The 57,671-nt window shown below is 59.1% G+C and carries 52 protein-coding genes (2 of these 52 only partly in view); 37 read left to right on the plus strand and 15 right to left on the minus strand.

The annotated features are described in order from the left end of the window. Positions 1–50, plus strand: the 3' end of a protein-coding gene (locus IB250_RS10260; protein WP_008012044.1) for an IclR family transcriptional regulator. The gene continues 754 nt to the left of window position 1, outside the view; only the last 50 of its 804 coding nucleotides appear in the window; its start codon lies off the left edge, out of view; the stop codon is at positions 48–50. Here the strand turns inward: IB250_RS10260 and IB250_RS10265 are convergent. Then, a complete protein-coding gene (locus tag IB250_RS10265; RefSeq protein ID WP_192344017.1) occupies positions 47–1,099 on the minus strand; it encodes an NAD(P)-dependent alcohol dehydrogenase in 1,053 nt (350 codons plus the stop codon). The genes IB250_RS10260 and IB250_RS10265 overlap by 4 nt on opposite strands. 204 nt (positions 1,100–1,303) lie before the next feature. On the opposite strand from IB250_RS10265, the gene IB250_RS10270 reads away from it, so the two are divergent. Continuing rightward, the gene (locus IB250_RS10270) at positions 1,304–2,194 is read left to right on the plus strand and encodes an AraC family transcriptional regulator (RefSeq protein WP_123494555.1); all 891 of its coding nucleotides are present in this window, start codon (positions 1,304–1,306) and stop codon (positions 2,192–2,194) included. A 183-nt stretch (positions 2,195–2,377) separates the two neighbouring features. Here the strand turns inward: IB250_RS10270 and IB250_RS10275 are convergent, their stop codons facing one another. Further along, positions 2,378–4,042, minus strand: coding sequence for an electron transfer flavoprotein-ubiquinone oxidoreductase (locus tag IB250_RS10275; protein WP_192344018.1), 1,665 nt, complete (start codon positions 4,040–4,042; stop codon positions 2,378–2,380). 547 nt (positions 4,043–4,589) lie between these two features. Between IB250_RS10275 and IB250_RS10280 the strand changes: the two genes are divergently transcribed. The 10 genes from IB250_RS10280 (at position 4,590) to IB250_RS10325 (ending at position 14,244) form a co-directional block, all read left to right on the plus strand. Further along, positions 4,590–5,339 (plus strand): electron transfer flavoprotein subunit beta/FixA family protein, encoded by a 750-nt coding sequence (locus tag IB250_RS10280; protein WP_003226982.1) that lies wholly within the window; start codon positions 4,590–4,592, stop codon positions 5,337–5,339. Next, a complete protein-coding gene (locus tag IB250_RS10285) occupies positions 5,340–6,269 on the plus strand; it encodes an electron transfer flavoprotein subunit alpha/FixB family protein (protein WP_192344019.1) in 930 nt (309 codons plus the stop codon). It begins immediately after the preceding gene. A gap of 73 nt (positions 6,270–6,342) precedes the next feature. Further along, positions 6,343–7,179 (plus strand): substrate-binding periplasmic protein, encoded by an 837-nt coding sequence (locus tag IB250_RS10290; RefSeq protein WP_192344020.1) that lies wholly within the window; start codon positions 6,343–6,345, stop codon positions 7,177–7,179. Positions 7,180–7,188: 9 nt separating this feature from the next. Next, positions 7,189–7,545: a DUF4398 domain-containing protein gene (locus IB250_RS10295; RefSeq protein ID WP_008073146.1), complete on the plus strand. Its 357-nt coding sequence runs from the start codon at positions 7,189–7,191 to the stop codon at positions 7,543–7,545. Beyond that, positions 7,542–8,354 (plus strand): OmpA family protein, encoded by an 813-nt coding sequence (locus IB250_RS10300; protein ID WP_007903897.1) that lies wholly within the window; start codon positions 7,542–7,544, stop codon positions 8,352–8,354. The genes IB250_RS10295 and IB250_RS10300 overlap by 4 nt, the downstream gene beginning before the upstream one ends. 357 nt (positions 8,355–8,711) lie before the next feature. After that, complete coding sequence (locus tag IB250_RS10305) at positions 8,712–10,151, plus strand: PLP-dependent aminotransferase family protein (protein ID WP_008012028.1); 1,440 nt, start codon at positions 8,712–8,714, stop codon at positions 10,149–10,151. Positions 10,152–10,238: 87 nt separating this feature from the next. Then, entirely contained in the window at positions 10,239–10,706 is a 468-nt protein-coding gene (locus IB250_RS10310; protein ID WP_192344021.1) for a translation initiation factor 2, read from the plus strand. 158 nt (positions 10,707–10,864) lie between these two features. Continuing rightward, the gene (locus IB250_RS10315) at positions 10,865–11,119 is read left to right on the plus strand and encodes a YkgJ family cysteine cluster protein (protein WP_008012026.1); all 255 of its coding nucleotides are present in this window, start codon (positions 10,865–10,867) and stop codon (positions 11,117–11,119) included. Positions 11,120–11,161: 42 nt separating this feature from the next. Further along, entirely contained in the window at positions 11,162–11,764 is a 603-nt protein-coding gene (locus IB250_RS10320; RefSeq protein ID WP_008075148.1) for an START domain-containing protein, read from the plus strand. A 371-nt stretch (positions 11,765–12,135) separates the two neighbouring features. Next, complete coding sequence (locus tag IB250_RS10325) at positions 12,136–14,244, plus strand: LTA synthase family protein (protein ID WP_192344022.1); 2,109 nt, start codon at positions 12,136–12,138, stop codon at positions 14,242–14,244. A 45-nt stretch (positions 14,245–14,289) separates the two neighbouring features. On the opposite strand, the gene IB250_RS10330 is transcribed toward IB250_RS10325, so the two are convergent. Next, positions 14,290–14,442, minus strand: a complete 153-nt coding sequence (locus tag IB250_RS10330) for a DUF3309 family protein (RefSeq protein ID WP_008012020.1) — start codon at positions 14,440–14,442, stop codon at positions 14,290–14,292. Positions 14,443–14,741: 299 nt separating this feature from the next. Here IB250_RS10330 and IB250_RS10335 point away from each other — a divergent pair, with 299 nt between their 5' ends. The 3 genes from IB250_RS10335 (at position 14,742) to csrA (ending at position 16,293) form a co-directional block, all read left to right on the plus strand. Continuing rightward, complete coding sequence (locus IB250_RS10335) at positions 14,742–15,557, plus strand: SDR family oxidoreductase (RefSeq protein WP_192344023.1); 816 nt, start codon at positions 14,742–14,744, stop codon at positions 15,555–15,557. Positions 15,558–15,621: 64 nt separating this feature from the next. After that, positions 15,622–15,954, plus strand: a complete 333-nt coding sequence (locus IB250_RS10340; protein WP_063341152.1) for a YnfA family protein — start codon at positions 15,622–15,624, stop codon at positions 15,952–15,954. Positions 15,955–16,107: 153 nt separating this feature from the next. Beyond that, positions 16,108–16,293: a carbon storage regulator CsrA gene (gene csrA / locus IB250_RS10345; protein ID WP_123494546.1), complete on the plus strand. Its 186-nt coding sequence runs from the start codon at positions 16,108–16,110 to the stop codon at positions 16,291–16,293. A gap of 5 nt (positions 16,294–16,298) precedes the next feature. On the opposite strand, the gene IB250_RS10350 is transcribed toward csrA, so the two are convergent. The 5 genes from IB250_RS10350 to mnmC form a co-directional block, all read right to left on the minus strand. Then, entirely contained in the window at positions 16,299–16,526 is a 228-nt protein-coding gene (locus IB250_RS10350; RefSeq protein WP_003199186.1) for a YheU family protein, read from the minus strand. 206 nt (positions 16,527–16,732) lie between these two features. Beyond that, positions 16,733–17,923 (minus strand): osmoprotectant NAGGN system M42 family peptidase, encoded by a 1,191-nt coding sequence (locus IB250_RS10355; RefSeq protein WP_008075153.1) that lies wholly within the window; start codon positions 17,921–17,923, stop codon positions 16,733–16,735. 170 nt (positions 17,924–18,093) lie between these two features. After that, positions 18,094–19,842, minus strand: coding sequence for an N-acetylglutaminylglutamine synthetase (gene ngg, locus IB250_RS10360; RefSeq protein WP_192344024.1), 1,749 nt, complete (start codon positions 19,840–19,842; stop codon positions 18,094–18,096). A 3-nt stretch (positions 19,843–19,845) separates the two neighbouring features. After that, on the minus strand, positions 19,846–21,618 hold the full coding sequence (locus IB250_RS10365) for an N-acetylglutaminylglutamine amidotransferase (RefSeq protein ID WP_192344025.1): 1,773 nt from the start codon (positions 21,616–21,618) through the stop codon (positions 19,846–19,848). A 122-nt stretch (positions 21,619–21,740) separates the two neighbouring features. Then, positions 21,741–23,723 carry a bifunctional tRNA (5-methylaminomethyl-2-thiouridine)(34)-methyltransferase MnmD/FAD-dependent 5-carboxymethylaminomethyl-2-thiouridine(34) oxidoreductase MnmC gene (gene mnmC, locus IB250_RS10370; protein WP_192344026.1) on the minus strand — a complete coding sequence of 661 codons (1,983 nt, stop codon included), beginning with the start codon at positions 23,721–23,723 and terminating at the stop codon, positions 21,741–21,743. Positions 23,724–23,932: 209 nt separating this feature from the next. On the opposite strand from mnmC, the gene pap reads away from it, so the two are divergent. Beyond that, on the plus strand, positions 23,933–25,456 hold the full coding sequence (gene pap, locus IB250_RS10375; protein ID WP_192344027.1) for a polyphosphate:AMP phosphotransferase: 1,524 nt from the start codon (positions 23,933–23,935) through the stop codon (positions 25,454–25,456). A 105-nt stretch (positions 25,457–25,561) separates the two neighbouring features. After that, positions 25,562–26,746, plus strand: a complete 1,185-nt coding sequence (locus tag IB250_RS10380; protein WP_192344028.1) for a thiolase family protein — start codon at positions 25,562–25,564, stop codon at positions 26,744–26,746. A gap of 127 nt (positions 26,747–26,873) precedes the next feature. On the opposite strand, the gene IB250_RS10385 is transcribed toward IB250_RS10380, so the two are convergent. After that, a complete protein-coding gene (locus IB250_RS10385) occupies positions 26,874–27,068 on the minus strand; it encodes a DUF6316 family protein (RefSeq protein WP_123494538.1) in 195 nt (64 codons plus the stop codon). Positions 27,069–27,269: 201 nt separating this feature from the next. Between IB250_RS10385 and IB250_RS10390 the strand changes: the two genes are divergently transcribed. Beyond that, on the plus strand, positions 27,270–28,232 hold the full coding sequence (locus IB250_RS10390) for a DMT family transporter (protein ID WP_192344029.1): 963 nt from the start codon (positions 27,270–27,272) through the stop codon (positions 28,230–28,232). 129 nt (positions 28,233–28,361) lie between these two features. Here the strand turns inward: IB250_RS10390 and IB250_RS10395 are convergent, their stop codons facing one another. Next, positions 28,362–29,756, minus strand: coding sequence for a class II fumarate hydratase (locus tag IB250_RS10395; protein ID WP_192344030.1), 1,395 nt, complete (start codon positions 29,754–29,756; stop codon positions 28,362–28,364). Positions 29,757–29,948: 192 nt separating this feature from the next. Between IB250_RS10395 and IB250_RS10400 the strand changes: the two genes are divergently transcribed. The 7 genes from IB250_RS10400 to IB250_RS10430 all read left to right on the plus strand — a co-directional run bounded on the left by IB250_RS10400 (position 29,949) and on the right by IB250_RS10430 (position 37,842). Then, positions 29,949–30,470: a DUF2059 domain-containing protein gene (locus IB250_RS10400; protein WP_008071591.1), complete on the plus strand. Its 522-nt coding sequence runs from the start codon at positions 29,949–29,951 to the stop codon at positions 30,468–30,470. Positions 30,471–30,482: 12 nt separating this feature from the next. Then, the gene (locus IB250_RS10405; RefSeq protein ID WP_192344031.1) at positions 30,483–30,782 is read left to right on the plus strand and encodes a BolA family protein; all 300 of its coding nucleotides are present in this window, start codon (positions 30,483–30,485) and stop codon (positions 30,780–30,782) included. 171 nt (positions 30,783–30,953) lie between these two features. Continuing rightward, on the plus strand, positions 30,954–31,895 hold the full coding sequence (locus IB250_RS10410) for a rhodanese-related sulfurtransferase (protein ID WP_095634957.1): 942 nt from the start codon (positions 30,954–30,956) through the stop codon (positions 31,893–31,895). Positions 31,896–31,934: 39 nt separating this feature from the next. Continuing rightward, positions 31,935–32,537, plus strand: coding sequence for a DsbA family protein (locus IB250_RS10415; RefSeq protein ID WP_192344147.1), 603 nt, complete (start codon positions 31,935–31,937; stop codon positions 32,535–32,537). Then, complete coding sequence (locus IB250_RS10420) at positions 32,530–34,347, plus strand: ABC transporter ATP-binding protein (protein WP_192344032.1); 1,818 nt, start codon at positions 32,530–32,532, stop codon at positions 34,345–34,347. The genes IB250_RS10415 and IB250_RS10420 overlap by 8 nt, the downstream gene beginning before the upstream one ends. A gap of 196 nt (positions 34,348–34,543) precedes the next feature. Then, positions 34,544–37,003, plus strand: coding sequence for an EAL domain-containing protein (locus IB250_RS10425; RefSeq protein WP_192344033.1), 2,460 nt, complete (start codon positions 34,544–34,546; stop codon positions 37,001–37,003). Between the two features lie 44 nt (positions 37,004–37,047). Beyond that, positions 37,048–37,842, plus strand: a complete 795-nt coding sequence (locus IB250_RS10430) for a TenA family transcriptional regulator (RefSeq protein WP_192344034.1) — start codon at positions 37,048–37,050, stop codon at positions 37,840–37,842. A 140-nt stretch (positions 37,843–37,982) separates the two neighbouring features. Here IB250_RS10430 and IB250_RS10435 read toward each other — a convergent pair whose 3' ends face one another. The 5 genes from IB250_RS10435 to IB250_RS10455 form a co-directional block, all read right to left on the minus strand. Next, positions 37,983–38,909, minus strand: a complete 927-nt coding sequence (locus tag IB250_RS10435; RefSeq protein ID WP_192344035.1) for a GGDEF domain-containing protein — start codon at positions 38,907–38,909, stop codon at positions 37,983–37,985. Positions 38,910–39,283: 374 nt separating this feature from the next. Continuing rightward, complete coding sequence (locus tag IB250_RS10440; protein ID WP_063341138.1) at positions 39,284–40,024, minus strand: YciK family oxidoreductase; 741 nt, start codon at positions 40,022–40,024, stop codon at positions 39,284–39,286. A 116-nt stretch (positions 40,025–40,140) separates the two neighbouring features. Beyond that, a complete protein-coding gene (gene mupP, locus IB250_RS10445) occupies positions 40,141–40,812 on the minus strand; it encodes an N-acetylmuramic acid 6-phosphate phosphatase MupP (protein WP_063341137.1) in 672 nt (223 codons plus the stop codon). A gap of 4 nt (positions 40,813–40,816) precedes the next feature. Next, complete coding sequence (gene ubiG, locus IB250_RS10450) at positions 40,817–41,515, minus strand: bifunctional 2-polyprenyl-6-hydroxyphenol methylase/3-demethylubiquinol 3-O-methyltransferase UbiG (protein WP_192344036.1); 699 nt, start codon at positions 41,513–41,515, stop codon at positions 40,817–40,819. Between the two features lie 71 nt (positions 41,516–41,586). Beyond that, a complete protein-coding gene (locus IB250_RS10455; protein WP_192344037.1) occupies positions 41,587–42,921 on the minus strand; it encodes a TRZ/ATZ family hydrolase in 1,335 nt (444 codons plus the stop codon). Between the two features lie 109 nt (positions 42,922–43,030). On the opposite strand from IB250_RS10455, the gene mtnA reads away from it, so the two are divergent. From mtnA to rfbB, 12 genes are all read left to right on the plus strand, one after another. Further along, positions 43,031–44,107 (plus strand): S-methyl-5-thioribose-1-phosphate isomerase, encoded by a 1,077-nt coding sequence (gene mtnA, locus IB250_RS10460; RefSeq protein WP_192344038.1) that lies wholly within the window; start codon positions 43,031–43,033, stop codon positions 44,105–44,107. 445 nt (positions 44,108–44,552) lie between these two features. After that, positions 44,553–47,222, plus strand: coding sequence for a DNA gyrase subunit A (gene gyrA / locus IB250_RS10465; protein ID WP_008071610.1), 2,670 nt, complete (start codon positions 44,553–44,555; stop codon positions 47,220–47,222). 228 nt (positions 47,223–47,450) lie between these two features. Further along, complete coding sequence (gene serC / locus IB250_RS10470) at positions 47,451–48,536, plus strand: 3-phosphoserine/phosphohydroxythreonine transaminase (protein ID WP_038982158.1); 1,086 nt, start codon at positions 47,451–47,453, stop codon at positions 48,534–48,536. Further along, positions 48,536–49,630 (plus strand): prephenate dehydratase, encoded by a 1,095-nt coding sequence (gene pheA / locus IB250_RS10475; protein ID WP_007899727.1) that lies wholly within the window; start codon positions 48,536–48,538, stop codon positions 49,628–49,630. Before serC ends, pheA begins: the two co-directional genes overlap by 1 nt. Positions 49,631–49,642: 12 nt before the next feature. Further along, positions 49,643–50,755 (plus strand): histidinol-phosphate transaminase, encoded by a 1,113-nt coding sequence (hisC, locus tag IB250_RS10480; RefSeq protein WP_192344039.1) that lies wholly within the window; start codon positions 49,643–49,645, stop codon positions 50,753–50,755. A 28-nt stretch (positions 50,756–50,783) separates the two neighbouring features. After that, positions 50,784–52,991, plus strand: coding sequence for a bifunctional prephenate dehydrogenase/3-phosphoshikimate 1-carboxyvinyltransferase (locus tag IB250_RS10485; RefSeq protein ID WP_259698659.1), 2,208 nt, complete (start codon positions 50,784–50,786; stop codon positions 52,989–52,991). Next, a complete protein-coding gene (cmk, locus tag IB250_RS10490) occupies positions 52,988–53,677 on the plus strand; it encodes a (d)CMP kinase (protein WP_123494519.1) in 690 nt (229 codons plus the stop codon). Before IB250_RS10485 ends, cmk begins: the two co-directional genes overlap by 4 nt. A gap of 119 nt (positions 53,678–53,796) precedes the next feature. Further along, complete coding sequence (gene rpsA / locus IB250_RS10495) at positions 53,797–55,488, plus strand: 30S ribosomal protein S1 (RefSeq protein ID WP_007899744.1); 1,692 nt, start codon at positions 53,797–53,799, stop codon at positions 55,486–55,488. 217 nt (positions 55,489–55,705) lie between these two features. Continuing rightward, positions 55,706–55,984, plus strand: a complete 279-nt coding sequence (locus tag IB250_RS10500) for a hypothetical protein (RefSeq protein ID WP_192344040.1) — start codon at positions 55,706–55,708, stop codon at positions 55,982–55,984. 150 nt (positions 55,985–56,134) lie between these two features. Then, positions 56,135–56,431: an integration host factor subunit beta gene (gene ihfB, locus IB250_RS10505; RefSeq protein ID WP_007899751.1), complete on the plus strand. Its 297-nt coding sequence runs from the start codon at positions 56,135–56,137 to the stop codon at positions 56,429–56,431. A 27-nt stretch (positions 56,432–56,458) separates the two neighbouring features. After that, complete coding sequence (locus tag IB250_RS10510) at positions 56,459–56,698, plus strand: LapA family protein (RefSeq protein WP_192344041.1); 240 nt, start codon at positions 56,459–56,461, stop codon at positions 56,696–56,698. A gap of 226 nt (positions 56,699–56,924) precedes the next feature. Then, positions 56,925–57,671, plus strand: partial view of a dTDP-glucose 4,6-dehydratase gene (gene rfbB / locus IB250_RS10515; RefSeq protein WP_192344042.1) — the 5' portion only. 330 nt of this gene lie beyond the right edge of the window; only the first 747 of its 1,077 coding nucleotides appear in the window; it begins with the start codon at positions 56,925–56,927; its stop codon lies off the right edge, out of view.

Consider the following 57,671-nt stretch of genomic DNA (forward strand, 5'->3'; position numbering starts at 1 on the left):
TCAAAGGGGTCACAGCCCGGCTGTCGGCGGAGCTTGGCTTGAAGGTTTAAACCTTCAGTGTCGCCATGTCGATCACGAAGCGGTACTTCACGTCACCGGCAATCATGCGGGTGTAAGCCTCGTTGATCTGGCGGATGTCGAGCATTTCGATGTCGCAGGTGATGCCGTGCTCGGCGCAGAAATCCAGCACTTCCTGGGTTTCGGCGATGCCGCCGATCAGGGAGCCGGCCAATACGCGACGGCTCATTACCAGTTTGCCCCCATGCACCGGCGGATCGATCGGTTCGATCAAGCCCACCAGAATGTGTACGCCGTCGAAACGCAGGGTATCGAGGTAGGGATTGAGGTCGTGCTGCACCGGAATGGTGTCCAGCAGGAAGTCGAAATGTCCTGCGGCGGCTTTCATCTGTTCTGCGTCGGTGGACACGATCACGTGGTCCGCGCCTTGGCGACGACCTTCTTCGGCCTTGCTCGCCGAGCGGGTGAACAACGTCACTTCAGCGCCCATAGCCTTGGCGAACTTGATGCCCATGTGGCCGAGGCCACCCATGCCGAGAATCCCGACCTTGTCACCGGCCTTGACGCCGTAGTGCTTGAGCGGCGAGTAGGTGGTGATGCCGGCGCACAGAATCGGCGCGGCGCTGGCCGGGTCGAGTTTCTCCGGAATACGCACGACAAAGTGCTCGCTGACCACGATGCTGTCGGAGTAACCGCCCATGGTGTTGTTGCCATCGACCCGGTCCGGGGTGGCATACGTCATGGTCGGACCTTCGAGGCAGTATTGCTCCAGATCGGCCTGGCAGGCTTCGCAGTGACGGCACGAGTCGACCATGCAACCGACGCCGACCAGATCGCCGACCTTGTGTTTAGTAACGTTCGCACCGATGGCGGTAACTTTGCCTACGATTTCGTGGCCGGGCATCAGTGGGTAAACAGCAATGCCCCACTCGTTGCGTGCCTGATGAATGTCGGAATGGCAGACGCCGCAGTAGAGAATGTCGATCGCAACGTCGTCGGCCCGTGGGCTGCGGCGTTCGAATTTCATCGGGGCGAGGGGAGTGGTGGCTGACTGAGCGGCGTATCCGATGGCGGTGTACATGGTGAACCTCGCAAAAGCGGTGACAGGTGAGGCGAGCAATTCTGGGCGCAGCACGGGTGACCGGCCATGGCGATTCCTCCGGGTGTCATGCCTAATCCTCCGGCATGCACCTTCGATTGGCCGCATTGGCGTTCAGACCTGCGATGATGTTTTCATCCCTTTTTTCGCTACTTTTTTGTGACTTCTTTTGTGAAGAGCTCCCTCATGTTGTTGACCCGTCATCTCGATGCCAATGCCACCCTGGTTTCGCTGATCCAGCCGCTGACCATTCGCGATGGTTTCGCGCCCACCGCATTGCCGGGTGTGCAGGTTTTGCGCGCCAGTTGTGATGTGGCTCGTGGCCCGCAAATCTACGAGCCAAGCCTGGTCATCATCGCCCAAGGCAGCAAGTTGGCGTATCTGGGCCCGCGTACGCTGGAATATGGTGCCGGGCATTACCTGATTCAGGCGTTGCCGGTGCCCTTCGAGTGCGAAACGTTTTCGGCGCCGGATGGCCCGATGCTGGGCGTTTCCATCGCCATTGACCGGGTAATGCTCGGTGAGTTGGTATTGGCCATGGGGCTGTCGCCGGGGCGCACGGTTCCCGCACAGACACCCGAGTCCATGACCTCGGCGGTGCTCGACGATGCCATGCGCGGTTGTGTGGAGCGGTTGTTGCGCTGCCTGCACGATCCGCTGGAATGCCAGATCATGGGCCCGGCGCGTTTGCGTGAGTTGTTGTTCGTGGCGTTGCGGGGGCCGCAAGCCGATGTGTTGCGCGCGCTGGTGGAACAACAGGGGCAGTTCGCCCGGATCGCGGCGTCCCTGAGTCATTTGCATGCGCATTACACCGAGCCGCTGAATGTCGAGACCCTGGCCAGTTGCGCGAACATGAGCGCGTCAACGTTCCATGAGCATTTCAAGCGCTGCACCTTGTTGTCGCCGGTGCAGTATTTGAAGCGTTTGCGCTTGCTCAGGGCCCAGCAGTTATTGCTGGGCGAAGGCTTGGGCGTGGCCCAGGTGGCGCATCGGGTGGGGTATCAGAGCACGTCGCAGTTCAGCCGCGAGTACAAGCGTTACTTCGAACGTAATCCCGGGGATGAGCGGGCTGCTTGATACACCACAAATCCCTGTGGGAGCGGGCTTGCTCGCGAAAGCCATGTATCAGTCGACATCAATGTTGGATGATAAACCGCTTTCGCGAGCAAGCCCGCTCCCACATTGGTTTGGTGTTGATGCCTGGATTTCGGGCAACAAAAAGGCCCCCATGTCGGGAGCCTTGATGTTCAGCGATTCGACTTACATGTTCGGGTAAGTCGGGCCGCCAGAGCCTTCCGGCGCCACCCAGGTGATGTTCTGTGCAGGGTCCTTGATGTCGCAGGTCTTGCAATGAACGCAGTTCTGGGCGTTGATCTGGAAGCGCTTCTCGCCGTCTTCCTGGGTCACCACTTCATATACGCCGGCCGGGCAGTAACGCTGGGCAGGTTCATCGTACATCGGCAGGTTTTTGGCGATCGGAATGCTCGGATCGGTCAGCTTCAAGTGGCAAGGCTGCTCTTCTTCGTGGTTGGTACCCGAGATGAACACCGAGCTGAGTTTGTCGAAGCTGATCTTGCCGTCCGGTTTCGGGTAGTCGATCTTCTTGCAGTCGGCCGCCAGTTTCAGGCAAGCGTAATCCGGCTTGGTGTCGTGCAGGGTGAACGGCAGTTTGCCGCCGAAGATGTTTTGGTCGATCCAGTTGAAACCGCCGCCGACGATGGCGCCGAACTTGTGAATCGCCGGGCCGAAGTTGCGGCTGGCGAACAGTTCGTCGTAGAGCCAGCTCTTCTTGAAGGCGTCGACGTAAGTGGTCAGCTCTTCGGTGCCGTCTTTGTCCGCGAACAGTGCGTCAGCTACCGATTCAGCGGCGAGCATGCCGGACTTCATCGCGGTGTGGCTGCCTTTGATTTTGGCGAAGTTCAGGGTGCCGAGGTCGCAACCGATCAGCGCGCCGCCCTTGAAGACCATTTTCGGCAGCGAGTTCAAGCCGCCTTTGGAGATAGCACGCGCGCCGTAGCTGATGCGCTTGCCGCCTTCCAGGTATTGCTTGAGCACCGGGTGATGCTTGAGGCGCTGGAACTCGTCGAACGGCGACAGGAAGGTGTTGCTGTAGGAAAGATCGACGATCAGACCGACCACGACCTGGTTGTTTTCCAGGTGATAGAGGAACGAGCCGCCGGTGTTCTCGGTGCCCATGATGTCCAGCGGCCAACCGGCGGTATGGACCACCAGGCCTGGCTGGTGCTTGGCCGGGTCGATTTCCCAGATTTCTTTCAGGCCGATGCCGTAGTGCTGGGCGTCGGCTTCGCTGTCGAGGTTGAAGCGCTTGATCAGTTGCTTGCCGATGTGGCCGCGGCAACCTTCGGCGAACAGCGTGTACTTGGCACGCAGTTCCATGCCCGGGGTGTACAGGCCTTCTTTCGGATTGCCTTCGCGGTCAACGCCCAGATCGCCGGTGATGATCCCGCGAACCACGCCGTTCTCGTCGAACAGCGCTTCCTGGGCGGCGAAGCCCGGGTAGATTTCCACACCCAGGTTCTCGGCCTGCTGAGCCAGCCAGCGGCACAGATTGCCCAGGGAGATGATGTAGTTGCCTTCGTTGTGCATGGTCTTGGGCACAAAGAGGTCAGGAATCTTCTGCGCGCTGTCGGCGTTTTTCAGAACGAAGATGTCATCGCGTGTGACTGGCGTATTCAGCGGCGCGCCGAGTTCTTTCCAGTCCGGGAACAGTTCGTTCAGGGCGCGTGGTTCGAACACGGCACCGGACAGGATGTGAGCACCGACTTCGGAGCCTTTTTCGACCACGCAGACGCTGATTTCCTTACCGGCTTCGGCGGCCTTCTGCTTCAAACGGCAGGCGGCGGACAGGCCAGCGGGGCCGGCACCGACGATGACCACGTCGAATTCCATGTATTCGCGTTCCACAGGCTATCTCCTACTCAAGGCTCAACAGTTTTTTCTAATTGGAGGTTTGGCGTTGCATCCATTATTTCCTCCGGCAACGGCCGAAAGGGACAATGGATGACCCACCTTTCTCTCTAGGTGGCGCATTATATCTACACCACTCCTAGCGTCCAATACAAACGTTTGTTTGAATTGGCTCAAAGCCAGATAAATCAAAGTCACCGCGGCTTATGAGTGGCCATTTTGCCGTATTGACCGGAATAGGCGTTCCGGTCAAGATACGGTCGGTTTTGCGCTCGCCGTAGGCTGACTGTTGGTTTCAAGAGCACCTCTAAAGACAGGGCGATGGCAGTACAAGGTGATGCGCGGCGCAGGTTTTTCGCGCAGTTTACACGCCACGATAATGAATGACCCGTCAGTCACCACTGACGAACGGTTATCACGCCTCGTGAGCAACGTTCACCCGATACACCTGCCAGCGTTTTTAGAGGTGCCCTTGCGCCGATGAGCATCAACCGCCAGGTTCGCCTAGGCGACTTTCTTTTCACCGGAGAGTAACGAGGAATCCATGAAGGTTCTTGTAGCTGTCAAACGCGTTGTGGATTACAACGTCAAGGTTCGTGTCAAGGCGGACAATTCCGGCGTCGACCTCGCTAACGTCAAGATGTCGATGAACCCATTCTGCGAAATCGCAGTGGAAGAAGCCGTACGTCTGAAAGAGAAAGGCGTTGCGACTGAAATCGTCGTCGTCTCCATCGGCCCGTCCACCGCTCAAGAGCAACTGCGCACCGCGCTGGCTCTGGGTGCCGACCGCGCCATCCTCGTCGAATCCGCTGAAGATCTGACTTCCCTGGCGGTTGCCAAGTTGTTGAAAGCTGTTGTCGACAAGGAACAGCCTCAGCTGGTGATCCTTGGCAAACAAGCCATCGACAGCGACAACAACCAGACTGGCCAGATGCTCGCTGCATTGAGCGGCTACGGTCAGGGCACGTTCGCTTCGAAAGTCGAAGTGTCCGGCGACAGCGTTGCCGTGACCCGCGAAATCGACGGCGGCGCGCAGACGGTTTCCCTGAAACTGCCGGCCATCGTCACCACCGACCTGCGTTTGAACGAGCCGCGCTACGCGTCTCTGCCAAACATCATGAAAGCCAAGAAGAAGCCTCTCGAAGTGCTGACTCCGGACGCTTTGGGCGTTTCCACCGCCTCCACCAACAAGACCCTGAAAGTCGAAGCGCCGGCTGCACGCAGCGCGGGTATCAAGGTCAAGTCGGTGGCTGAACTGGTTGAAAAACTCAAGAACGAAGCGAAGGTAATCTAAATGACTATCTTGGTTATTGCTGAACACGACAACAAAGTACTGGCCCCGGCCACGCTGAACACTGTGGCTGCTGCCGCCAAGATCGGTGGCGATATCCACGTTCTGGTTGCAGGTCAGGGCGCTGGCCCCGTGGCTGAGGCCGCTGCGAAAATCGCTGGCGTGGCCAAAGTGCTGGTGGCCGACAACGCCGCTTACGCTCACCAGTTGCCGGAAAACGTTGCGCCGCTGGTAGCCGAGTTGGGCAAGGGCTACAGCCACATCCTGGCTGCTGCGACTTCCAACGGCAAAAACATTCTGCCGCGCGTTGCCGCTCAGCTGGACGTTGACCAGATCTCCGAGATCATCTCGGTCGAAAGCGCTGACACTTTCAAGCGCCCGATCTATGCCGGTAACGCGATCGCAACCGTTCAATCGAACGCTGCGGTCAAAGTGATCACCGTGCGTGCCACCGGTTTCGACCCGGTTGCCGCTGAAGGTGGTTCGGCGGCTGTTGAAGCCGTTGCCGCTGCTCACGACGCGGGCACTTCGAGCTTCGTTGGCGAAGAACTGGCCAAGTCCGATCGTCCGGAACTGACCGCTGCCAAAATCGTCGTTTCCGGCGGTCGCGGCATGCAGAACGGCGACAACTTCAAGCACCTGTATGCCCTGGCCGACAAGCTGGGCGCGGCAGTCGGCGCTTCCCGAGCCGCGGTCGACGCAGGTTTTGTACCCAACGATATGCAGGTCGGTCAGACCGGCAAGATCGTTGCGCCACAGCTGTACATTGCGGTCGGTATTTCCGGCGCGATCCAGCACCTGGCCGGCATGAAAGACTCCAAAGTGATCGTTGCGATCAACAAGGACGAAGAAGCGCCGATCTTTCAGGTGGCCGATTACGGCCTGGTGGCAGACTTGTTCGAAGCCATCCCCGAGTTCGAGAAGCTGGTCTAATCCGGCGGCTTGACTTATAAAGAGCCCGGCCTTTTGGTCGGGCTTTTTTTTGTTCTTTGAGGGGTGTTTCGCCATGGATTTACGCCGCGTGTGTGGCTGGTCATTACTGCTGGGGCTGACGCTGTTGCCGGGGCTATCCATAGCCGCGGGCAAATGTGAGCGCCTGGTGGTGACCGGCAGCCCGGACGCGCCGCCGTACCTGTGGCAAGACCCGCAAAACCCCAAGTACCTGATAGGCGCCAGCGCCGACCTGTTGCAGCAAGTGGCGGGGGAGTTGGGCATCAAGGTCGAACTGCTTTACGCCGGCAAACGCTCCCAGGCCCTGGACGAAGTGCGCAGCGGGCGCATGGACATGCTGGCCGATGCGCCGTTGACGGTCAGTGAGCTGGAAAATCTGGATTACATCCATCCACCGCTGCTGGAGAACGATTACCTGGTCTGGACTCGCAACGATTCGTTACTGGTCTACAACGAAGCCCAAGATCTTCACGGTCATCCTGGCGCCTTGTCGGAAAAGGCTCGAGTAACAACGTCATTTAGCACTTTCGCCGAGCAGCAATTGACTCTGGTGCGCACGCCCAATCTCACCCAGGCCTTTCAGAAGTTGCTGCTGAACGAGGTGGAATTTGTCCTCGCCGGACGCTACTCGGGCATGGCCCTGGTGCAAACGCTGGGGATGGCCGATGACTTGATGGCCCACCCACACCCCATCGACAAACCGGGCCTGTATCTTGCGGTTTCCCATAACTCTGCCTGCAACGATCCCTGGTTGCGCGGACAGCTGGCTAAAAAGATGACAGAATTGCCCGCGTCCGGACTGACGGAAGCTGCGCTGCTGCGCAATATCGAGCGTTGGAAAGCGCAACGCTCACAACCGCAGCCACAACCTGTCAGTACCCCAAAACAGTAGGGATTTTTAGTGAGTATTCGACCTCTTTTCGCTGCCCTGGCCGTTCTGGCTCTGGCGGGTTGTGCAGCCGATCCGGCGCCGAATGAACAAATACGCCTGACCGAACAGGCCCTCGAACAAGCCAAGGCCGTGGGTGCTACCGCCGACGAAGTGCCGGAGCTGAAACTGGCTGAAGACAAGTTCAAGCGCGCCAAGGGCAACATGGCCGACCAGTCCTTCAAGAATGCGCGCATGCGGGCCGAGCAGGCCGAGCTGGACGCGCGTCTGGCCGAAGCCCGGGTTCTGACCCTCAAGAGTGAGGAGCAGTTGAACGTGCTCAATACCCGCATCACTCGTCTGCGCAAGCAACTGGGAGATGCCCAATGAGCCTGAAAACCAAAGCACTCGGCGGCTTGATCCTGGCCGGTTGCGCAAGCCTTTATGGTTGCGCTGGTCAACACAGCGAAGCCGCAATCCAGCAGGCCGGCACTGACTTTCAGAAGGTCAAGGAAGACTCCAATGTGCTGCGCATTGCGCCCAAAGACGTGATCCGTGCCGGTGAGTCGCTGGCTCGAGCCGATCGTCTGTCCAGCTACTGGGGCAGCGGTTCGGACGTTGTGCATTACGCCTACCTGAGCCGGCGCTACAGCGAAATCGCCCGGGAACACACCAATCAAGTGCTCAACGAGGAACGCGCGGCGAAGCTCGAACTCGAGCGTCAGCGCCTGCAACTGGCCCTGCGTGAGTCCAAGTTGCTCAGCGTGCAGCAACAGGGCAAGTGGCTCGAAGAGCAGATTGTGGCGTTGGCGACTACCCAAACCGACCGTGGTCTGGTGATGACTCTGGGCGATGTGCTGTTCGATACCGGTGAAGCAGAGCTGAAAAGCTCGGCGAACCGCGTGGTGCTGAAGATCGTCCAGTTCCTGCAGCTCAACCCCAAACGGGTGGTGCGGATCGAAGGCTATACCGACAGCACCGGCGGTAAACAGGAAAACCTCAAGCTGTCCCGCGACCGTGCGCAATCGGTGGCGGATGTGCTGATGGACCTGGGCATCGACGACAAACGTATCAAAGTCGAAGGCTACGGCGATGAATACCCGGTGGACGTGAACGCCTCAGAACGTGGTCGTGCACAGAACCGTCGGGTGGAAATTGTGTTCTCCGACGAAAAAGGCCAGCTCGGCGCCGCTCGATAAGCGTTATTGGAAAAGGCAGGTTTGCGAAAGCGAATGACGCCCGAAATCCTGTAGGAGCTGTCGAGCGAAGCGAGGCTGCGATCTTTTGATCTTTCGCTTGGGACTCAAGTGGGCCTGGAAAGATCGCAGCCTCGTTTCACTCGACAGCTCCTACCAGGTCCTACAACCCGGCCTGTCAGCAGTGCCGGGTTTTTTTGTGCCTGCCAATCAGCGCAATACTCTCCATAAAACAGTACAGTTTTTGCTGACAATGCACTGTACGGTCGACTATTGTGACAACTGTCCCAGTACACTTCCAAACTGTTCCGGTATTGTTTCACACAAGAATAAAATGCCCGTGAAATCGAGTGCTGCGTCATGACCAATCTCTTGCTTTACCAACGTATTGCTCAGCAACTGGCCGAAGACATCCGCCGCGGTGTTTATCAACCGGGGGAGCGCGTGCCTTCGGTGCGCAAGATGAGCTCGCAGCTCAACGTCAGCCATGCAACGGTGTTGCAGGCCTACGCCAACCTCGAAGATCAGGGGCTGATTCGTGCCCGGCCGCAATCCGGTTACTACGTGCACCAGACGCCGGCGCTCACGGCGCCAACCCCGGACATTGCACGGGTCGAGCGACCTGGCCTTGTCACGCGCAGCAGCATCATTCAGCAAGTCCTGGTCGAATCCCGCCGCGAAGGCGTCTTCCCGTTGGGCGCCGCGGTACCGAGCGTTGACTATCTGCCGGTGCGGGCGCTGCATCAGCAACTGGCAAAAGTCACCCGTTTCCATAGCCCGCGGGCGTTCAGCTACATGTTCAGCCCCGGTTTCGAGCCGTTGCGTCGGCAAGTGGCGATCCGCATGCGCGACGCCGGCGTGGTGGTCGACCCGTCGGAAGTGGTGATCACCCACGGCTGCGTCGATGCGTTGCAGATGTCTCTGCGCGTATTGACCCAGCCGGGCGATCTGATCGCGGCCGAGTCGCCGACCTATTACGGTTTGCTGCAACTGGCCGACCTGCTGGGGCTGAAAGTCATCGAGATCCCCAGCGATCCAGCCACCGGCATGAGCCTCGAAGCCCTGCAATTGGCGGCCAACCAGTGGTCGATCAAGGCGCTGGTGCTGACCACGCGCCTGAGCAATCCCTTGGGGGGCACCATGCCCGAAGAGCGGCAGAAACAATTGCTGCGCCTGGCCTCGGATTTCGATATCCAGGTCGTCGAAGACGATATTTACGGCGAACTGATGTTCGAGCAGGGTCGCACCAAATCGCTCAAGGCCTACGACCGACTGGATCGGGTGATCTATTGCTCCAGCTTCTCCAAAACCCTGTCGCCTGGTGTGCGCATCGGCTGGATGATTGCCGGCAAGTACCAGCAGGAAATCCAGCGCTTGCAAACCTTCAGCACCCATTCAGCCTGTAGCGTCACGCAAATGGGCATAGCGGCCTATCTGGAGAACGGCGGTTACGACCGGCATTTGCGCTACATCCGTCAGGAGTACCGCAAGAACCTCAGCGCTTTTCAGCTGGCGGTGCAGCAGTACTTCCCTGAAGGGACGCAAATGACCCGGCCCACCGGCGGATTCATTCTGTGGGTCAGCCTGCCGGGGCGGGTGAATACGCAGGAACTGCATGTGCGTGCGTTGCAGCAGGGCATCAGCATTGCGCCGGGGTTGATTTTCAGTAATACCGAGCAGTTCAATCACTGCATTCGCCTGAACTGTGGCATCCCCTGGAACCGCGAGGCCGAGCGTGCATTGATGACGTTGGGTTTGCTGGCGACGCAACTTTGTCAGGAGACGGCGAGCGGTTTTTGAGCAGCCGGGCAGTTCTGAACTGGCCGCTTGTCTTGTCGTCTCCAACAGGCGAGCATGTAGCCTTCTGCCGTTGACGCCGTTGGGTCTATGAAGCCGATTTTTCCTGTCGCCTGGTTGTTGATCTGCCTGTTAATGACCTGTCATCCGGAAGGCGTCATGGCGGCTTCCGTTCAGGAAAAACCGACAGCCAGCACCACTGTGAAAAAAGTGGCTCCGGTCAAAAAGGCCACACCGGCCAAAAAGAAAGCGGCAGCGGTCAAAAAACGTTCCCCCATTGCTTCCAAGTCGAAACCGGCCAGTGAAGTCGTGAAAACCAAACTCCCTTCCGCAAATCTCGACTTGAGCCTGCCCAAGGACATGGTCGAAGAACTGAAGCCGGTCGGCACGGTACAGTTGCCCCGACACGATGCGCTGTTGCCTCAAATGTTCGGTGACAAAAGCAGCCCGTTCCAGCTCAACGGTCGTCTGCTCAGCAACGAAATGCAGTTGCAACTGCGCAATGAAGAGCGTCGGGAAGTTGAAGGCGCGGCGCTGGAATTCGAGTTCAAGCAGTAAATCCCTCCCATTCGTGACCCGCGGAGCAGACGCTTTGTCGGAGACTGGCCAGTCACGTTCGTTTGAGCGAAAAAACCCGGGCTCAGGTAATTTTAAACAGTCGTTTTAGCCGTTACTCTGTGCCACGTCCCTTTACCCGTCGCGAGGAGCTTGTCGTCATGAGATGCCGTGAAGGCTGTGGCGCCTGTTGCATTGCCCCTTCCATCAGTTCGCCGATTCCCGGCATGCCCAATGGCAAAGCCGCCGGAGAACGTTGCGTACAGCTGTCTACCGATAACCTGTGCAGCATTTTCGGCAAGCCGGAACGTCCTGCGGTGTGTTCGGCGTTTGAAGCCGATGTCGAGGTCTGCGGAAGCAGCAGCGACGAAGCGATCAAGTTGCTGGGCTGGTGGGAGCAAATGACGGCCGCGTGATGTGTTCAACGAACGGAACTTTCAACAATAAGGAATAAGACTATGGGTTCGCTGCATCGTATGGCTGTGCTGTGTGGTTTGACGGTTTTACTGGCCTCCACGGCCCAGGCCGAGGAATGGAAAACCGCCAAGGAAGAAGAGGGCATCAAGGTGTCCTTGAGTGAAGTGGCCGGTTCCCAATACAAGGCTTACCGTGGCGTGACCGTCATGAAGACCACCATGGCCAAACTGCGTGCATTGCAGGAAGACGTGCCGGGTGCCTGTGCATGGATTCACGAGTGCAAGACTCAGAAGTTGCTCAAACATGAAGGTAACCAGAGCTGGACCTACACCCAGTTCAATACCCCTTGGCCGGTCACTCCTCGCGACTCCGTATTGCATGTCACCACTGTTGAAGGCGCCGATGGCAGCCTGACCCGCGAGTTGGAAGGGCAGCCCAAGTACGTTCCGGAAGAAAAAGGTTTTGTACGGGTCGCCCAGGTCAAAGGATTCTGGAAGCTCGTGCCTAAAGGCGATCAAGTCGAAGTGACTTATCAGGCCCATACCGAACCCGGGGGCAGCGTGCCGTCGTGGTTGGCCAACAAGTTTGTGGTCGATGCGCCGTTCAACACCCTCAAAGCCCTGAAAGAACGCGCAGAGAAGTAACCGCGTATACTTTTGATAATGCCCGTTCAACAGCGCCCCGATTTTTGATCGGGGCGTTTGCGTTTTTTGCCAAGGGGCGGGGCTTTATTTTGTTTCTGGATATGCGTTGAACGAAATTTTCACAAAGCGTCCAAGACAATTCACTCGCGGCCCAACCAGTCCGCCTCCGCAACTTTGCGTCACGTCTCTTGTCCCAGAACGCTGCAAGCGACAGTCGGGGCCTGTGGGTCAGTAATCAATGGTAATGCCTCGGTTGATCGTGCAACATTTGCGCACCGCGCAAGCCCGCTCCCACAGGTTAACCGACCGGCCTTAGGCAAGGCGCTGCTGTATTTTTTGAAACTTCAACTTCCAATGGGTCCTAAAACGACATGGCAAACCCGGACGCCCTGAGTCAGCAGCGAGCTTCTAGTCGCCTGCTGCAACCGACCGTCAAATCGCATCTGGCCTACACGCTATTGTGTGCCTTGGTCATGATGGTCATGTTCAGCCTGCTGCGCGTGGCGCTGCTGGTCTACAACAGCTCGATGATCCTCGATACACCAGCTTCGACCTTTCTGGAAGCGTTCGCCAACGGCCTGCGTTTCGACTTGCGTCTGGTGGTTTACCTCAGCATTCCGCTGCTGCTGGCATTGTTCAGCGCCAGGGCGATGGCCGCCCGCGGGTTTTTCCGGCTGTGGCTGACCGTTGTCTCGAGCATTGCGCTGTTCCTCGGCCTGATGGAGATGGACTTTTACCGCGAGTTCCACCAGCGCCTTAACGGTCTGGTCTTCCAGTACGTGAAAGAAGACCCGAAAACCGTGGTGAGCATGCTCTGGTACGGTTTTCCGGTGGTTCGCTACCTGCTGGCCTGGGCCGTGGGCACGTTGATTCTGACGCTTGCGTTCAAGGGCGCCGACCGCGCCACGCGTCCGCGCGGGCCGTTCAGCGGTGGCAGTATCAGTACGCGGCAGGTCGCTCCGTGGTATGCGCGTGGCGTGGTGTTCGTGGTTTGCCTGTTGGTCTGCGTGGTCGCTGCTCGTGGCACTCTGCGTCAAGGCCCGCCGCTGCGTTGGGGTGACGTTTACACCACCGACTCCAACTTCGCCAATCAGTTGGGCCTCAACGGCACGCTGTCGTTGATCGCAGCGGCCAAGAGCCGGCTGTCCGAACATCGCGACAATGTCTGGAAAGCCACACTGCCACAGCCCCTGGCCCAGCAGACCGTGCGCGATTTGTTGTTGACCCCGAGTGACAAGCTGGTCGATCCCGAGACCGCCGCGGTGCGTCGCAATTTCAGCCCCGACACCAACAAGACACTGCCGATCAAGAACGTCGTGGTGATCCTGATGGAAAGCTTCGCCGGTCACTCGGTGGGCGCTCTGGGGCGTCCGGGTGAAATCACGCCGTACTTCGACAAACTGTCGAAAGAAGGCCTGTTGTTCGATCGTTTCTTCTCCAACGGCACCCATACCCACCAGGGCATGTTCGCCACCATGGCCTGCTTCCCGAACTTGCCGGGTTTCGAATACCTGATGCAGACGCCTGAAGGCAGCCACAAACTGTCCGGCCTGCCGCAGTTGCTCAGCGCCCGTGACTACGACGATGTGTACGTCTATAACGGCGACTTCGCCTGGGACAACCAGTCGGGCTTCTTCAGCAACCAGGGCATGACCAACTTCATCGGGCGTAATGACTTCGTCAACCCGGTGTTCTCCGATCCGACCTGGGGCGTGTCCGACCAGGACATGTTCAACCGTGGCCTGGAAGAATTGAAGGCCCGCGATGGCAAGGACAAGAAGCCGTTCTATGCCTTGCTGCAAACGCTGTCCAACCACACGCCGTACGCTTTGCCGACGCCATTGCCGGTGAAGCCTGTGACCGATCGCGGCAGCCTCAACGAACACTTGACCGCCATGCGCTATTCCGACTGGGCGTTGGGTCAATTCTTCGAACAGGCCCGCAAAGAGCCGTATTTCAAGGAAACCCTGTTTGTGGTGGTCGGCGACCACGGTTTTGGCAACGAACAGCAGATCACTGAAATGGACCTGGGTCGTTTCAACGTGCCGATGCTGCTGATCGGGCCGGGCGTCCAGGAAAAATTCGGCCAGGTCGACCATACCGTCGGCACCCAGATCGACATCGTGCCGACCATCATGGGCCGTATTGGTGGAGAGGTGATTCAACAATGCTGGGGGCGCGACTTGCTGAACCTGCCGGAAGGCGACAAGGGTTTTGGCGTGATCAAGCCGTCGGGCAGCGATCAGACGGTTGCATTGCTCACCGGGGATCGCGTGCTGGTACTGCCCAAAGAGATGCCACCGAAGTTGTATCACTATGAACTGGGCGCCAATCCCAAAGGTGAGGTGATCCCGGCATCGGCTGACGAAGCGGCACTCAAGCAAAAGCTCGAATCGTTCATCCAGACGGCCACCAAAAGCCTCATCGATAACACCGCGGGTGTAGTTGACGGCAAACCAGACCAATTTTTGGCGCAATAGAAAAGAGGCCCTTCGCAGGGCCTCTTTTTTTTGCCGGCAAAACCTTTATATCTTGCCAAGCAGCAGCAGGATCAATAGCACCACCAACACCACGCCGATGATACCTGACGGGCCGTAACCCCAACTTCTGGAGTGCGGGAAGACCGGCAAGCCACCTATCAACAACAGGATAAGAATAACGATAAGAATTGTGCCCATGTCTGTTTCCTTGTTGGAAGTGTTGTGGTTGACCTAGCGTTTTAGCTTTTAGCCATCAGCTGGACTTGTATTAATCCTAGCTGCTTACAAAATCCGACTCATGGATATGAAGAAAAATTCCAGGTTTTTTTAATGTATTTGGCAAGTACGTTTATTTCTTTTACTGCGTTTCAACGTTGAAACAACCGGACCGCGCCGTGGTTCATTGCTGGCCATTCAGCAATCTGATGGAGCGTGGGTCGCGCATTATCCTTCGCTACACTCGGTGCATCTTCCCCGGAACAACAAGGCTGTTTGCTATGCAAAATCGCATGATGATCACTGGCGCGGGCTCAGGCCTGGGTCGCGAAATCGCGCTGCGCTGGGCGCGTGAAGGCTGGCAGCTGGCCTTGTCGGATGTCAGTGAACCCGGCCTGCAAGAAACCCTGAAGCTGGTTCGCGAAGCCGGCGGTGATGGTTTCATTCAGCGTTGTGATGTGCGCGACTACAGCCAACTGACAGCGTTCGCCCAAGCCTGTGAAGAGAAGTTCGGCGGCATTGACGTCATCGTTAACAACGCCGGCGTGGCCTCGGGCGGGTTCTTCAGTGAATTGTCGCTGGAAGACTGGGACTGGCAGATCGCGATCAACCTGATGGGTGTGGTCAAGGGCTGCAAGGCCTTCCTGCCGCTGCTGGAGAAAAGCAAAGGCAAGATCATCAACATCGCCTCGATGGCCGCACTGATGCAAGGTCCGGCCATGAGCAACTACAACGTGGCCAAGGCGGGTGTGGTGGCTTTGTCCGAAAGTCTGTTGATCGAACTGGCCCACGAGGAAGTCAGCGTGCATGTGGTCTGCCCCTCGTTCTTCCAGACCAACTTGCTGGACTCTTTCCGCGGCCCGACTCCGGCCATGAAAGCCCAGGTCGGCAAGTTGCTGGAAAGCTCGCCGATCACCGCTGCCGACATTGCCGATTACATCTATCAGCAGGTCGCCGCCGGCGAATTCCTGATTCTGCCTCACGAACAGGGCCGTGTGGCCTGGGCGATCAAGCAAAAAGATCCGCAGTTGCTCTACAACGAAATGACCGTGATGGCCGACAAAATGCGCGCCAAGGCCAAACAATCCGCAGGCTGAACTTGCCCGTGCGCAAGACCGTCGTTAGGGTGGCCGCAACTGGTCATCCTCACGAGACATCTGCATGCTCAATTACCTGTGGTTTTTCCTCGCCGCGCTGTTTGAAATCGCTGGCTGCTTCGCCTTCTGGATGTGGTTGCGCCAGGGTAAAAGCGCTTGGTGGATCATCCCGGCGTTGCTCAGCCTGATCCTGTTCGCGGTACTGCTGACCCGGGTCGAAGCGAGCTACGCCGGCCGCGCCTATGCCGCCTACGGTGGCATCTACATCATTGCGTCGATCGGCTGGCTGGCGGTGGTCGAGCGGATTCGTCCGCTGGGCTCGGACTGGATTGGCGTGGCGCTGTGTGTGATCGGGGCCAGCGTCATCCTGTTTGGCCCGCGCTTTTCCGCTTCCTGAAGGATCGGTCCTTCATTCAACCGGTTTGTCGGACACGTCCGTCAGGGCGAAGCCTCCTGGGCTGTAGGGCAAGACTGTTTTGCTGCCGTTGCATTGAAGACCCGCTACGCGCCGGGCATCTTCAAGGGCCGGTAACCCTGAAGGATGAATGCCATGCTTGTACTCAGTCGCGTTGTGGGCGAGTTGATTTCCATTGGTGACAACATTTCCGTGCGGGTTCTCGCCGTCAACGGAAGCAGCGTGCGCTTCGGTGTTGAAGCGCCGCAGCAGGTCAACGTACATCGCGCCGAAGTCTATGAGCGCATCCAGATCCAGCAGGCCAAAGCCAAAGCCCGTTAAGGGCCTCAGTCGAACAGGTGCTTGGGCACGTCGTGCTTGAGCATCAACTGGCATTGCTCGCTTTCCGGATCGAAGACGATCAGCGCCTGGCCCTTGGTCAATGCCTGACGAACACGCAACACGCGGGTTTCCAGCGGTGTGTCATCGCCATTGTCCGTGCCGTCGCGAGTCACGAAATCCTCGATCAGGCGGGTCAGCGTGTCGACTTCAAGTTGGTCGTGGGGGATCAGCATAAGGCACCTCGGCTAAACAATGGCGCGATGCTACGGCGAATGAAGGGTTGCGGCTAGCCTGGGCTCATCTGTTGCCTGACCACCGCCTTCGCGAGCAAGCCCGCTCCCACATTCGATCGCATTCCTGTGAAAGAACTCGGTCACCTGTGGGAGCGGGCTTGCTCGCGAAGACGATCGTTCAGACACCGAATATCTACAGGTACAACTCAACCGTCCGAACGCTGCCCAATCAAGCTATCCACCGACGGCACCCGCGTGTCACTTTCCATCTGCGTCTCGTGTTCGATCTGATGACTGAACCGGTCCAGGGAGCCCTTGGCCGGTTGTGCATCGCTGGCGAACACCGGCGGGCTGAGGATGTAGGCGCCGAGCAGGCGGCTGAGGGCGGCGAGGCTGTCGATGTGGGTGCGCTCGTAACCGTGGGTGGCATCGCAGCCGAAGGCGAGCAGGGCGGTGCGAATGTCGTGGCCGGCAGTGACGGCGGAGTGAGCATCGCTGAAGTAATAGCGGAACAGATCGCGGCGCGCCGGCAGTTCGTTGTCGCTGGCCAGGCGCAGCAGGTGGCGCGACAAGTGATAGTCATAAGGCCCGCCGGAATCCTGCATCGCCACACTCACCGCGTGTTCGCTGGAGTGCTGGCCGGGCGCGACCGGCGCGATGTCGATGCCGACGAATTCGCTGACGTCCCAAGGCAGGGCCGCCGCTGCACCACTGCCGGTTTCTTCGGTGATGGTGAACAGTGGATGGCAGTCGATCATCAGTTCTTCGCCACTGTCGACAATGGCTTTCAGCGCCGCCAGCAGTGCGGCAACGCCGGCCTTGTCGTCGAGGTGACGGGCGCTGATGTGGCCGCTTTCGGTGAACTCCGGCAACGGGTCGAAGGCGACGAAATCGCCGACGCTGATCCCCAGCGAATCGCAATCGGCGCGGGTGGCGCAGTAGGCGTCCAGGCGCAATTCGATGTGATCCCAGCTGATCGGCATTTCATCCACGGCGGTATTGAACGCGTGTCCGGAAGCCATCAACGGCAACACGCTGCCGCGAATCACGCCGTTGTCGGTGAACAGACTGACGCGGCTGCCTTCGGCAAAACGGCTGGACCAGCAACCGACCGGCGCCAGGGTCAGGCGACCGTTGTCCTTGATCGCGCGAACCGCTGCGCCAATGGTGTCCAGGTGGGCGGAGACGGCGCGGTCCGGGCTGTTCTGCTTGCCCTTGAGGGTGGCGCGGATGGTGCCGCGACGGGTCATCTCAAAGGGAATGCCCAACTCTTCGAGCCGTTCGGCAACGTAACGCACGATGGTGTCGGTGAACCCGGTGGGGCTGGGAATGGCGAGCATTTCCAGCAGAACTTTTTGCAGATAATTGAGATCCGGTTCGGGAATTTTGCGGGTCATGGAAACTCCTGATGGGTTGAGAGCATCGATGGTTTCGATGAGGGGGAGGTCTGGTTAGATGTTCAGCGCCTGTGAGGCCGCCTTCGCGAGCAAGCCCGCTCCCACAGGGGGACGCGGTCAAATGTGGGAGCGGGCTTGCTCGCGAAGGCGTCGGTCCGGGCACTCCATAACTAAGGGACCACCGGCTGACTATGCGGAAACAACAAATCCACAAACCGCTCGGCCGTCGGCTGCGGTTCATGGTTGGCCAGCCCGGCGCGTTCATTGGCTTCGATAAACACATACTCCGGCTGGTCGGCGGCCGGCACCATCAGGTCGAGCCCGACCATTGGAATATCCAGCGCCCGCGCCGCCCGCACTGCCGCATCCACCAAGGTCGGATGCAGAATCGCCGTGACGTCCTCAAGAATGCCGCCGGTATGAAGATTCGCCGTGCGCCGTACGAACAGATGCTCACCGGCTGGCAGAATGCTGCTGTAGTCATAACCTGCACCCTGCAAGGTGCGCTGGGTCTCATGGTCCAGCGGGATTTTGCTTTCACCGCTGGTTGCCGCCTGACGACGACGGCTCTGGGCCTCGATCAGCGCACCGATGGAATGCTGACCATCGCCCACCACTTCCGCCGGCCGGCGAATGGCGGCGGCGACCACTTCGAAACCGATCACCAGAATCCGCAAGTCGAGGCCTTCATGGAAGCTTTCCAGCAGCACTCGACTGTCGAAGGTGCGGGCGTTTTCGATGGCTTGCTGGACCTCTTCGATGCTGCGTAAATCCACCGCCACCCCTTGGCCTTGCTCACCGTTCAGCGGTTTGACTACCACCCGTTGATGCTCGTCGAGAAACGCCAGGTTGTCGTCCGCGCTCCCCGCCAGTTGTTGGGCGGGCAGTTTAAGACCGGCGTTTTTCAGCACCTTGTGGGTCAGGCTTTTGTCCTGACACAACGTCATGCTGATGGCGCTGGTCAGATCGCTCAGGGATTCGCGGCAACGCACCCGACGACTGCCGTGAATCAAGGTAAACAGACCCGCTTGCGCATCATCCACCTGCACATCAATGCCGCGCCGATGAGCCTCCTCGACGATGATCCGTGCATACGGATTGAACTCGGCTTCGGGGCCTGGGCCGAGAAACAACGGCTGGTTGATGCCGTTTTTGCGCTTGATGGCGAAGGTCGACAAATTGCGAAAACCGAGCTTGGCGTAAAGACTTTTCGCCTGACGGTTGTTGTGCAGCACCGACAGGTCCAGGTAACTCAGACCACGGCTCATGAAGTGTTCGATCAAGTGCCGCACCAGCACTTCACCGACGCCTGGACGGGAACATTGCGGATCGACCGCCAGGCACCACAGGCTGCTGCCGTTTTCCGGATCATTGAACGCCTTGTGATGATTCAGGCCCATGACGCTGCCGATGATGGTGCCGCTGTCCTCATCTTCGGCCAACCAGTAAACCGGGCCGCCCTGGGGATGAGGCGTCAGCAAATTCGCATCAATGGGCAGCATGCCGCGTGCCTGATACAGCTGATTGACAGCCTGCCAGTCCGTCTCGCTTTGCGCCCGGCGGATGCGAAAGCCGCGAAACACCCGGGTAGCCTGACGGTAATCGCTGAACCACAGGCGCAAGGTGTCGGAGGGGTCAAGAAACAGTTGCGCCGGCTCTAGCCCCAACACTTGCTGGGGCGCGGCAACGTACAAGGCGATGTCCCGCTCACCGGGCTGCTCATTGAGCAACTCTTGGGCAAGGCTCGCCGCATCGGGAAAGGTATGGCCGATCAGCAACCGGCCCCAACCGCAATGCACCGCAATTGGCGCGGCGCCCAATTCACTGCCGTCTTCGGCCAGGCGCGCCTGCAAGCGTTCGTAAGAGGGCGTCTGACCGCGCAACAAGCGTTGGCTATAAGCCGTGGCGTGAGGTTTCATCGATCAGATTCCTTGTTCACTGAGCCACAGGTTCAGGGCTGCCAATTGCCACAGCTTGGAGCCGCGCAACGGGGTCAGTTGACCTTGTGGATCGGTCAGCAGGCGGTCGAGCATGGCGGGGTTGAACAGGCCACGATCCTGACTCGGATCGAGCAGCAGTTCACGCACCCAGTTCAGCGTCTCGCCCTGCAAATGCTTGAGGCCGGGGACCGGGAAGTAACCTTTTTTGCGGTCGATCACTTCACTCGGAATGACCAGCCGCGCCGCTTCTTTCAAGACTTGCTTACCGCCATCCGGCAGTTTGAATTTGCCCGGCACCCGCGCCGACAATTCCACCAGGCGATAGTCGAGAAAGGGCGTACGCGCTTCCAGGCCCCAGGCCATGGTCATGTTGTCGACCCGCTTGACCGGGTCATCCACCAGCATCACGGTGCTGTCCAGGCGTAGGGCTTTGTCCACGGCTGCGTCGGCACCGGGCTGTGCGAAATGTTCCTTCACGAAGTCGCCGGCCGCGTCGTTGGCCGTCAGCCATTTCGGCTGCACCGTGGCGGCGTAGTCGGCGTAGCTGCGGTCAAAAAACGCATCGCGATACGCCGCGTACGGATCGCTCGCACCGTCCACCTGCGGATACCAGTGATACCCGGCGAACAACTCGTCCGCGCCCTGGCCGCTTTGCACCACCTTGCAGTGCTTGGCCACTTCGCGAGACAGCAAATAGAACGCGATGCAGTCATGGCTGACCATCGGCTCGCTCATGGCGCGGAACGCCGCGGGCAGTTGCTCGATGATCTCTTTTTCGTCGATGCGCAGTTGGTGATGGTGTGTGCCGTAGTGCTTGGCGATCAGGTCCGAATACTGGAACTCGTCACCACGCTCGCCGCCGGCATCCTGGAAACCGATGGAAAAGGTCGACAGATTTTCGACCCCGACTTCGCGCAACAGGCCCACCAACAGACTTGAATCGACGCCGCCGGAAAGCAACACGCCAACGTCCACCGCCGCCCGTTGACGGATCGCCACTGCATCACGGGTGCTGTCGAGCACGCGATCGCGCCAGTCTTCGAGGGTCAGGTTCAGTTCGTCGGCATTTGGGCCGTAGGGCAGGGTCCACCAGGTTTTCTGCTCGGTGGTGCCGTCCGCTTCGATGCGCATCCAGCTCGCAGGGGGCAGTTTCTCGATGCCCGCCAGCAAGGTGCGCGGAGCCGGAACCACCGCATGAAAGTTCAGATAATGATTGAGCGCCACCGGGTCGAGAATCGGGTTGATGTCGCCGCCCTTGAGCAAGGCCGGCAGGGCCGAGGCAAAGCGCAGGCGCTGGCCGGTGCGCGACAGGTACAACGGCTTCACGCCGAGACGGTCGCGGGCAATGAACAGACGCTTGGCGTCGCGCTCCCAAATGGCGAAGGCGAACATGCCATTGAGTTTGGGCAACAGGGCTTCGCCCCAGGCGTGATACCCCTTGAGCAGCACTTCGGTGTCGCCGCCGGAATAGAAGGCGTAACCGAGGCTTTCAAGCTCAGTGCGCAGTTCCGGGAAGTTGTAGATCGCGCCGTTGAAGGCCAGGGACAGGCCCAGTTGGTTGTCGATCATCGGCTGTGCCGAGCCGTCCGACAGGTCCATGATTTTCAGGCGCCGATGGCCCAGGGCAATCGGCCCCTGGCTGTGGAAGCCCCACGCATCAGGGCCGCGAGGGGCCAGGTGATGGGTGATTCGTTCGATGGCTGCGAGGTCCGCAGGTTGATGGTCGAAACGTAATTCTCCAGCTAATCCGCACATAAGTCCTTACCGGTTTTTCCGTTGGGGAGGGTCAATCGATACCCGCCAAAAACGGCGGGTACTCAGAAACTGACCCACGTGAATCCCTGGAGTTTTAGACCGATAAGTTATAAGGCTGTGGGTCAGGCTTTTCCGCGGATCAATTTGCGTAAGGCAAAACGATTGGGATGGCAGGCCTCGGCCACCGCTTTCGGCAAGGGCAGGGGCTCGTTTTCAAGCCATGCCGCCAACAGCTCGCCAGACAACGGCGCGGTGATCAAACCGCGAGAGCCGTGACCGCTGTTGACGTAAAACCCCTCGAGCCATGGGCAGGGAATGTCCGGCACTTGCCGGGCATCTTTGCTCAGTGCGGCATAGGCTTCGGCGAAGGCTGCCTGGTCGGCCAACGGTCCGACGATCGGCAGATAGTCGGGGCTGGTGCAGCGGAATGCCGCGCGTCCTTCCAGTCGCTGCGGGTCCAGGTCTGGAACATGCAGACGGGCGACCAGGTCAGTGGAGATTTCCTCGAGCAACGCCAGGTTGCCAAGGTGTTCGGCGACGGTCGGGGTCAGCTCATCGCTTTTGAAATCGAAGCTGGCGCCGAGGGTGTGTTCGCCCAGACGTGCGGGCGCCACATAGCCTTCGGCGCAGACGACGGTCGCCAGGCGCTGGCTTTCAGAGGTTTGTGCCAGTCGGGTGATCTGGCCACGAATGCGTTTGAGGGGCAGGTCGGCGCTGTGGGGAAAACGCTTGATCTCGGCGGCGCCGGCCAGAATCACCACCGGCGCACTGGCTAGTAATACATCGCCGTCCCAGGCCTGCCACTGATCATCGACCTTGCGCAGTTCCAGCACGTCGCGATGGGGCAGCCACTGGATGTTCGTTGAGGACGCCTGCCACTGGCACAACGCAGGCGGATGAACCCAACCGCCTTCAGGGTAGAACAAGCCGCCATGGGCCAATTCGATGCCGGCCCGGGCCTGGGCCTGGGGTTGATCGAGCAGGTGCACCAGGCTCGGTGAAAAGGCCGTTGCCAATTGCGCCTGACGCTCGGCTTCCTTGGCATTGAAGGCCAGTTGCAAGACTCCGCAATCGTCCCAGTCGACGCCACGCTGCAGTTGTTCCAGCAGACGTCGGGTGTAACCAAAACCGCTGACGATCAATTGCGACAATGCCGTGCCATGGGCCGAAAGCTTGAGATACAGCACGCCCTGAGGATTGCCTGAGGCTTCCTGCGCCAGTGCTTCGTGGCGGTCCAGCAGGCTCACTTGCCAACCCCGCGCGGCCAGGCTGGCGGCACTGGCGCAACCGGCCAGCCCGGCACCGATCACCAGGGCGTGGCGTTCGCCGGTCAGCGGCTGTGGACGAGCGAACCAGGGTTTTGGCGAGGTCGGTTTAGCGGCCTCTTCAGGCCAACCGAGGAACGTGCCCCGCAGAATTTCCCATTTATGGCCGATGCCCGGCGTGCGCTTCATCTTGAAACCCGCCGCATTCAGCAAACGGCGTACCCAGCCGGTGCTGGTAAAGGTGCTGATGGTCGAGCCGGGTGCCGCCAGGCGAGCCAGTTCGGCAAACAATTCGGCGGTCCACATGTCGGGGTTTTTCGCCGGGGCGAAACCGTCGAGAAACCAGGCGTCGATTTGCGCATCCAGTTGCGGCAACTGCTCAAGTGCATCGCCGATCAGCAAGGTCAGGGTGACGCGGCCGTTGCCCAGCACCAGGCGCTGAAAGCCTTGATGGATCGCGACGTATTGCGCCAGCAATTGATCGGCAAACGGCTTGAGTTCCGGCCATAGCGCCAGGGCCCGTTGCAGATCGGGAGCGCTCAGCGGGTACTTTTCGACACTGACAAAATGCAGCCGCGCACCGGCCACCGCGTGCTGTTCGAACAACTGCCAGGCACAGAGAAAATTCAGCCCGGTGCCGAACCCGGTTTCGCCAATAACCAGTCGCCCACCCGCCGGCAAGGCGGCGAAACGATCGGGCAAATCGTTTTGCTGCAGAAACACGTAGCGGGTTTCTTCAAGGCCCGACAGGTCGGAAAAATACACATCATCGAACACCCGCGAACGCGGGCGACCTTGGTCGTCCCAGTCGAGCTGGGCGTGGGGCAATACAGGTTTCATGGCAGGCTCGGCAACGACAAGGTGGCCATTCTAGCCCGCCTGCTCAAAAGGGTGTGCTGCCACAAAAGATCGCAGCCTTCGGCAGCTCCTACAGGTTTACACCGGTCCCATGTAGGAGCTGCCGAAGGCTGCGATCTTTTGATCTTTTTTACATCACCGCACACCTCCATCTTCCGCTAGTCTTGCTCAATCCTGGAAGGAGCTGCTCCATGTTCGAATCTGCCGAAATCGGTCATACCATCGACAAAGAAACCTATGACGCCGAAGTGCCGGCCCTGCGTGAAGCTTTGCTCGAAGCGCAGTTCGAACTTCGGCAGCAACAGCGTTTTCCAGTAATCATTTTGATCAACGGCATTGAAGGGGCCGGCAAGGGCGAGACCGTCAAGTTGCTCAATGAATGGATGGACCCGCGCTCGATCGAGGTTCGCACCTTCGACCAGCAGACCGACGAAGAACTGGCGCGACCGCCGGCCTGGCGCTACTGGCGGATGCTCCCGGCCAAGGGCCGCATGGGGATTTTCTTCGGCAACTGGTACAGCCAGATGCTGCAGGGACGGGTTCATGGCTTGTTCAAGGATCCGCGACTCGATCAAAGCATCAATGGGGCTGAGCGGCTGGAGAAGATGCTGTGCGACGAAGGCGTGCTGATCTTCAAGTTCTGGTTTCACCTCTCCAAAAAACAAATGAAAGCGCGGCTCAAGGCACTGGCCGATGATCCGTTGCACAGTTGGCGCATCAGCCCGCTGGACTGGCAGCAATCGCAGACCTACGACAAATTCGTCAAATACGGCGAACGGGTGCTGCGCCGCACCAGCCGCGACTATGCGCCGTGGCATGTGATTGCAGGCGTGGACGCGAACTATAGAAGCCTGGCGGTCGGCAAGATTCTGCTCGATGGCCTGCAAAGTGCATTGAAAAGACCCAGGATTCACCCGGACAAAGTCAGCGCCGCGCCCTTGTTCCCCAGCGTCGATCAGGTGAATTTGCTCGACAGCCTGGACATGACGCTGAGCCTGGACAAGGACGATTACGAAGAACAACTGATTACCGAGCAGGCACGGTTTTCCGGGTTGATGCGCGACAAGCGCATGCGTCGTCACGCGTTGATTGCATTGTTCGAAGGCAATGACGCGGCAGGCAAGGGCGGGGCAATTCGTCGGGTGGCAGCGGCACTCGACCCGCGCCAGTACGACATCGTGCCGATCGCCGCGCCTACCGAGGAAGAACGGGCCCAACCGTATCTCTGGCGGTTCTGGCGGCATATTCCGGCGCGGGGCAAATTCACTGTGTTCGACCGTTCCTGGTATGGCCGGGTGCTGGTGGAGCGCATCGAAGGCTATTGCAGCAAGGCGGATTGGTTGCGCGCCTACGGTGAGATCAACGACTTCGAAGAGCAGATCGCCGACGCCGAGGTGATCGTGGTCAAGTTCTGGCTGGCCATCGACAAACAGACCCAACTGGAGCGCTTCCAGGAGCGTGAAGAAATCCCCTTCAAGCGTTTCAAGATCACCGAAGACGACTGGCGCAATCGCGACAAGTGGGACGATTACCGCACCGCTGTCGGCGACATGGTCGATCGCACCAGCACCGAGATATCACCGTGGACCCTGGTGGAAGCCAATGACAAGCGCTGGGCGCGGGTCAAGGTCCTGCGCACCCTTAACCAGGCGCTGGAAGAGGCCTTCGAAAAGTCCGACAAACGCGAGAAGAAGCTGCGAAAACGCAAGCGCTGAACCGATGGCTACGCATACGCGAGGTGAATGATTGTCGCGGTCAGTCATAGGGTGGACTTATGCTCGGTCCAACTCCTGACTGACAACAACAATGAGGTGTATGCCATGCGTGAAGTGGTGATCGTCGACAGCGTACGGACCGGCCTGGCCAAATCCTTTCGCGGCAAGTTCAACATGACCCGTCCGGACGACATGGCGGCCCACTGTGTCAATGCGTTGCTCACGCGCAATGACGTCGACCCGGCCAGTGTCGAGGATTGCATCGTCGGCGCCGGCTCCAACGAAGGCGCCCAGGGCTTCAACATCGGCCGCAACGTCGCGGTGCTATCGCATCTGGGCATCGGCACCGGTGGCATGACCCTTAACCGCTTCTGTTCATCGGGCTTGCAGGCCATCGCCATCGCCGCCAATCAGATCGCTTCGGGCTGCAGCGACATTATCGTCGCCGGTGGCGTCGAGTCGATCAGCCTGACCATGAAAAGTGTCAACACCGACAACCTGATCAACCCGTTGCTGAAAGAGCAGGTACCGGGCATCTATTTCCCCATGGGCCAGACCGCCGAAATCGTCGCGCGTCGTTACGACGTCAGTCGCCAGGACCAGGATGTGTACGCCCTGCAAAGCCAGCAACGTACCGCCTTGGCGCAGGCCGCCGGGTTGTTCAACGATGAAATCGTGCCGATGGCGGTGAAGTATCGCGTTGAAGACAAGGCCACCGGCCAAGTGCAGATTCTCGACGGCATCGTCGATCACGACGACTGCAACCGCCCGGATACCACGCTGCAAAGCCTGGCCGGGTTGAAACCGGTGTTTGCCGAGGACGGCTCGGTGACCGCGGGCAACTCGTCGCAGCTGTCCGACGGCGCTTCGATGACCCTGGTGATGAGCCTGGAAAAAGCCCTGGCGCTGGGGCTCAAGCCCAAAGCCTTCTTTCGCGGTTTTGCCGTGGCCGGGTGTCAGCCAGACGAAATGGGCATCGGCCCGGTGTTTTCGGTGCCGAAGTTGCTCAAGGCCAAGGGATTGCAGGTTGCCGACATTGATCTGTGGGAACTCAACGAAGCGTTCGCCTCGCAATGCCTGTACAGCCGTAATCGGCTGGAAATCGACAACGACAAATACAACGTCAACGGCGGCTCGATTGCCATCGGCCATCCGTTCGGCATGACCGGCTCGCGTCAGGTCGGGCACATCGTGCGTGAATTGCAGCGGCGTAACCTGCGCTACGGCATCGTCACCATGTGCGTGGGGGGCGGGATGGGGGCTACGGGGTTGTTTGAGGCGGTGCGTTAAATCTGCAAGATTTGTTGCCTGATCAACCGCTTTCGCGAGCAAGCCCGCTCCCACATTTGACCGAATTCTAACGTTGGATACGGTTAAATGTGGGAGCGGGCTTGCTCGCGAATGCAGACGCCGCAGTTTACCGGCTCATGCACAAGAACTGCATCCGCTCGATATACGCTTGAATCTCACGCACCGCTGCTTCCCGGTTTTCAAACGGACCCTCCAGCGTGTGTTCCCGCGTGGTGAAGTACAACTCTCCATTCACACGACATAAGCGGTCACAACGAAAGTGGGTGGCGGGGGCGTTGTCTTGGGCGCGCATGCCGTACATGGGCGATCTCCTGCGGGTGACGGTTTCAATGAGCTTATGCATGAACCACTTGTCACGCCTGGCGAGCTGATCGACGGCATATCGTCAACTTTATGGTGCGACCTGCACAGTTTCATTCGCGGCCCGTCGGCAACTGTCCCTGTGTCGCGTTCCCGTCTGAGCCTAGAATGACCGTTTTCGCCAATCGGCTTCGGGGTCAGCATGCATATTTCATCGGGTCGCTGGGTTTATGGTCTGTGCCTGGCCTTGCTGACCGCGTTGCTGTGGGGAATCCTGCCAATCAAGCTCAAGCAAGTGCTGCTGGTGATGGACCCGGTGACGGTGACCTGGTTTCGCTTGCTGGTGTCCGGCGGTTGTCTGTTCATTTATCTGGCGGCGACCAAACGCCTGCCGAGTCGCAAAGTCCTCGGCCCGCGCGGTGGCTGGCTGGTGTTGATGGCGGTACTCGGACTGGTCGGCAACTACGTGTTGTACCTGATGGGCCTGAACCTGCTCAGCCCCGGCACCGCGCAACTGGTGGTGCAGATGGGCCCGATCATGTTGCTGATCGCCAGTCTGTTCGTGTTCAAGGAACGGTTTAGCGTGGGGCAGGGGTTTGGCCTGTTGGTGCTGCTGATCGGCTTTGCACTGTTCTTCAATCAGCGCTTGAGTGAGTTGCTCACCTCCCTGACCGATTACACCGCCGGTGTGCTGATGGTGCTCTTGGCGTCCACGGTCTGGACCTTCTATGCCTTGGGCCAGAAGCAGTTGCTCACGGTGTGGAATTCGTTGCAGGTGATGATGGTGATTTACCTGTTCTGTGCGCTGTTGCTGACGCCATGGGTGCATCCGCTGGAGGCGCTGCAATTGAGTCCGTTGCAAGGCTGGCTGCTGCTGGCGTGCTGTTTGAACACCCTGATCGCTTATGGCGCCTTCGCTGAAGCCCTGGCCCATTGGGAGGCTTCGCGGGTCAGTGCAACGCTGGCAATCACGCCGCTGGTGACCTTTGCCGCCGTGGCCGTGGCCGCGTGGTTATGGCCGGAGTATGTGCAGGCCGAACAGATCAATGGTCTGGGTTATGGCGGGGCGGTGCTGGTGGTGATCGGGTCGGCGCTGGTGGCGTTGGGGCCATCGTTGATGGCGGGGCTCAGGGCGCGGCGGGTGCGGATGGCAGTCACACGGTAGACCGCGTTATCGTTCTTCGCGAGCAAGCCCGCTCCCACATTCGACCGCGTTCCCCTGAGAGAACTCGGTCACTGTGGGAGCGGGCTTGCTCGCGAAGACTGACTGTCAGGCACTGAATCACTTTCAGATTCACCCCTGCTTGCCAGCCTCCAACATATCCTCCGGCCGCACCCACGCATCAAACTCTTCATTCGTCAGATAGCCCAGCTGCAACGCCGCCTCACGCAGGGTCAGCCCCTCGCTGTAAGCCTTCTTGGCGATCTCCGCCGACTTGTCGTAGCCGATATGAGGGTTCAGTGCCGTCACCAGCATCAAGCCTTGTTCCAGGTGCTCGGCCATTTTCTCGACATCCGGTTCCAGCCCGGCGATGCAATGCTGCTGGAAGTTACTGCAGCCATCGCCCAGCAAGCGGATCGATTGCAGCAGGTTGTGGATGATCACCGGTTTGAACACGTTCAATTGCAGGTGGCCCTGACTGGCGGCAAAACCGATGGCAACGTCATTGCCCAATACCTGACAGGCCAGCATCGACAGGGCTTCGCACTGAGTCGGGTTGACCTTGCCGGGCATGATCGAACTGCCCGGCTCATTGGCCGGCAGTTTCACTTCGGCCAACCCCGCTCGCGGCCCGGAGCCCAGCAGGCGCAGGTCGTTGGCGATTTTCATCAGGGTTACGGCAAGGGTCTTCAGGGCGCCGGAAAGGGTGACCAGCGGCTCGTGGCCGGCCAGGGCGGCAAATTTATTGGGGGCCGTAACGAACGGCAGGCCGGAGAGGGCGGCCAGTTCAGCAGCGATCGCTTCGCCAAAACCGTGGGGCGAGTTCAATCCGGTGCCGACCGCAGTGCCACCCTGAGCCAGTTCACAGACCGCCGGCAGCGCGCTTCGGATCGCCCGCTCGGCGTAATCCAGTTGCGCGATGAACGCTGAGAGTTCCTGGCCGAAGGTAATCGGCGTGGCGTCCATCATATGGGTACGACCGGTCTTGACCAGTTTCATGTGTCGTGCGGACAACTCCGCCAACCCGCCCGACAATTCGCTGATCGCCGGCAGCAAATGCTGCTGCACCGCCTGAGCCGTCGCGATGTGCATGGCCGTGGGGAAGCAATCGTTGGAACTCTGGGAACGGTTGACGTGATCGTTGGGATGCACCGGCGTCTTGCCGCCGCGCGGGTTGCCGGCCAGTTCGTTGGCGCGACCGGCGATCACTTCGTTGACGTTCATGTTGCTCTGGGTGCCGCTGCCGGTCTGCCAGACCACCAGCGGGAACTGCTCGTCGTGGTCACCGTCGAGCACTTCGTCGGCGGCCTGTTCGATCAGCCGGGCGATGTCGGCGGGCAGGTCGCCATTGCGATCGTTGACGCGCGCCGCGGCTTTCTTGATCAGGGCCAGGGCGTGCAGCACGGCCAGCGGCATGCGCTCGTTGCCGATGGCGAAGTTGATCAGCGAGCGTTGCGTCTGAGCGCCCCAGTAAGCGTCATCCGGGACTTCTACCTGGCCCAGGCTGTCGGTTTCGATACGGCTCATCATGCACACTCCTGTCGGTCTGATAGCGCAGTTTAGGCCGTGATCGCCGGCCGTGGTTCCATCAGTCTGGAATTTGACCGTTCAACCCCTCTAAATCAGGCGCGACAAGGCTTGGGGTTGAGTGACACACTTTTTTAGGTGCAGAATGGACGCCCTTGAGGTTTTGCCTCGCCTGCTAGAAAAGGAAACTCGATGACTCGTCTTCGTGCCATCTGTACCGCGGTTGCACTGGTTTGCGCCAGCGGCCAGGTTTTTGCCGATACCGCCAGCCACAACGCCAGTGCCGAAGCTTTCCTGACCCTGGCGCACGCTGACAAATTGGGCACTCCGGTGTACATGCAAGTGCAGCAAATGTTCGCTCAGCGCTTTGAACAGACCAAAGCCCCTGAGTCGAAAAAAGCCCTGCTGGAAACCTATCAAGCCAAGGCCAACGCCGCTCTGGACGCAGCCATTGGCTGGAACAAGCTGAAGCCGGACATGGTCAAGCTTTACACCACCAATTTCAGCGAATCCGAGCTCAAGGATCTGGTTGCGTTCTACCAGTCTCCACTGGGCAAGAAAGTCCTGGAAAAAATGCCGCAGCTGACTCAGCAATCGGCACAGATGACCCAGGCCAAGCTGGAAAGCGCGGTGCCTGTGGTCAACAAACTGCTGGCTGACATGACGGCCGAGCTGGAGCCTAAAGGCGCCGCTCCTGCCAAGAAAAAGCCTTAAGCGGAGTTCGGGATGACCATGCAACAACGCATCGAATCGACGCTCGGGCTGTTACAGCCCGAGCACCTGCAAGTGCTGGATGAAAGCCACATGCACAGCCGTGGGTTGCAGACCCACTTCAAGGCCGTGGTGGTCAGCCAGCAGTTTGAAGGCCTCAATCGCGTCAAGCGTCACCAGAAGGTGTACGGCACGTTGGGCGAACTGATGGGCGAGTTCCATGCGTTGGCGCTGCATACCTACACGCCGCAAGAATGGGCACAGATCGGCGCGGCTCCGGCTTCGCCGACCTGCGCTGGCGGCAGCAAGCATTAAGATCAAAAGATCGCAGCCTGCGGCAGCTCCTACAGGAGAATGCATTCCTGTGTAGGAGCTGCCGCAGGCTGCGATCTTTTTTGCTAGAATCCGCAACGCGCCGCTTACCCGGCGCGTTTTTTTTCGCATCCGGTTCACCCCTTACGAGGGTAGCCACCTGGAGAATTACCCATGACACAACAGATTGTCGTGGCGGCACTGTATAAGTTCGTCACCCTGGAAGATTACGTCGCCCTGCGCGAGCCGCTGCTGCAAGCGATGGTCGACAACGGCATCAAAGGCACGCTGCTGATCGCCGAAGAAGGCATCAACGGCACCGTGTCCGGCAGCCGCGAAGGCATTGACGGGCTGATGGCCTGGCTCAAGAACGACCCGCGCATGGACGACATCGATCACAAAGAGTCGTACTGCGACGAGCAGCCGTTCTATCGCACCAAAGTCAAACTCAAGAAAGAAATCGTCACCTTGGGCGTTGAAGGCGTGGACCCGAACAAAAAGGTCGGCACCTATGTGGATCCGCAGAACTGGAACGCGCTGATCAGCGATCCCGAAGTGCTGCTGATCGACACCCGCAACGATTACGAAGTCTCGATTGGCACCTTCGAAGGCGCCATCGATCCGAAGACCACCAGTTTTCGCGAATTCCCCGACTACATCAAAGCCAATTTCGACCCGGCCGTGCACAAGAAAGTCGCGATGTTCTGCACCGGCGGCATTCGTTGCGAAAAGGCTTCGAGCTACATGCTCAGCCAGGGTTTTGACGAGGTCTATCACCTCAAGGGTGGCATCCTGAAGTACCTCGAAGAGGTGCCGCAGGAAGAAACCAAATGGCAGGGCGACTGCTTCGTGTTCGATAACCGCGTGACCGTGCGCCACGACCTCAGCGAAGGCGACTACGATCAATGTCATGCCTGTCGTACGCCTGTCAGCGTCGAAGACCGCGCGTCCGAGCACTATGTGGCCGGCATCAGTTGCCCGCATTGCTGGGATAAGCTGAGCGAGAAAACCCGTCGCAGTGCCATCGACCGGCAGAAGCAGATCGAACTGGCCAAGGCGCGCAACCTGCCGCACCCGATCGGTTACAACTACAAGCAAACTCCTTCCGAGGCTTGAGCCATGTCTGTACGTCGCCTGCTCTATGTGATGGACCCGATGTGTTCCTGGTGCTGGGGCTTTGCGCCAGTGGCCAACGCGCTGGTCGAGCAGGCGCAGGCGGCGGGGGTGGACGTGCATCTGGTCGTCGGCGGTTTGCGCACCGGCAGCGGCTCAGCGCTGGAGCCGACCACCCGGCGCTACATCCTTGAACACTGGCAGGCGGTCCACGAGGCCACTGGCCAACCGTTCAAGTTTGAAGGCGCGCTGCCTGACGGGTTCGTCTACGACACCGAGCCTGCCTGTCGGGCGCTGGTGACGGCGCGCAGCCTGGCACCGGATTGCGCGTGGAAACTGCTCGGGTTGATCCAGCAGGCCTTCTACGCCGAAGGTCGCGACGTCACTCACGCCAGTGTGTTGGTGGAGCTGGCGGAGCAGGCCGGTTTGCCGCGCATCGAATTCGCCGCCGCCTTTGACCGTGCCGATCAGCACGCAGCCACCGCTGCCGATTTCACCTGGGTCCAGGACCTGGGCATTGCCGGTTTCCCGACCTTGCTGGCAGAGCGTGATGGTCAATTGGCGTTGCTGACCAATGGGTATCAACCGTTGAATGTGTTGTCACCGTTGCTCGGCCGCTGGCTGGAGCGCGCTGCCTGTGCATGACCTGCCCGACGACGTTCCAGCCCCTGCACGTGTCGACCGTCTGAGCTGGGCAGAAATCCGTCGCCTGGCCCTTCACCATAAAAAATCCCTGTGGATCGCCAACGGCGTCGCGGTATTGGCAACGCTGTGCAGCGTGCCGATCCCCTTGCTGTTGCCGTTGCTGGTGGACGAAGTACTGCTGGGCCACGGCGACGCCGCGCTGAAAATCATGAACCACGCGCTGCCCGACGTCTGGCAGAAAGCTGCGGGTTACATTGGCCTGATGCTGCTGGTGACTCTGGCACTACGCTGTGCGGCGTTGTTGTTCAACGTGGTGCAGGCGAAGTTGTTTGCGGCGCTGGCCAAGGACATCGTGTATCGGATCCGGGTGCGGTTGATCGAACGGCTCAAATGCATTTCGCTGGGGGAATACGAAAGCCTGGGCAGCGGCACGGTGACTACGCACCTGGTCACCGATCTGGACACCGTGGACAAATTCGTCGGCGAAACCCTCAGTCGTTTCCTCGTGGCGATGCTGACGCTGGTGGGCACCGCCTCGATCCTGATGTGGATGCACTGGAAACTCGCGCTGCTGATCCTGCTGTTCAACCCGCTGGTGATCTATGCCACGGTGCAGTTGGGCAAGCGGGTCAAACACCTGAAGAAACTCGAGAACGACAGCACCTCGCGCTTCACCCAGGCCTTGACCGAAACCCTGGATGCCATCCAGGAAGTGCGCGCCGGTAATCGTCAGGGTTTTTTCCTCGGACGGCTTGGCCAGCGAGCGCGTGAAGTGCGCGATTACGCGGTGAACTCGCAGTGGAAAACCGATGCATCGAACCGCGCCAGCGGCTTGCTGTTCCAGTTCGGCATCGATATTTTTCGCGCCGCGGCCATGCTCACCGTGCTGTTTTCCGACCTGTCCATCGGCCAGATGCTGGCCGTGTTCAGCTACCTGTGGTTCATGATCGGTCCGGTGGAACAACTGCTCAACCTGCAATACGCCTTTTACGCCGCCGGCGGTGCGCTGTCGCGGATCAACGAGTTGTTGGCCCGTGCTGATGAGCCGCAATACAGCGGCAGTGTCGACCCGTTTCAGGGGCGCGACACGGTAGGCATCGAAGTTCAGGGATTGAGTTTCGGCTATGGCGACGAATTGGTGCTGAACCAAATGAACCTGTCGATTGCCCCCGGTGAAAAAGTCGCGATTGTCGGCGCCAGCGGGGGAGGCAAAAGCACCCTGGTGCAGTTGCTGCTGGGCTTGTACACACCGTTGGCCGGCACCATCCGTTTCGGTGGTTCGACTCAGGAAGAGATCGGCCTGGAAACCGTGCGTGAAAATGTCGCCGTGGTCTTGCAGCACCCGGCACTGTTCAACGACACCGTGCGCGCCAACCTGACCATGGGCCGCGAACGCACCGATGAAGCCTGCTGGCAGGCATTGGAAATTGCTCAGCTGCACAACACGGTGCGTGAACTGCCCAATGGCCTGGACAGTATTGTCGGGCGCTCCGGTGTGCGTTTATCCGGCGGGCAGCGTCAACGCCTGGCGATTGCGCGGATGGTGTTGGCCGAACCCAAGGTGGTAATCCTCGACGAGGCCACGTCCGCCCTGGACGCGGCCACCGAATACAACCTGCACCAGGCACTGGCGCGGTTCTTGAGCAACCGCACCACGCTGATCATTGCGCACCGGTTGTCGGCCGTGAAACAGGCCGACCGTGTTCTGGTATTCGACGGTGGCCAGGTTGCCGAGGATGGCGACCATCAGCAGCTGATTGCCGATGGTGGTTTGTACGCCAAGCTTTATGGGCATTTACAGCAGCACTAGATTAATGCCACAAGACGTTCAGGGCATTTTCCCCGGCAAGGATTAGCACATGAAGACGAGCCAGCCCTGAATCGCCGGGACTGTGCTGCTGTTGAGCATGAGCTTCCCCGGCTTGCCTAGAGTGAGAACCCATCCTAGTCTAGCGGTAGCGTTTTCGTCCGGACGACGATCGAGCAGTGTTAAGACAAGGGACCTCATGAAGCCAAAAAGGACTCTCGCAACCCCTCGGTTGTTGGGCATCGTCTGGCCTTTTATCGCCGTCGTGTTATTTCAGGCATTGTTGGGAGGCGGCAGTCTTTACGTTCTTTCGGCGGTTCGCGGTTACGTCGGCGGGGAAAGCCTGTGGTCCAAGGGCCAGAAAGACGCCATCTATTACCTCAATCTCTACGCCGACAGTCGCGACGAAACGATTTTTCTCAAATACCAGAACGCGATTGCGGTGCCTCAGGGTGGCCATGAATTGCGTCTGGCGCTGGACCATCAGCCACCGAATATCGAGGCAGCGCGAATCGCGATCCTCAAGGGCGGCAACCACCCGGACGACGTCTCCAGTCTGATTTGGCTGTACCTCAATTTCCGGAATTTCAGTTACCTGGAAAAAGCCATCGAGCTGTGGACGGTCGGTGACGCGTACCTGGTGCGACTCGATGACGTCGCGCGGGAGATGCATCAGCGTATTGCCGATAGCCAGGTCACCGATGCCGACGTCAAACGCTGGAAAGAGCAGATTTTTGCCATCAATGATGGCGTGACGCCTGCCGCCAAAGCATTCAGCGATGCCTTGGGCGAAGGCTCGCGGGTGATTCTCCGGCTGCTGTTGGTGACGAACCTGGCTACTGCGTTGGGTTTGATTGTGTTGGCGCTGTTGCGTACGCATAAACTGCTCAAGCAGCGCCATGCCTTCGCCGATGCCTTGCAGTTGGAGAAAGACCGGGCGCAGATCACTCTGCAATCGATTGGCGACGGGGTTATCACCACGGACGTCGAGGGCGCGATTGTCTATATGAATCCGGCCGCCGAGGCCTTGACTCACTGGAAGGCCGAACAGGCGGCGGGGTTGCCATTGGCGGCGCTGTTCAATCTGCTGGACGAGAGTGCTCAGGCCGACGGTTTTACCTTGATCGAGCACATTTTGAGCGGTCAGCTCAGCGGTGGCAGCGAGCATTCAAAACTGATCCAGCGTCTGGATGGCAGCACGGTTTCGGTCACTCTGGTCGGCGCGCCGATCCGCAATACGGGCAGGGTCAGTGGCACCGTGCTGGTGCTGCATGACATGACCCAGGAGCGGCAATACATCGCCAATCTGTCGTGGCAGGCGACTCATGATGCGCTGACCGGATTGGCCAACCGCCGCGAGTTCGAATATCGGCTGGAGCAGGCCCTGCATAACCTGACGCGCCAGGCGGGGCGTCACGCCTTGATGTTTCTCGACCTGGATCAATTCAAACTGGTCAACGACACCTGCGGCCATGCGGCGGGCGACGAGTTGTTGCGGCATATCTGTGCGTTGTTGCAATCAGGTTTGCGCGAAGGCGACACCCTGGCCCGGCTAGGGGGTGACGAGTTTGGCGTTCTGTTGGAAAACTGCGCGCCGCAAGCAGCCGAGAAAATCGCCGAAGGCCTGCGCCAGACCGTGCAGAACCTGCATTTTGTCTGGAAAGGCCGGCCGTTCGTGACCACCGTGAGCATTGGCCTGGTGCATGTGGTCCAGAGTCCGGCCACCCTTGAAGCTTCATTGCGTGCCGCTGACATGGCCTGTTATATGGCCAAGGAAAAGGGCCGCAACCGGGTTCAGGTCTATCACGCCGACGACTCGGAACTGTCCTTGCGGTTTGGCGAAATGGCCTGGGTGCAGCGCCTGCACGTGGCGCTGGAAGAAGACCGCTTCTGCCTGTACGCCCAGGAAATCGCGCCTCTTGGCCCTGGTGAGCATGGCGGCGGGCATATCGAAATACTGCTGCGCCTGCATGACGAAGCGGGACGCATGATTCTGCCGGACAGTTTCATTCCGGCCGCCGAGCGTTACGGTTTGATGACATCGATTGATCGTTGGGTGGTGGAGAACGTTTTCAAAGTCATTGCCCAGTGCGTCGCCGAAGAGCGCGAAGGGCCGTTGGCCATGTGTGCGATAAATCTGTCAGGTATTACTATCGGAGATGAGGCATTCCTGGACTTCCTTCGTGAACAGTTTGTTGCATATTCAATTCCACCTGAAATGATTTGTTTTGAAATTACAGAAACCAGCGCGATTGCAAATCTGGCTAGCGCAACTAAATTTATCAATGAACTCAAAGGTTTAGGTTGTCATTTTTCGCTAGATGACTTTTGTGCCGGTATGTCCTCATTCGCTTACTTGAAACATTTACCTGTAGACTTCCTGAAGATCGACGGGAGTTTCGTAAAGGATATGCTGGACGACCCGATTAACCGCGCCATGGTCGAAGTGATCAATCACATCGGTCATGTCATGGGTAAGCGCACGATTGCAGAGTTCGTTGAAACACCTCAGATCGAGCAGGCATTGCTGGAGATCGGAGTGGATTACGCTCAAGGGTATGTGATTGAACGCCCGCATCTGTTTACCTGGGATAGTTTGCAAAGTCGTCCTGCCAGGCCCCGATCCTTGTTGTTCAAGGCGCCGGGTACGTTCCGTTGAAATCTCTTGTTGATCTTAAAATCACAATCAAAAGGAGCGCGACAGTGATCGAGACATTCAACAGAACCGGACCACTCATGGAAGCTGCAAGTTATCCCGCCTGGGCTCAGCAACTGATCCAGGATTGCAGCGAGAGCAAGCGCCGGGTTGTCGAACACGAACTGTATCAACGCATGCGAGATAACAGACTCAGTGCAAAAACCATGCGTCAGTACCTTATTGGTGGCTGGCCGGTGGTCGAACAGTTCGCTTTATACATGGCACAGAACCTGACCAAGACCCGGTTTGCGCGCCACCCTGGCGAAGACATGGCGCGTCGCTGGCTGATGCGCAACATTCGCGTCGAATTGAACCATGCCGACTACTGGGTGCACTGGAGCCGTGCCCACGGTATCAGCCTGGAAGATCTGCAAGCGCAACACGTGGCACCAGAGCTTCACGCCTTGAGCCATTGGTGCTGGCACACCAGTTCGTCGGACTCGCTGATCGTGGCCATCGCCGCCACCAATTACGCCATCGAAGGGGCGACGGGGGAGTGGTCGGCCCTGGTTTGCTCCAATGGCGTCTATGCGGCCTCGTTCCCCGAGGAAGATCGCAAGCGGGCCATGAAGTGGTTGAAGATGCATGCCCAGTACGACGATGCCCATCCATGGGAAGCCTTGGAAATCATCTGCACCTTGGCGGGCATGAACCCGAGCAAAGCGCTGCAAGTGGAATTGCGCCAGGCGGTCTGCAAAAGTTACGACTACATGTATCTGTTCCTGGAGCGTTGCATGCAGTTGGAATTGGCAGCAAAAGCACCTGTAGCCCGTGAGCGGATGGAGCTGGCCGAAAGCTGATCCTCTGAAAGCAACACAAACCAAATGTGGGAGCGGGCTTGCTCGCGAAGAGGGCTTAACATTCAACAGAGATGCTGAATGTAAGACCGCTTTCGCGAGCAAGCCCGCTCCCACATTGGTGATACAGCGGTGCTGAAATATCAGCCTGCCATTGCCAACCGGTTACGCCCCTCACGCTTGGCCACATACAACGCACTGTCGGCCCGTCGCAACAAACTCTCGGCAGACTCGCCGGGCAGCAGCGTCGAGCAACCGATGCTGACCGTCAGTTCGATCATCTTGCCCTCGGCCACATAGTCCTGAGCCTGCGCCGCAAACCGCAGTCGTTCACCGACCATGGCTGCTGCTTCCCGACTGGTGTTGGAAAGCAGAATCAGAAATTCTTCGCCACCAAAGCGGAACACCATGTCGACGTTGCGCAACTGGTTTTTGATCGAGGCTGCGACGGCCTTCAGCACTTCATCGCCGGCGCTGTGCCCGTAGGTGTCGTTGATCTGTTTGAAGTGATCGATGTCCAGCATCAACAGCGACAGGGGCTGCGAGTGTCGCCGCGACATCTCGATTTCCCGTTCCAGCGTCTGATCCATGGCGATGCGGTTGCCGGTATCGGTCAGCGGATCACGCAATGCACTTTGGGTCGCCGCTCGGTAAAGCAGGGCGTTTCGCATGGGGAAGAGCAGGGTCGACAACAGTGACTCCAGGTTGCCCTGTTCCTGTTCGCTGAAACGTTGATTGCGACGGAACACCAGCTCACCCAATTGCTCGCCTTCATGGCTGAGGCTGTAGCTGATTGAATGATGGCCTCGCGCGCCGAATTGCAGGCGCAAGTCGCTGGGCTGATGTTCGTAACTCAAGGCATCCAGCGGCACCAGGCGCTGAATTTCACGGAAGAAAAGTCCGAGAATGCGTTGCGGCTCAAGACTGGTTTGCAGTTGCAGGCCCAGCGTTTGACGCAACTGCGCAAGACTGTCGGGCCGCTCCAGGAGGGGAGGCTGCTGACCAAAGCCCAGGCGTTGCAATTTGGCACTGTCGAAGTCAATTGCGTTGGTCTGGGAAGGTGATTTCATATGGCGTGAGCCCCTAAGCAGTAAGGCTGTCTTACAGGCTGGGTGAGAGCGGCTTTGGGCTGCGCGTCATACTGGTCCATCAGTCCCGTAGGACATTTGGCACGAGTTTAGTCCGCTTTGCCGAAGATTAGTAACCTCTCGGCTCAAGCTCCGCCTCGTCTGCTTTCACACGGCGTGTCTGAACAAAATTAGAGCGAAAGTCGTGCCATTCGGTTCAGTCGAATAAAAAGCTTTAAAAATCAAAATGCTGGAAGGTCATGCGAGGGGAGTTGCGCAGCATGATGACATTTATTTGACTTGAAGCAGGGGTAGTTACCACCGGGTTTGAGTGCCGCGGCGGGAAGCCGTCGCGGCAGAAAAGCGACGCACGGGCACTACTGAGCGTTGAATGCCTGGCCATTGATGCCGGTGCTGTCCGGACCCATGAGGTAAAGGTAGACCGGCATGATCTCCTCAGGGGTTGGATTATTCAGCGGGTTTTCACCGGGGTAGGCTTGGGCGCGCATGCTGGTGCGGGTGGCGCCGGGGTTGATGCTGTTGGAGCGCACCGGTGCCACGGTGTCTACTTCGTCGGCCAGGGTTTGCATCAGGCCTTCGGTGGCGAACTTGGAAACGCCGTAAGCGCCCCAATACGCACGGCCCTTGCGACCGACGCTGCTGGAGGTGAACACCACCGAGGCGTCCTGAGACAGCTTGAGCAGTGGCAGCAAGGTGCTGGTGAGCATGAACATGGCGTTGACGTTGACGTGCATGACGCGCATGAAATTCTCGCCGGACAACTGCTCGATCGGTGTGCGCGGCCCGATGATGGATGCGTTGTGCAGCAAGCCGTCGAGGTGGCCGAACTCGGTCTCGATCATGGCTGCCAGTTCATCGTATTGATGAGGCAGTGCGGTTTCCAGATTGAACGGAATCACGGCCGGTTGTGGATGCCCTGCCGCTTCGATTTCGTCATAGACCTGAGTCAGGTTGGCCTCGGTCTTGCCCAGCAGCAGCACGGTGGCGCCGTGGGCGGCGTAGGTTTTTGCAGCGGCAGCACCGATGCCACGGCCAGCGCCGGTGACCAGGATGACCCGGTCCTTGAGCAAGTCAGGGCGGGCGGAATAATCAAACATAAAAACCTCAACATAATCCGTTAACAGGGCCGAAAAGATCGCAGCCTTCGGCAGCTCCTACGCCGATCGCGGTTCTCCTGTAGGAGCTGCCGCAGGCTGCGATCTTTTGATTTGAATCAGCAACTGCACAAAGCGTTATCCAACACCTCGAGCAACGCCAGCGGATGATCGATCACTACGTCCGCGCCCCAGTGCTTGGGGTTATCGTCCGGGTGAATATAACCGTAGGTCACCGCACAGGTTTTGGTGCCGGCATCGCGGCCGGACTCGATGTCCCGCAGGTCATCGCCGACAAACAGCACGCTGGCCGGGTCCAGGTCGAGCATCTTGCACGCCAAAATCAACGGCTCCGGATCCGGTTTGCTGTTCTTCACATGATCGGGGCAAATCAGCACTTTCGAACGGTCAGCCAAGCCCAACTGCTGCATGATCGGCTCGGCGAAACGTACCGGCTTGTTAGTGACCACGCCCCAGATCAGGTTGGCCTTTTCGATTTTTTCCAGCACCTGGGCCATGCCGTCGAACAGATGGCTGTGGACCGCGCAACCCTTGAGGTAGCGGTCGAGGAATTCCTGACGCAGTTCCTCGAACCCCGGCGATTCCGGGTCCATGGAAAAGTTTGCGGCGACCATCGCCTTGGCGCCACCGGAAATTTCATCGCGAATGTGTTGAGTGTTGATTGGCGGCAAACCACGATCAGCGCGCATCGCCTGGCAGATGGCGATGAAATCCGGCGCGGTGTCGAGCAGGGTGCCGTCCATGTCGAAAAGAACTGCTCTGATACGCATCGGCTTACTCCTCGCGCAGGGTCTGGATCATGTAATTGACGTCCACATCGGTCGCCAGTTTGTAATGCTTGGTCAGTGGATTGTAGGTCAGGCCGATGATGTCCTTGACGGTCAGGCCGGCCATGCGGCTCCAGGCGCCAAGCTCGGAGGGGCGGATGAATTTCTTGAAGTCGTGGGTGCCGCGAGGCAGCAACTTCATGATGTATTCGGCGCCGACGATGGCGAACAGATAGGCCTTCGGGTTGCGGTTGATGGTGGAGAAGAACACCTGGCCGCCCGGTTTGACCATCTTGAAGCAGGCGCGGATCACCGACGATGGATCCGGCACGTGTTCGAGCATTTCCAGGCAGGTGACCACGTCGAATTGTTCGGGCATTTCTTCAGCCAGGGCTTCGGCGGTGATCTGCCGGTACTCGACGCTCACGCCGGATTCCAGCTGATGCAGTTGAGCGACGGCCAGCGGCGCTTCGCCCATGTCGATGCCCATCACGGTCGCGCCGCGCTGGGCCATGGCTTCGCTGAGGATGCCGCCGCCGCAACCGACGTCGAGGACTTTCTTGCCGGCCAGATGGACCCGCTCGTCGATCCAGTTGACCCGTAGCGGGTTGATGTCGTGCAGCGGTTTGAACTCGCTTTCGCGATCCCACCAGCGATGGGCCAGGGCTTCGAATTTGGCGATTTCGGCGTAGTCGACGTTGCTCATGGTGTCAGTCCTCTAAAACTTGAAAAATCCTGTTGCCCCGGTTTTGGTCCAGGGTGCTTACAATTCGGTGCTTACGATTCGGCATGGCCGCTGATGCGCTGGCCCCAGGCCTTGGCGGTGGCGCACAGCTGCGCCTCATCCAGGCGGGTCAGGCGGCGGTCGTCGAGCAGTTGCTTGCCGGCGACCCAAAGATGTTTCACGCAGTCGCGGCCAGTGGCATAGATCAGTTGCGAAACCGGATCGTAGACCGGTTGCTGCGCCAGGCCCGACAGGTCGAACGCGACGATGTCCGCCGCTTTACCGACTTCCAGCGAACCCGTTTCAGCTTCGATGCCCAGCGCACGGGCGCCATTGAGCGTGGCCATGCGCAGGGCGCGATGGGCGTCCAGCGCCGTGGCCGAGCCGGCGACGGCCTTGGCCAGCAACGCAGCGGTGCGGGTTTCGCCGAGCAGGTCGAGGTCATTATTGCTGGCCGAGCCATCGGTGCCGACCGCCACGTTGACCCCGGCCCGCCACAAACGCTCGACCGGGCAGAAACCGCTGGCCAGTTTCAGGTTCGACTCCGGGCAATGAATCACATGGGTGTTACTTTCTACCAGCAGCATCAGGTCTTCATCGCTGATCTGGGTCATGTGAACGGCCTGCAGGCGCGGCCCGAGCAGGCCCAGGCGACCGAGGCGGGCCAACGGGCGTTCGCCGCACTGCTCGACCGACTGCTGCACTTCGAAAGCGGTTTCATGGACGTGCATGTGAATCGAGGCGTCCAGTTCTTCGGCGATCACCCGGATTTTTTCCAGGGTTTCGTCGCCCACGGTGTAGGGTGCATGGGGTCCAAAGGTGACTTTGATCCGCTCGTGATGCTTGAGATCACCGAATAATTCGACGCCCTGACGAATGGCTTCATCTGCCGTGGCAGCGCCTGGAATCGGGAAATCGAGGATCGGAATGGCGATCTGGGCGCGAATGCCGCTGTTATGGACGCGTTCGCTGGCGACCTTCGGGAAGAAATACATGTCGGAGAAACAGGTGATGCCGCCTTTGATCTGCTCGGCGATGGCCAAGTCAGTGCCATCGCGTACAAAAGCCTCGTCGACCCACTTGGCTTCGGCCGGCCAGATGTGGTTTTCCAGCCAGCTCATCAAGGGCAGATCGTCGGCCAGGCCGCGGAACAGCGTCATTGCCGCATGCCCGTGAGCATTGATCAGGCCGGGGCTGAGCAGCATGTCCGGCAATTCGCGGACTTCGGTTGCGTTAAACTTCAAGGCTGCTGCGCGCGGGCCGATAAATACGATACGACCGTCGCGGATGCCCAGGGCATGCTCTTTAAGGACCACGCCAGCCGGTTCGACAGGTACCAGCCAGGTCGGCAGCAATAACAGGTCGAGCGCAGCGGTGGGGGTCGGCATCGAAAGTCGGTTCCAGTGCTTTTGTAAAGGATGGCGAAGTATACCCGAGCGTCTTCGCGGGGGGATCGCTATAATCGATGGCTTTTGTTCATGAGTGCGGGGTAAGTGGATGCGCGATCGACTGTTGGCTGCGGAGAAGGTGAAAGCCATCGATTGGCGTGATGGCGCCCTGTATCTGCTGGATCAGCGTATTTTGCCATTCGAGCAAACCTGGATCGCCTACACCAGCGCCGCGGGCGTGGCTGAGGCCATTCGCTCAATGGTGGTGCGCGGCGCGCCGGCCATTGGTATCAGTGCGGCGTATGCCATGGTGCTGTCAGCCCGCGCCCGAATTGCCGAGGGCGGTGACTGGCAGGCCGCGTGGGAAGAGGATTACGCATTACTGGCCGATTCCCGTCCAACAGCGGTTAATCTGTTCTGGGCCTTGAGTCGCATGCGCGACCGCCTGGACCGCCTCAAGGACGACGCAGACCCTCTGGCGGCGCTGGAGGCCGAAGCCATCGCCATCCATGAAAGTGATCGCGAAGCCAACCTGACCATGGCTCAGTTGGGCGTGGACTTGATCCGCAAGCATCAGGGCAACGCCCAGGCGATCCTCACGCACTGCAACACCGGCGCACTGGCCACCGGCGGCTTCGGCACGGCACTGGGGGTGATTCGCGGGGCGTTCATCGAAGGCATGGTCGAGCGCGTCTACGCCAACGAAACCCGCCCATGGCTGCAGGGTTCGCGATTGACCGCATGGGAATTGGCCAATGAAGGCATTCCGGTGACCCTCAATGTCGATTCCGCCGCCGCGCACATCATGAAAACCAAGGGTGTGACCTGGGTGATCGTCGGTGCTGACCGCATCACCGCCAATGGTGATGTGGCGAACAAGATCGGCACCTACCAACTGGCGGTCAACGCCATGCACCACGGCGTGCGCTTCATGGTGGTGGCGCCGAGTTCGACCATCGACATGAACCTGGCCAGTGGCGATGAGATTCCCATCGAAGAGCGCGATGGTCGCGAGTTGCTGGAAGTCGGTGGCAAGCGGCTCGGGGCGGATGTCGATGCGTTCAACCCGGTGTTCGATGTGACCCCGGCTGACCTGATCGATGTGATCGTCACCGAAAAAGGCATCGTCGAACGGCCGGATACCGCGAAAATGGCGCAGTTGATGTGCCGCAAGCGATTGCATTAAGGCTCTTTGGCGTCTGATAAATTGCCTTCGCGAGCAAGCCCGCTCCCACATTGGATCAGTGTCGGTACAAATTCTGCGACCGACTCGGTCCAATGTGGGAGCGGGCTTGCTCGCGAAGAGGCCCTGACAGTCAACAAATATCGCTGATCAGGCCGCTGATTCTCCATTCAACACGGCTCTAAGCCCCTCTCGTCCCTTTCAAGCCTGTCACCGGTCAACTAACTATGCTCCATGCGCATCTGGGGGATAGGTGCGTGGCGGCTCTTGTGATAACATCCGGCGGTTTCCAGGGTAGCCTGATGTGGCTGCCTTTACTGCGCAGATCCATGGCATAACTCGTTGATTTGTCGTAAGTCGGTGCACGGCACTCAGTCTGCATCGGCGAGCTTCGTTCGTCCCATATGGATGTGACGAAGTTTCACCAGAAAAAGGAATCAGGCTTCTCATGGGCGAACTGGCCAAAGAAATCCTCCCGGTCAATATCGAAGACGAGCTGAAGCAGTCCTACCTCGACTACGCGATGAGCGTGATTGTCGGGCGGGCACTGCCGGATGCGCGCGATGGCTTGAAGCCCGTGCACCGGCGTGTGCTGTTCGCGATGAGCGAGCTGGGCAACGACTTCAACAAGCCGTACAAGAAATCTGCCCGTGTTGTCGGTGACGTGATCGGTAAGTATCACCCTCACGGTGATACCGCGGTGTACGACACCATCGTTCGGATGGCGCAGCCATTCTCGCTGCGTTACCTGCTGGTAGACGGTCAGGGCAACTTCGGCTCGGTGGACGGCGACAACGCCGCGGCCATGCGATACACCGAAGTGCGCATGACCAAGCTGGCGCACGAGCTGCTCGCTGACCTGCACAAAGAAACCGTGGACTGGGTGCCGAACTACGACGGCACCGAAATGATCCCGGCGGTCATGCCGACCCGTATTCCCAACCTGCTGGTCAACGGCTCCAGCGGTATCGCCGTGGGCATGGCGACCAACATCCCGCCGCACAACCTCGGTGAAGTCATCGACGGTTGCCTGGCACTCATCGACAACCCGGAACTGACCGTCGATGAGCTGATGCAATACATCCCCGGTCCGGACTTCCCGACCGCCGCGATCATCAACGGTCGCGCCGGCATCATCGAAGCCTACCGCACCGGTCGCGGGCGCATTTACATGCGTGCCCGCTCGATGATCGAAGACATCGACAAGGTCGGTGGTCGTCAGCAGATCGTCATCACCGAACTCCCTTACCAGCTGAACAAGGCGCGTCTGATCGAGAAGATCGCCGAGCTGGTCAAAGAGAAGAAGCTCGAAGGCATCACCGAGCTGCGCGACGAGTCCGACAAGGACGGTATGCGCGTCGTGATCGAACTGCGTCGCGGCGAAGTGCCTGAGGTGATCCTCAACAATCTCTACGCCCAGACCCAGCTGCAAGCGGTGTTCGGTATCAACATCGTCGCGCTGATCGACGGCCGTCCGCGGATCCTGAACCTCAAGGACCTGCTGGAAGCGTTCGTTCGTCACCGTCGCGAAGTGGTGACCCGTCGTACCGTGTTCGAGCTGCGTAAAGCGCGCGAACGTGGCCACATTCTGGAAGGTCAAGCGGTTGCCCTGTCGAACATCGACCCGGTCATCGCCCTGATCAAGGCCTCGCCAACGCCGTCGGAAGCCAAGGAAGCGCTGATCAGCACGGCCTGGGAATCTTCCGCCGTTGTCGCGATGGTCGAACGTGCCGGTGCCGATTCGTGCCGTCCAGAGACTCTGGACCCGCAATACGGTCTGCGCGACGGCAAGTACTTCCTGTCGCCGGAACAGGCGCAAGCCATTCTGGAACTGCGTCTGCACCGTCTGACCGGTCTGGAGCACGAAAAGCTGCTGGCCGAGTATCAAGAGATCCTCAACCAGATCGGCGAGCTGATCCGCATCCTCAGCAGCGCCACGCGCCTGATGGAAGTGATCCGCGAAGAGCTGGAAGTGATCCGCGCCGAATACGGCGATGTGCGTCGCACCGAGATTCTCGATGCCCGTCTCGACCTGACCCTGGGCGACATGATCCCGGAAGAAGAGCGCGTCGTGACCATTTCCCACGGTGGCTACGCCAAGACCCAGCCATTGGCTGCGTACCAGGCTCAGCGTCGTGGCGGTAAAGGCAAATCGGCCACCGGCGTCAAGGATGAGGACTACATCGCTCACCTGCTGGTCGCCAACAGCCACACCACGCTGCTGCTGTTCTCCAGCAAAGGCAAAGTGTACTGGCTGAAAACCTACGAAATCCCGGAAGCGTCCCGCGCTGCCCGTGGTCGTCCGCTGGTCAACCTGCTGCCGCTGGACAGTGATGAATACATCACCACCATGCTGCCGGTCGAGGAATACACCGAAGGTCACTTCATCTTCATGGCCACTGCCAAAGGCACCGTGAAGAAGACCCCGCTGGAATCCTTCAGCCGTCAACGCAGCGTCGGTCTGATCGCGCTGGAGCTGGACGAAGGTGACGTACTGATCTCTGCCGCCATTACCGATGGCGAGCGTGAAGTCATGCTGTTCTCCGACGGCGGCAAGGTGACTCGCTTCAAGGAAACCGACGTTCGTGCCATGGGCCGTACCGCTCGCGGTGTCCGTGGCATGCGTCTGCCGGAAGGCCAGAAGCTGATTTCCATGCTGATCCCGGAAGAAGGCAGCCAGATCCTCACCGCTTCGGCACGTGGTTTCGGCAAGCGCACTGCGATCACCGAGTTCCCAGAGTACAAGCGTGGCGGTCAGGGCGTTATCGCCATGGTCAGCAACGAGCGTAACGGCCGTCTGGTCGGCGCAGTCCAGGTGCTCGATGGCGAGGAGATCATGCTGATTTCCGACCAGGGTACGTTGGTTCGTACCCGTGTCGACGAAGTCTCCAGCCTGGGCCGTAACACCCAGGGCGTAACCTTGATCAAGCTGGCCAGCGATGAAACGCTGGTGGGCCTGGAGCGGGTTCAGGAGCCGTCGGAAGTCGAAGGCGAAGAGCTGGAAGGCGAAGGGCTCGAAGGTGAAGAGGGTGCAGTGTTCGACGGTGAAGTCGTGATCGACGACGTTGCCGAAGACCAGCAACTCGACGCCGCCGCTGACGAAGAGCCGCAAGAGTAAGCGGGCAAGCAGGGGGCGGATGAAGATTCGCCCCCTTGTTGTTTGTCCGTATGAAAATATCGACACCCATGGAGATCCCTTGTGGGAGCGGGCTTGCTCGCGAAGACGGACTGACATTCAGCATAGATGTCGCCTGTTGCACCGCTTTCGCGAGCAAGCCCGCTCCCACATTGGATCTGTGTCGACTGATATGTTTGTACGATCCACCAAATCAGAGCGAGATTGGATGTGAGCAAGAGAGCCTATAACTTCTGTGCCGGTCCTGCGGCGCTTCCCGAAGCTGTCCTGAAACGCGCCCAGGGTGAACTCCTTGATTGGCACGGCAAGGGCTTGTCGGTCATGGAAATGAGCCATCGCAGCGATGAGTTCGTGTCCATTGCCACCAAGGCCGAGCAGGATCTGCGTGATCTGCTGAATATCCCCTCGAACTATAAAGTGCTGTTTCTGCAAGGTGGCGCGAGCCAGCAATTTGCTCAGATTCCTCTGAACCTGTTGCCGGAAAGCGGCACCGCCGACTATATCGACACCGGTATCTGGTCGCAGAAAGCTATCGAAGAAGCCTCGCGCTACGGCCACGTCAACGTTGCCGCCACCGCCAAGCCTTACGACTATTTCGCTATTCCCGGCCAGAACGAATGGAGCCTGTCCAAAGACGCGGCCTACGTTCACTACGCACCGAACGAAACCATTGGCGGCCTGGAATTCCAATGGATTCCGGAAACCGGCGATGTGCCGCTGGTCGCCGACATGTCCTCGGACATTCTCTCGCGTCCGGTGGATGTCTCGCGCTTCGGCATGATCTACGCCGGCGCCCAGAAAAACATCGGCCCGAGCGGCGTTGTCGTGAACATCGTTCGCGAAGACCTGCTGGGTCACGCCCGTTCCATTTGCCCGACCATGCTCAACTACAAGGTCGCGGCCGATAACGGCTCGATGTACAACACCCCGCCAACCCTGGCCTGGTACTTGTCCGGTCTGGTGTTCGAGTGGCTGAAAGAGCAGGGTGGTGTCGAAGCCATCGGCAAACTCAACGAAGTGAAGCAGCGCACGCTGTATGACTTCATCGACGCCAGTGGCTTGTACAGCAACCCGATCAACAAGTCGGACCGCTCGTGGATGAACGTGCCGTTCCGTCTGGCCGATGATCGTCTCGATAAGCCATTCCTGGCCGGTGCCGACGAACGTGGCCTGCTGAACCTCAAGGGCCACCGTTCCGTGGGTGGCATGCGTGCCTCCATCTATAACGCCGTCGATATCGTTGCGGTCAACGCACTGGTTTCGTACATGGCAGAGTTCGAGAAGGAACACGGCTAATGTCTGAGCAAGAACTCAAGGCACTGCGCCTGCGCATTGATGCTCTGGACGAAAAAGTCCTGGAGCTGATCAGTGAGCGCGCACGTTGCGCCCAGGAAGTTGCGCGAGTAAAGATGGCCTCGCTGGCCGAAGGCGAAGTGCCGGTGTTCTATCGTCCTGAGCGTGAAGCCCAGGTGCTCAAGCGTGTAATGGAGCGTAACCAGGGGCCGCTGGGCAACGAAGAGATGGCGCGGCTGTTCCGCGAAATCATGTCCTCGTGCCTGGCCCTCGAGCAGCCGCTGAAAGTGGCTTACCTCGGCCCTGAAGGCACCTTCACCCAAGCGGCGGCCATGAAGCATTTCGGCCATGCAGTGATCAGCAAGCCGATGGCGGCGATCGACGAAGTGTTCCGTGAAGTCGCGGCCGGTGCGGTGAACTTTGGCGTAGTCCCGGTGGAGAACTCCACCGAGGGTGCGGTCAACCACACCCTCGACAGCTTCCTCGAGCACGACATGGTGATCTGCGGCGAAGTCGAACTGCGGATTCACCATCACCTGTTGGTGGGTGAAAACACCAAGACCGACAGCATCAGCCGCATCTATTCCCACGCCCAGTCCCTGGCCCAGTGCCGCAAGTGGCTGGATGCCCATTACCCGAATGTCGAGCGCGTGGCGGTTTCGAGCAACGCCGAAGCGGCCAAGCGGGTCAAGGGTGAGTGGAACTCGGCGGCAATTGCCGGCGACATGGCCGCCGGTCTGTACGGGTTGACTCGTCTGGCCGAAAAAATCGAGGATCGTCCGGACAACTCCACGCGATTCCTGATGATTGGCAGCCAGGAAGTACCGCCGACCGGCGACGACAAGACTTCGATCATCGTTTCCATGAGCAACAAACCCGGCGCGCTCCACGAGCTGCTGGTGCCGTTCCATGACAACGGCATCGACCTGACACGCATCGAGACCCGTCCGTCGCGCAGCGGTAAATGGACCTACGTGTTCTTCATCGACTTCGTCGGCCACCATCGCGACCCGCTGGTCAAAGGTGTGCTGGAAAAGATCAGTCAGGAAGCAGTAGCACTCAAAGTGCTGGGTTCCTACCCGAAAGCAGTTCTCTAAGGGCGGTAGCAAATGAGTGGCAACTTCCTCGCTCTGGCACAGCCGGGCGTGCAACAACTTTCGCCTTACGTTCCGGGCAAGCCCGTGGACGAACTGGCCCGTGAGCTGAACCTCGATCCGGCCAATATCGTCAAACTGGCGAGCAACGAAAACCCGTTGGGCGCCAGTCCCAAGGCATTGGCAGCGATTCGCGAAGCGCTGACCGAGCTGACCCGCTATCCGGACGGCAACGGTTTTGCGCTCAAGACCCTGCTGGCCGATCAGTGCCGCGTCGAGCTCAACCAGGTAACGCTGGGCAACGGCTCCAACGACATTCTGGAGTTGGTGGCGCGTGCCTATCTGGCGCCAGGCCTGAACGCGGTATTCAGCGCCCATGCGTTTGCGGTCTATCCGATTGTCACTCAGGCCGTTGGTGCCCAGGCAAAAGTGATCCCGGCCAAAGACTGGGGCCACGATCTGCCGGCCATGCTCGCCGCGATCGATGCCGATACCCGTGTGGTGTTCATTGCTAACCCGAACAACCCGACCGGGACCTGGTTCGACGCCCAGGCGCTGGATGATTTCCTGCAGGACGTGCCGGCCCATGTGCTGGTGGTGCTGGACGAGGCCTACATCGAATACGCCGAAGGCAGCGACTTGCCGGATGGCCTGGACTATCTGGCGGCCTACCCGAACCTGCTGGTCTCGCGCACCTTCTCCAAGGCTTATGGTCTGGCGTCGCTGCGGGTCGGTTACGGCTTGTCCTCGGCCATCGTCGCCGATGTGCTGAACCGCGTGCGTCAGCCGTTCAACGTCAACAGCCTCGCACTGGCCGCCGCTTGTGCGGCGCTGCAAGATGTCGAGTACCTGGCCGAAAGTCGCCGCCTGAACGAGTCCGGCATGCAGCAGCTGCAAGCGGGTTTCCGCGAGCTGGGGTTGAGCTGGATTCCATCCAAAGGCAACTTCATCTGTGTCGATCTGGGTCGCGTTGCGGCTCCAGTGTTCGAGGGGTTGCTGCGCGAAGGCGTGATCGTGCGCCCGGTGGCCAACTACGGCATGCCGAACCACCTGCGTATCACCATCGGTTTGCCGGCGGAAAACAGCCGCTTCCTCGAAGCGCTGACCAAGGTTTTGGCCCGTGGTTGATGTCACTGCACTGCAATCTGCTCAACCTATGATCGGTCGCCTGGTGGTGGTTGGTCTGGGCTTGATCGGCGGTTCGTTTGCCAAAGGCCTGCGTGAAAGCGGTCTGTGTCGCGAAGTGGTCGGGGTCGATCTCGACCCGCAGTCGCGCAAGCTGGCGGTCGAGTTAGGCGTGGTGGATCGCTGCGAAGAAGACCTGGCGGCGGCTTGCCAGGGCGCTGATGTGATTCAGCTGGCGGTGCCGATCCTGGCCATGGAGAAACTGCTCGCGCTGTTGGCGGGCATGGACCTGGGGCAAGCGATTCTGACCGACGTCGGCAGCGCCAAGGGCAATGTGGTGCGCGCGGCGACCGAGGCGTTTGGCGGCATGCCGGCCCGCTTCGTGCCGGGGCATCCGATCGCCGGTTCCGAGCAGAGCGGGGTGGAAGCCTCCAATGCCGAACTGTTCCGTCGTCATAAAGTGATTCTGACGCCGCTGGATCAGACCGATCCGGCCGCGCTGGCAGTGGTCGACCGGTTGTGGCGCGAATTGGGCGCCGACGTCGAGCACATGCAGGTCGAGCGTCATGACGAAGTGCTGGCGGCGACCAGCCATCTGCCGCACTTGCTGGCGTTCGGTTTGGTCGATTCGTTGGCCAAACGCAATGAAAATCTTGAGATCTTCCGTTACGCTGCGGGCGGTTTCCGCGATTTCACAAGAATCGCCGGTAGCGACCCGGTCATGTGGCACGACATCTTCCTCGCCAACCGCGAAGCTGTCCTGCGCACACTCGATACATTTCGCAGCGACCTCGACGCCTTGCGCGACGCGGTCGATGCAGGGGATGGGCACCAATTATTGGGCGTGTTCACGCGCGCCCGGGTTGCCCGCGAGCATTTCAGTAAAATCCTGGCCCGCCGGGCCTATGTGGACGCTATGAATTCCAACGATCTGATTTTCCTGGCACAACCTGGTGGCCGCCTGACTGGGCGGATTCGTGTACCGGGCGACAAATCGATTTCCCACCGTTCGATCATGCTCGGTTCCCTGGCCGAGGGCGTCACCGAAGTGGAAGGTTTCCTTGAGGGCGAAGACGCTTTGGCAACCTTGCAGGCTTTCCGCGACATGGGTGTCGTCATCGAAGGTCCGCACCACGGTCGTGTGACCATCCACGGCGTCGGCCTGCATGGCCTGAAGCCTGCGCCGGGCCCGATCTATCTGGGCAACTCCGGTACCTCGATGCGTCTGCTGTCTGGCCTTTTGGCTGCGCAGAGCTTCGATAGCACGCTGACTGGCGATGCCTCGCTGTCCAAGCGTCCGATGAATCGCGTGGCTAATCCACTGCGCGAAATGGGCGCCGTGATCGAGACCGCTGCTGAAGGTCGTCCACCGATGACCATCCGTGGCGGCAACAAGCTCAAGGGGCTGACTTACACCATGCCGATGGCCAGCGCCCAGGTTAAATCCTGCCTGTTGCTGGCGGGTCTGTATGCCGAAGGCAAGACCACCGTCACCGAGCCGGCGCCGACTCGCGATCACACCGAGCGCATGCTGCGCGGCTTCGGCTACCCGGTCACCGTCAATGGTGCGACCGCCTCGGTCGAGTCCGGCCACAAGCTGACCGCGACCCACATTGAAGTGCCGGGCGACATCTCGTCGTCGGCGTTCTTCCTTGTAGCCGCGTCGATTGCCGAAGGTTCGGAACTGGTGCTCGAGCACGTCGGCATCAACCCGACCCGTACCGGCGTGATCGACATCCTGCGCCTGATGGGGGCGGACATCACCCTGGAAAACCAGCGTGAAGTGGGCGGCGAGCCGGTAGCGGATCTGCGCGTACGGGCAGCTAAACTCAAAGGTATCGAGATCCCCGAGGCGCTGGTTCCACTGGCCATCGACGAGTTTCCTGTGCTGTTCGTGGCCGCTGCCTGTGCCGAAGGGCGCACCGTGCTGCGCGGCGCCGAAGAGCTGCGCGTGAAGGAGTCGGACCGGATCCAGGTCATGGCGGATGGTTTGCTGGCACTGGGCGTCAAATGCGAGCCGACCCCGGACGGCATCATCATCGACGGCGGCCAGATCGGCGGCGGAGAAGTGCACGGTCACGGCGATCACCGGATTGCCATGGCGTTCAGCGTGGCTTCGTTGCGCGCCACTGCACCGATCCGCATCCATGACTGCGCCAACGTCGCGACCTCGTTCCCGAACTTCCTCGCGCTGTGTGCGCAGGTCGGTATCCGTGTTGCACAAGAGGCTCAGTCGTGATCAGCATCGCACCGGTTATAACCATTGATGGGCCTAGCGGCTCCGGCAAGGGGACTGTTGCCGGGATGCTGGCCAAGCGCCTGGGCTGGAACCTGCTGGATTCCGGTGCACTTTATCGATTGCTGGCATTCGCGGCGCATAACCACGGCGTCGATCTGACGAACGAAGAATTGCTCAAAAAACTTGCCGCTCATCTGGATGTGCAATTCATCGCGGCGACCGACGGTCAGCTGCAACGCATCATTCTGGAAGGCGACGAAGTCAGCGATGTCATTCGTACCGAAAGTATCGGCTCGGGTGCCTCGCAGGTCGCTGCGCTGCCCGCCGTTCGTGAAGCGCTGCTGCAGCGCCAGCGGGCCTTTCAGGAGCCGCCGGGTCTGGTGGCCGATGGTCGTGACATGGGGACGGTGGTTTTTCCGGACGCGCCGCTGAAGATATTCCTCACCGCCAGTGCCGAGGAGCGTGCGCGCCGTCGATACTTGCAGTTGAAGGGCAAAGTCGATGGTGTTAGTCTGTCGAGTCTGCTAGATGAGATACGTGCGCGCGATGAGCGTGACACCCAGCGCGCAGTAGCCCCGCTCAAACCGGCGGCCGACGCGATACAGCTGGATTCCACGGAGTTGTCCATCGATCAGGTGCTGGAACGCATCATGAGCGAGATCGCCATTCGCGATATCGCCGGGTGACCAAGAAAGCTGCAGGGGACCAGTCATAGTCCTGCGGTGTTTCTTTCATATGAAACTAACCCACACCGTCTGGGGTGTGGAGATGGGCGTATTCTTCGCCCTTATCAACAGGAATTAAAATGAGCGAAAGCTTTGCGGAACTCTTTGAAGAAAGCCTAAAAACCCTGAACCTTCAGGCAGGCTCCATCATCACCGGTGTTATCGTTGATATCGATTACCAGGCTCGCTGGGTAACCGTTCACGCTGGCCTGAAGTCTGAAGCACTCATCCCGCTTGAGCAGTTCTACAACGATGCTGGCGAGCTGAACATCAACGTCGGTGACGAAGTTCACGTTGCTCTGGACTCGGTTGAAGACGGCTTCGGTGAAACCAAGCTGTCCCGTGAAAAAGCCAAGCGCGCTGAATGCTGGATTGTTCTGGAAGCAGCCTTCGCAGCCGAAGAAGTGGTCAAGGGCGTTATCAACGGTAAGGTTAAAGGCGGCTTCACTGTCGACGTTAACGGCATCCGTGCGTTCCTGCCAGGTTCTCTGGTTGACGTCCGTCCAGTGCGCGACACCACGCACCTGGAAGGCAAAGAGCTGGAATTCAAGGTCATCAAACTCGACCAGAAACGCAACAACGTTGTCGTTTCCCGTCGCAGCGTCCTCGAAGCCGAGAACTCCGCCGAGCGTGAAGCTCTGCTGGAATCCCTGCAGGAAGGCCAACAAGTCAAAGGTATCGTCAAGAACCTCACCGATTACGGCGCATTCGTCGATCTGGGTGGCGTCGATGGCCTGCTGCACATTACCGACATGGCTTGGAAGCGTATCAAGCATCCTTCCGAAATCGTCAACGTTGGCGACGAGATCGATGTCAAGGTTCTGAAGTACGATCGCGAACGCAATCGTGTTTCCCTGGGCCTCAAGCAACTGGGCGAAGATCCATGGGTTGCTATCAAAGCCCGTTACCCAGAAAGCACTCGAGTTACCGCTCGTGTAACCAACCTGACCGACTACGGCTGCTTCGCTGAGCTGGAAGAAGGCGTTGAAGGCCTGGTACACGTTTCCGAAATGGACTGGACCAACAAGAACATCCACCCTTCGAAAGTCGTACAAGTCGGCGACGAAGTGGAAGTTATGGTTCTGGACATCGACGAAGAGCGTCGTCGTATCTCCCTCGGCATCAAGCAGTGCAAATCTAACCCATGGGAAGATTTCTCTGGCCAGTTCAACAAGGGCGATAAAATCTCCGGCACCATCAAGTCGATCACCGATTTCGGTATCTTCATTGGTCTGGACGGCGGCATCGACGGTCTGGTTCACCTGTCCGACATCTCCTGGAACGAAGTGGGCGAAGAAGCCGTTCGCCGCTTCAAGAAGGGCGACGAGCTGGACACCGTTATCCTGTCGGTTGACCCAGAGCGCGAGCGCATCTCCCTGGGTATCAAGCAACTGGAAAGCGATCCGTTCTCCGAGTACGTTCAAGAGAACGACAAAGGCGCCATCGTTAAAGGCATCGTGAAAGAAGTTGACGCTAAAGGCGCCATCATCACTCTGGCCGACGATATCGAAGCGACTCTGAAAGCCTCCGAAATCAGCCGTGACCGCGTTGAAGACGCGCGTAACGTTCTGAAAGAAGGCCAGGAAGTAGAAGCCAAGATCATCAGCGTTGACCGCAAGAGCCGCGTAATCCAGCTCTCCATCAAGTCGAAAGACGATGCTGAAGAGAAAGAAGCCATCCAAAGCTTGAAAGACAAGCCTTCGGATAGCATCGCTGCTGGTCCTACCACTCTGGGCGACCTGTTGCGTGCACAAATGGAAAAACAGAACTAAGTTCTGTCAGACCATAAAAAAGGGCGACTTCGGTCGCCCTTTTTTGTGTCTGCGATTTGGTGAATCCCAAGGAGGGCTGACACCGCCGCTTTTCTTTCGTGAAACCAATGATCTACACAAGTTGTCTGTAACTTCATACAGGTCAATCATCTATTCGAGGCTAGGCTTAGTCTGAAGTGAACGACCGCTGGGTATTGCGCCCGGCATAAGGAAGCGAATGAACAAGCTCATTGTCGTGATAGCAGTACTGACATTAGCGGGCTGTACCACAAGCGCCAAGACTCATGCGGTGCGCGGAGTCAGTGGCATAGAGATCGATTGTTCCGGGTTGGGCTCCGGATGGGAAAGGTGCCACAAGCGAGCTGCAAAGGAATGCAAAGGCGCAGGTTATAAAGTCATCGTCAGGTCCGATGATGCCAAGGAAGAAGATGTATTCCCTTTCGGCTTCAATCCCGCGGGTTATCTGACGCGCACCATGCTGGTTATCTGTAGATGAATGCCGGGTTAGAGCAATGTTCCGATGTTCTTAAATCGGGCACCTCATTACGAGGAAAGATATGTCAAAACTCAGGCTGTTCAAATTTCTCCGGGCATGCTAAAACCTTTGAAGCGCTTTTCCTAGCTGCTTGAAAAAGAAGGGAAAAATATGACGAAGTCGGAGTTGATCGAACGAATTGTCACCCATCAAGGGCTGCTCTCATCCAAGGATGTGGAGCTGGCCATCAAGACCATGCTTGAGCAAATGTCCCAATGTCTGGCCACCGGTGATCGAATCGAGATCCGTGGGTTTGGCAGCTTCTCCTTGCACTATCGCGCACCGCGCGTAGGCCGCAATCCGAAAACCGGTCAGTCCGTCAGCCTCGACGGCAAGTTCGTTCCGCATTTCAAGCCAGGCAAAGAACTGCGTGATCGCGTGAACGAGGAAGAGGAGGAGGGGCTTTGACAGCTGCTGCACTTCAAGGAATCGCTGATGCGTAATCTCAAGCGCGTACTTCTCGCTATAGTTGTCCTGTTGCTCGTTCTCGCGATCCTGGCGTTCGTACTTGAGAACCAGCAAAGCGTGTCACTGCTGTTCCTGGGCTGGGCGGGCCCGCAGTTGCCAGTATCGCTGGTCATGGTGATTGCGCTGCTGATTGGCATGGTGATCGGGCCGATTCTCGGCTGGTTTCTGGGGCGTACGTCCAGAGCTTCACGCAAGCGCCTTGTCTGATTGCGACAAACCCGCTACACGCGTCGAATTTGCGTCATGGCTTGTCCATATCCATTAGTAAAACCTTCATTAAGCTGTAAAATGCTGCGCTTGGTCGATAGGGCGTTCCCGAATCGGTTCAGACTGACTCTGTCAGAAGCCACGGCTGACTTGATGGCTTTTGCATTCATGGATTAGACAGTGCGCGGTTGGCGGCCCTGTCAGCAACTTAAGGGTAAGGTTTCGCGTGAAAATTCTAGTTACCGGCGGCGCAGGGTTCATCGGCTCGGCAGTCATTCGTCATATCATCTCCAACACTGCCGACTCTGTCGTTAACGTCGATAAACTGACTTATGCCGGTAACCTTGAGTCGCTGGCCGAAGTCAGCCAGAACTCGCGTTACGTGTTCGAACGCGTCGACATCTGCGACCGTAATGAAGTGGACCGTGTTCTGCGTGAGCACCAACCAGATGCCATCATGCACCTGGCCGCAGAGTCCCACGTTGACCGCTCGATCTCCGGTCCGTCTGAATTCATCCAGACCAACATCATCGGCACGTACACCTTGCTGGAAGCTGCACGCCACTATTGGGCAGCGCTGGATGATGCACGTAAAGCCAACTTCCGCTTCCACCATATTTCCACCGACGAAGTCTACGGAGACCTCGAAGGTCCGGAAGACCTCTTCACCGAAACCACACCGTATCAGCCAAGCTCGCCATATTCGGCCAGCAAGGCCAGTTCCGATCACCTGGTTCGCGCCTGGGCTCGCACTTACGGTCTGCCGACGTTGGTGACCAACTGCTCGAACAACTACGGCCCTTGCCATTTCCCAGAGAAGTTGATCCCGCTGATCATTCTCAACGCACTGGAAGGCAAGCCGTTGCCGGTCTACGGTAAAGGCAACCAGGTCCGTGACTGGCTCTACGTCGAAGACCACGCCCGCGCACTGTACAAAGTCGTGACCGAAGGCGTGATCGGCGAGACCTACAAC

The sequence above is a fragment of the Pseudomonas sp. PDM09 genome, from assembly GCF_014852305.1.
Lineage (GTDB): Bacteria > Pseudomonadota > Gammaproteobacteria > Pseudomonadales > Pseudomonadaceae > Aquipseudomonas.

Bases quoted from the DNA above. Each gene is read 5' to 3' on its own strand.
- ngg (WP_192344024.1), bottom strand. From the start codon at position 19,842: ATGAAACCTCACGCCACGGCTTATAGCCAACGCTTGTTGCGCGGTCAG.
- IB250_RS10410 (WP_095634957.1), top strand. From the start codon at position 30,954: ATGACACAACAGATTGTCGTGGCGGCACTGTATAAGTTCGTCACCCTG.
- IB250_RS10355 (WP_008075153.1), bottom strand. From the start codon at position 17,923: ATGACCCGCAAAATTCCCGAACCGGATCTCAATTATCTGCAAAAAGTT.
- IB250_RS10340 (WP_063341152.1), top strand. From the start codon at position 15,622: ATGCTCAATTACCTGTGGTTTTTCCTCGCCGCGCTGTTTGAAATCGCT.
- IB250_RS10440 (WP_063341138.1), bottom strand. From the start codon at position 40,024: ATGTTTGATTATTCCGCCCGCCCTGACTTGCTCAAGGACCGGGTCATC.
- IB250_RS10380 (WP_192344028.1), top strand. From the start codon at position 25,562: ATGCGTGAAGTGGTGATCGTCGACAGCGTACGGACCGGCCTGGCCAAA.
- IB250_RS10305 (WP_008012028.1), top strand. From the start codon at position 8,712: ATGACCAATCTCTTGCTTTACCAACGTATTGCTCAGCAACTGGCCGAA.
- IB250_RS10335 (WP_192344023.1), top strand. From the start codon at position 14,742: ATGCAAAATCGCATGATGATCACTGGCGCGGGCTCAGGCCTGGGTCGC.
- IB250_RS10365 (WP_192344025.1), bottom strand. From the start codon at position 21,618: ATGTGCGGATTAGCTGGAGAATTACGTTTCGACCATCAACCTGCGGAC.
- IB250_RS10510 (WP_192344041.1), top strand. From the start codon at position 56,459: ATGCGTAATCTCAAGCGCGTACTTCTCGCTATAGTTGTCCTGTTGCTC.
- IB250_RS10300 (WP_007903897.1), top strand. From the start codon at position 7,542: ATGAGCCTGAAAACCAAAGCACTCGGCGGCTTGATCCTGGCCGGTTGC.
- IB250_RS10270 (WP_123494555.1), top strand. From the start codon at position 1,304: ATGTTGTTGACCCGTCATCTCGATGCCAATGCCACCCTGGTTTCGCTG.
- csrA (WP_123494546.1), top strand. From the start codon at position 16,108: ATGCTTGTACTCAGTCGCGTTGTGGGCGAGTTGATTTCCATTGGTGAC.
- IB250_RS10290 (WP_192344020.1), top strand. From the start codon at position 6,343: ATGGATTTACGCCGCGTGTGTGGCTGGTCATTACTGCTGGGGCTGACG.
- IB250_RS10280 (WP_003226982.1), top strand. From the start codon at position 4,590: ATGAAGGTTCTTGTAGCTGTCAAACGCGTTGTGGATTACAACGTCAAG.
- IB250_RS10265 (WP_192344017.1), bottom strand. From the start codon at position 1,099: ATGTACACCGCCATCGGATACGCCGCTCAGTCAGCCACCACTCCCCTC.
- rpsA (WP_007899744.1), top strand. From the start codon at position 53,797: ATGAGCGAAAGCTTTGCGGAACTCTTTGAAGAAAGCCTAAAAACCCTG.
- IB250_RS10330 (WP_008012020.1), bottom strand. From the start codon at position 14,442: ATGGGCACAATTCTTATCGTTATTCTTATCCTGTTGTTGATAGGTGGC.
- gyrA (WP_008071610.1), top strand. From the start codon at position 44,553: ATGGGCGAACTGGCCAAAGAAATCCTCCCGGTCAATATCGAAGACGAG.
- IB250_RS10285 (WP_192344019.1), top strand. From the start codon at position 5,340: ATGACTATCTTGGTTATTGCTGAACACGACAACAAAGTACTGGCCCCG.
- ihfB (WP_007899751.1), top strand. From the start codon at position 56,135: ATGACGAAGTCGGAGTTGATCGAACGAATTGTCACCCATCAAGGGCTG.
- pap (WP_192344027.1), top strand. From the start codon at position 23,933: ATGTTCGAATCTGCCGAAATCGGTCATACCATCGACAAAGAAACCTAT.
- pheA (WP_007899727.1), top strand. From the start codon at position 48,536: ATGTCTGAGCAAGAACTCAAGGCACTGCGCCTGCGCATTGATGCTCTG.
- IB250_RS10425 (WP_192344033.1), top strand. From the start codon at position 34,544: ATGAAGCCAAAAAGGACTCTCGCAACCCCTCGGTTGTTGGGCATCGTC.
- IB250_RS10435 (WP_192344035.1), bottom strand. From the start codon at position 38,909: ATGAAATCACCTTCCCAGACCAACGCAATTGACTTCGACAGTGCCAAA.
- IB250_RS10310 (WP_192344021.1), top strand. From the start codon at position 10,239: ATGAAGCCGATTTTTCCTGTCGCCTGGTTGTTGATCTGCCTGTTAATG.
- IB250_RS10500 (WP_192344040.1), top strand. From the start codon at position 55,706: ATGAACAAGCTCATTGTCGTGATAGCAGTACTGACATTAGCGGGCTGT.
- IB250_RS10385 (WP_123494538.1), bottom strand. From the start codon at position 27,068: ATGTACGGCATGCGCGCCCAAGACAACGCCCCCGCCACCCACTTTCGT.
- mtnA (WP_192344038.1), top strand. From the start codon at position 43,031: ATGCGCGATCGACTGTTGGCTGCGGAGAAGGTGAAAGCCATCGATTGG.
- IB250_RS10350 (WP_003199186.1), bottom strand. From the start codon at position 16,526: ATGCTGATCCCCCACGACCAACTTGAAGTCGACACGCTGACCCGCCTG.
- IB250_RS10415 (WP_192344147.1), top strand. From the start codon at position 31,935: ATGTGTTCCTGGTGCTGGGGCTTTGCGCCAGTGGCCAACGCGCTGGTC.
- ubiG (WP_192344036.1), bottom strand. From the start codon at position 41,515: ATGAGCAACGTCGACTACGCCGAAATCGCCAAATTCGAAGCCCTGGCC.
- hisC (WP_192344039.1), top strand. From the start codon at position 49,643: ATGAGTGGCAACTTCCTCGCTCTGGCACAGCCGGGCGTGCAACAACTT.
- IB250_RS10400 (WP_008071591.1), top strand. From the start codon at position 29,949: ATGACTCGTCTTCGTGCCATCTGTACCGCGGTTGCACTGGTTTGCGCC.
- IB250_RS10320 (WP_008075148.1), top strand. From the start codon at position 11,162: ATGGGTTCGCTGCATCGTATGGCTGTGCTGTGTGGTTTGACGGTTTTA.
- mnmC (WP_192344026.1), bottom strand. From the start codon at position 23,723: ATGAAACCTGTATTGCCCCACGCCCAGCTCGACTGGGACGACCAAGGT.
- IB250_RS10395 (WP_192344030.1), bottom strand. From the start codon at position 29,756: ATGAGCCGTATCGAAACCGACAGCCTGGGCCAGGTAGAAGTCCCGGAT.
- IB250_RS10455 (WP_192344037.1), bottom strand. From the start codon at position 42,921: ATGCCGACCCCCACCGCTGCGCTCGACCTGTTATTGCTGCCGACCTGG.
- IB250_RS10485 (WP_259698659.1), top strand. From the start codon at position 50,784: ATGATCGGTCGCCTGGTGGTGGTTGGTCTGGGCTTGATCGGCGGTTCG.
- IB250_RS10315 (WP_008012026.1), top strand. From the start codon at position 10,865: ATGAGATGCCGTGAAGGCTGTGGCGCCTGTTGCATTGCCCCTTCCATC.
- mupP (WP_063341137.1), bottom strand. From the start codon at position 40,812: ATGCGTATCAGAGCAGTTCTTTTCGACATGGACGGCACCCTGCTCGAC.
- IB250_RS10390 (WP_192344029.1), top strand. From the start codon at position 27,270: ATGCATATTTCATCGGGTCGCTGGGTTTATGGTCTGTGCCTGGCCTTG.
- IB250_RS10405 (WP_192344031.1), top strand. From the start codon at position 30,483: ATGACCATGCAACAACGCATCGAATCGACGCTCGGGCTGTTACAGCCC.
- IB250_RS10325 (WP_192344022.1), top strand. From the start codon at position 12,136: ATGGCAAACCCGGACGCCCTGAGTCAGCAGCGAGCTTCTAGTCGCCTG.